Annotated in this window: 48 protein-coding genes and 1 pseudogene; 25 read left to right on the top strand and 24 right to left on the bottom strand. The window is 71.3% G+C overall.

The annotated features are described in order from the left end of the window. The 15 genes and pseudogenes from IEZ31_RS12710 to IEZ31_RS12640 all read right to left on the bottom strand — a co-directional run. The coding region (locus IEZ31_RS12710; protein ID WP_190250010.1) for a hypothetical protein at positions 1–641 on the bottom strand (641 nt) is incomplete at its 3' end. A gap of 349 nt (positions 642–990) precedes the next feature. Next, positions 991–1407, bottom strand: a pseudogene (locus tag IEZ31_RS12705) ((deoxy)nucleoside triphosphate pyrophosphohydrolase); the annotation flags it as partial. Positions 1408–1425: 18 nt separating this feature from the next. Continuing rightward, positions 1426–2040: a 3'-5' exonuclease gene (locus IEZ31_RS12700; protein WP_229834817.1), complete on the bottom strand. Its 615-nt coding sequence runs from the start codon at positions 2038–2040 to the stop codon at positions 1426–1428. A gap of 101 nt (positions 2041–2141) precedes the next feature. Beyond that, positions 2142–3401: a radical SAM family protein gene (locus IEZ31_RS12695; RefSeq protein ID WP_190250008.1), complete on the bottom strand. Its 1260-nt coding sequence runs from the start codon at positions 3399–3401 to the stop codon at positions 2142–2144. Further along, a complete protein-coding gene (locus IEZ31_RS12690; RefSeq protein WP_190250007.1) occupies positions 3398–3982 on the bottom strand; it encodes a nucleoside-diphosphate kinase in 585 nt (194 codons plus the stop codon). The genes IEZ31_RS12695 and IEZ31_RS12690 overlap by 4 nt, the downstream gene beginning before the upstream one ends. Then, on the bottom strand, positions 3979–4998 hold the full coding sequence (locus IEZ31_RS12685; RefSeq protein ID WP_190250006.1) for a thymidylate synthase: 1020 nt from the start codon (positions 4996–4998) through the stop codon (positions 3979–3981). Before IEZ31_RS12685 ends, IEZ31_RS12690 begins: the two co-directional genes overlap by 4 nt. Before the next feature lie 2 nt (positions 4999–5000). Beyond that, a complete protein-coding gene (locus IEZ31_RS12680; RefSeq protein WP_229834815.1) occupies positions 5001–6077 on the bottom strand; it encodes a CgeB family protein in 1077 nt (358 codons plus the stop codon). A 354-nt stretch (positions 6078–6431) separates the two neighbouring features. Further along, positions 6432–7094, bottom strand: a complete 663-nt coding sequence (locus IEZ31_RS12675; protein ID WP_190250005.1) for a hypothetical protein — start codon at positions 7092–7094, stop codon at positions 6432–6434. Beyond that, a complete protein-coding gene (speD, locus tag IEZ31_RS12670) occupies positions 7091–7519 on the bottom strand; it encodes an S-adenosylmethionine decarboxylase (RefSeq protein ID WP_190250004.1) in 429 nt (142 codons plus the stop codon). Before speD ends, IEZ31_RS12675 begins: the two co-directional genes overlap by 4 nt. Further along, positions 7519–8103, bottom strand: coding sequence for a hypothetical protein (locus IEZ31_RS12665; RefSeq protein WP_229834812.1), 585 nt, complete (start codon positions 8101–8103; stop codon positions 7519–7521). The genes speD and IEZ31_RS12665 overlap by 1 nt, the downstream gene beginning before the upstream one ends. Beyond that, on the bottom strand, positions 8100–9275 hold the full coding sequence (locus IEZ31_RS12660; RefSeq protein ID WP_190250003.1) for a helix-turn-helix domain-containing protein: 1176 nt from the start codon (positions 9273–9275) through the stop codon (positions 8100–8102). The genes IEZ31_RS12665 and IEZ31_RS12660 overlap by 4 nt, the downstream gene beginning before the upstream one ends. Next, a complete protein-coding gene (locus tag IEZ31_RS12655; RefSeq protein ID WP_190250002.1) occupies positions 9272–10156 on the bottom strand; it encodes a hypothetical protein in 885 nt (294 codons plus the stop codon). Before IEZ31_RS12655 ends, IEZ31_RS12660 begins: the two co-directional genes overlap by 4 nt. A 654-nt stretch (positions 10157–10810) precedes the next feature. Then, on the bottom strand, positions 10811–11005 hold the full coding sequence (locus IEZ31_RS12650) for a hypothetical protein (protein WP_190250001.1): 195 nt from the start codon (positions 11003–11005) through the stop codon (positions 10811–10813). 208 nt (positions 11006–11213) lie between these two features. Further along, the gene (locus tag IEZ31_RS12645) at positions 11214–11408 is read right to left on the bottom strand and encodes a hypothetical protein (protein WP_190250000.1); all 195 of its coding nucleotides are present in this window, start codon (positions 11406–11408) and stop codon (positions 11214–11216) included. A 499-nt stretch (positions 11409–11907) separates the two neighbouring features. Then, positions 11908–12468: a hypothetical protein gene (locus IEZ31_RS12640; RefSeq protein ID WP_190249999.1), complete on the bottom strand. Its 561-nt coding sequence runs from the start codon at positions 12466–12468 to the stop codon at positions 11908–11910. A 328-nt stretch (positions 12469–12796) separates the two neighbouring features. Here IEZ31_RS12640 and IEZ31_RS12635 point away from each other — a divergent pair, with 328 nt between their 5' ends. The 3 genes from IEZ31_RS12635 to IEZ31_RS12625 all read left to right on the top strand — a co-directional run bounded on the left by IEZ31_RS12635 (position 12797) and on the right by IEZ31_RS12625 (position 14970). Next, the gene (locus tag IEZ31_RS12635) at positions 12797–13660 is read left to right on the top strand and encodes a helix-turn-helix domain-containing protein (protein WP_268241659.1); all 864 of its coding nucleotides are present in this window, start codon (positions 12797–12799) and stop codon (positions 13658–13660) included. Next, the gene (locus tag IEZ31_RS12630) at positions 13644–13844 is read left to right on the top strand and encodes a DUF397 domain-containing protein (RefSeq protein ID WP_190250092.1); all 201 of its coding nucleotides are present in this window, start codon (positions 13644–13646) and stop codon (positions 13842–13844) included. Before IEZ31_RS12635 ends, IEZ31_RS12630 begins: the two co-directional genes overlap by 17 nt. Before the next feature lie 805 nt (positions 13845–14649). Next, positions 14650–14970, top strand: a complete 321-nt coding sequence (locus tag IEZ31_RS12625; RefSeq protein ID WP_190249997.1) for a hypothetical protein — start codon at positions 14650–14652, stop codon at positions 14968–14970. A 60-nt stretch (positions 14971–15030) separates the two neighbouring features. On the opposite strand, the gene IEZ31_RS12620 is transcribed toward IEZ31_RS12625, so the two are convergent. Both IEZ31_RS12620 and IEZ31_RS12615 read right to left on the bottom strand, forming a co-directional pair. Continuing rightward, complete coding sequence (locus IEZ31_RS12620; protein ID WP_190249996.1) at positions 15031–15276, bottom strand: hypothetical protein; 246 nt, start codon at positions 15274–15276, stop codon at positions 15031–15033. Between the two features lie 638 nt (positions 15277–15914). Further along, positions 15915–16835: a site-specific integrase gene (locus tag IEZ31_RS12615; protein ID WP_190249995.1), complete on the bottom strand. Its 921-nt coding sequence runs from the start codon at positions 16833–16835 to the stop codon at positions 15915–15917. 88 nt (positions 16836–16923) lie between these two features. On the opposite strand from IEZ31_RS12615, the gene IEZ31_RS12610 reads away from it, so the two are divergent. The 16 genes from IEZ31_RS12610 (at position 16924) to IEZ31_RS12535 (ending at position 31422) form a co-directional block, all read left to right on the top strand. Then, the gene (locus tag IEZ31_RS12610) at positions 16924–17184 is read left to right on the top strand and encodes a hypothetical protein (RefSeq protein ID WP_190249994.1); all 261 of its coding nucleotides are present in this window, start codon (positions 16924–16926) and stop codon (positions 17182–17184) included. Then, the gene (locus IEZ31_RS12605) at positions 17181–17606 is read left to right on the top strand and encodes a hypothetical protein (RefSeq protein ID WP_190249993.1); all 426 of its coding nucleotides are present in this window, start codon (positions 17181–17183) and stop codon (positions 17604–17606) included. Before IEZ31_RS12610 ends, IEZ31_RS12605 begins: the two co-directional genes overlap by 4 nt. 125 nt (positions 17607–17731) lie before the next feature. After that, positions 17732–17965 carry a hypothetical protein gene (locus tag IEZ31_RS12600; RefSeq protein ID WP_190249992.1) on the top strand — a complete coding sequence of 78 codons (234 nt, stop codon included), beginning with the start codon at positions 17732–17734 and terminating at the stop codon, positions 17963–17965. Positions 17966–18049: 84 nt separating this feature from the next. After that, positions 18050–18823 (top strand): DUF1643 domain-containing protein, encoded by a 774-nt coding sequence (locus tag IEZ31_RS12595; protein WP_229834809.1) that lies wholly within the window; start codon positions 18050–18052, stop codon positions 18821–18823. Further along, a complete protein-coding gene (locus IEZ31_RS12590) occupies positions 18820–19185 on the top strand; it encodes a hypothetical protein (RefSeq protein ID WP_190249991.1) in 366 nt (121 codons plus the stop codon). Before IEZ31_RS12595 ends, IEZ31_RS12590 begins: the two co-directional genes overlap by 4 nt. Next, positions 19185–22010: a Hint domain-containing homing endonuclease gene (locus IEZ31_RS12585; protein ID WP_190249990.1), complete on the top strand. Its 2826-nt coding sequence runs from the start codon at positions 19185–19187 to the stop codon at positions 22008–22010. The genes IEZ31_RS12590 and IEZ31_RS12585 overlap by 1 nt, the downstream gene beginning before the upstream one ends. Before the next feature lie 12 nt (positions 22011–22022). After that, on the top strand, positions 22023–22331 hold the full coding sequence (locus tag IEZ31_RS12580) for a DUF5999 family protein (protein ID WP_229834806.1): 309 nt from the start codon (positions 22023–22025) through the stop codon (positions 22329–22331). A 137-nt stretch (positions 22332–22468) separates the two neighbouring features. Then, a complete protein-coding gene (locus tag IEZ31_RS12575; protein ID WP_229834804.1) occupies positions 22469–23158 on the top strand; it encodes a Pycsar system effector family protein in 690 nt (229 codons plus the stop codon). 42 nt (positions 23159–23200) lie between these two features. Further along, a complete protein-coding gene (locus tag IEZ31_RS12570; RefSeq protein WP_190249989.1) occupies positions 23201–24322 on the top strand; it encodes a hypothetical protein in 1122 nt (373 codons plus the stop codon). Positions 24323–24344: 22 nt separating this feature from the next. Continuing rightward, complete coding sequence (locus tag IEZ31_RS12565) at positions 24345–26105, top strand: hypothetical protein (RefSeq protein ID WP_190249988.1); 1761 nt, start codon at positions 24345–24347, stop codon at positions 26103–26105. Between the two features lie 73 nt (positions 26106–26178). Further along, a complete protein-coding gene (locus IEZ31_RS12560) occupies positions 26179–27807 on the top strand; it encodes an ADP-ribosyltransferase (protein ID WP_190249987.1) in 1629 nt (542 codons plus the stop codon). A gap of 345 nt (positions 27808–28152) precedes the next feature. Beyond that, complete coding sequence (locus IEZ31_RS12555; protein WP_190249986.1) at positions 28153–28437, top strand: hypothetical protein; 285 nt, start codon at positions 28153–28155, stop codon at positions 28435–28437. Between the two features lie 158 nt (positions 28438–28595). Further along, entirely contained in the window at positions 28596–28826 is a 231-nt protein-coding gene (locus IEZ31_RS12550) for a hypothetical protein (protein WP_190249985.1), read from the top strand. A 183-nt stretch (positions 28827–29009) separates the two neighbouring features. Next, positions 29010–29231, top strand: coding sequence for a hypothetical protein (locus IEZ31_RS12545; protein ID WP_190249984.1), 222 nt, complete (start codon positions 29010–29012; stop codon positions 29229–29231). 157 nt (positions 29232–29388) lie between these two features. After that, positions 29389–29937: a hypothetical protein gene (locus IEZ31_RS12540; protein WP_190249983.1), complete on the top strand. Its 549-nt coding sequence runs from the start codon at positions 29389–29391 to the stop codon at positions 29935–29937. 489 nt (positions 29938–30426) lie between these two features. Continuing rightward, positions 30427–31422 carry a zeta toxin family protein gene (locus IEZ31_RS12535; protein WP_190249982.1) on the top strand — a complete coding sequence of 332 codons (996 nt, stop codon included), beginning with the start codon at positions 30427–30429 and terminating at the stop codon, positions 31420–31422. Between the two features lie 9 nt (positions 31423–31431). Here IEZ31_RS12535 and IEZ31_RS12530 read toward each other — a convergent pair whose 3' ends face one another. The 3 genes from IEZ31_RS12530 to IEZ31_RS12520 all read right to left on the bottom strand — a co-directional run bounded on the left by IEZ31_RS12530 (position 31432) and on the right by IEZ31_RS12520 (position 32729). Next, a complete protein-coding gene (locus tag IEZ31_RS12530) occupies positions 31432–31704 on the bottom strand; it encodes a hypothetical protein (protein ID WP_190249981.1) in 273 nt (90 codons plus the stop codon). Positions 31705–31935: 231 nt separating this feature from the next. Further along, positions 31936–32364 (bottom strand): hypothetical protein, encoded by a 429-nt coding sequence (locus IEZ31_RS12525; protein WP_190249980.1) that lies wholly within the window; start codon positions 32362–32364, stop codon positions 31936–31938. A gap of 104 nt (positions 32365–32468) precedes the next feature. Next, positions 32469–32729 carry a hypothetical protein gene (locus IEZ31_RS12520; protein ID WP_190249979.1) on the bottom strand — a complete coding sequence of 87 codons (261 nt, stop codon included), beginning with the start codon at positions 32727–32729 and terminating at the stop codon, positions 32469–32471. A 234-nt stretch (positions 32730–32963) separates the two neighbouring features. Between IEZ31_RS12520 and IEZ31_RS12515 the strand changes: the two genes are divergently transcribed. Then, positions 32964–33464, top strand: a complete 501-nt coding sequence (locus IEZ31_RS12515; protein ID WP_190249978.1) for a hypothetical protein — start codon at positions 32964–32966, stop codon at positions 33462–33464. Between the two features lie 456 nt (positions 33465–33920). Then, positions 33921–34115, top strand: coding sequence for a hypothetical protein (locus IEZ31_RS12510; protein WP_190249977.1), 195 nt, complete (start codon positions 33921–33923; stop codon positions 34113–34115). A gap of 54 nt (positions 34116–34169) precedes the next feature. On the opposite strand, the gene IEZ31_RS12505 is transcribed toward IEZ31_RS12510, so the two are convergent. Continuing rightward, the gene (locus tag IEZ31_RS12505; RefSeq protein ID WP_190249976.1) at positions 34170–34394 is read right to left on the bottom strand and encodes a hypothetical protein; all 225 of its coding nucleotides are present in this window, start codon (positions 34392–34394) and stop codon (positions 34170–34172) included. A 156-nt stretch (positions 34395–34550) separates the two neighbouring features. Here IEZ31_RS12505 and IEZ31_RS12500 point away from each other — a divergent pair, with 156 nt between their 5' ends. From IEZ31_RS12500 to IEZ31_RS12490, 3 genes are all read left to right on the top strand, one after another. Next, the gene (locus IEZ31_RS12500) at positions 34551–35228 is read left to right on the top strand and encodes a hypothetical protein (RefSeq protein ID WP_190249975.1); all 678 of its coding nucleotides are present in this window, start codon (positions 34551–34553) and stop codon (positions 35226–35228) included. Between the two features lie 58 nt (positions 35229–35286). Next, positions 35287–35814 (top strand): hypothetical protein, encoded by a 528-nt coding sequence (locus tag IEZ31_RS12495; protein ID WP_190249974.1) that lies wholly within the window; start codon positions 35287–35289, stop codon positions 35812–35814. A gap of 218 nt (positions 35815–36032) precedes the next feature. Further along, complete coding sequence (locus tag IEZ31_RS12490) at positions 36033–37433, top strand: competence protein CoiA family protein (RefSeq protein WP_190249973.1); 1401 nt, start codon at positions 36033–36035, stop codon at positions 37431–37433. Positions 37434–37602: 169 nt separating this feature from the next. Here the strand turns inward: IEZ31_RS12490 and IEZ31_RS12485 are convergent, their stop codons facing one another. The 3 genes from IEZ31_RS12485 to IEZ31_RS12475 all read right to left on the bottom strand — a co-directional run bounded on the left by IEZ31_RS12485 (position 37603) and on the right by IEZ31_RS12475 (position 40169). After that, positions 37603–39075: a hypothetical protein gene (locus IEZ31_RS12485; RefSeq protein WP_190249972.1), complete on the bottom strand. Its 1473-nt coding sequence runs from the start codon at positions 39073–39075 to the stop codon at positions 37603–37605. 220 nt (positions 39076–39295) lie between these two features. After that, positions 39296–39958 carry a hypothetical protein gene (locus IEZ31_RS12480; protein WP_190249971.1) on the bottom strand — a complete coding sequence of 221 codons (663 nt, stop codon included), beginning with the start codon at positions 39956–39958 and terminating at the stop codon, positions 39296–39298. Continuing rightward, complete coding sequence (locus tag IEZ31_RS12475) at positions 39942–40169, bottom strand: hypothetical protein (protein WP_190249970.1); 228 nt, start codon at positions 40167–40169, stop codon at positions 39942–39944. Before IEZ31_RS12475 ends, IEZ31_RS12480 begins: the two co-directional genes overlap by 17 nt. 230 nt (positions 40170–40399) lie before the next feature. Here IEZ31_RS12475 and IEZ31_RS12470 point away from each other — a divergent pair. After that, positions 40400–40634, top strand: a 235-nt coding sequence (locus IEZ31_RS12470) for a hypothetical protein (RefSeq protein ID WP_190249969.1), incomplete at its 3' end; no start/stop codon positions are given.

The raw sequence follows: 40634 nt of genomic DNA, 5'->3' as shown, positions 1-40634 counted from the left end.
GCGGCGCGCAGCTGCTCCGGCGTCGCCGCGTCGATGACACGCAGCAGGTGTTGGCGGATGTCGCCGTCCGGGATCAGGCGCAGCCCGGCGCCGTCGGTGACGTCGGCGGGGTCGCGGACGGCGCTCTCGGGGTACTCCATCCAGGATGCGATCGGACTGGCAGCGCCGGGCGGCAGGAAGGCCCGCACGAACGAGGCCATGGTCGGGCCGTTCACCTCGGACGCGCCGGCGAGCACGCCGACCAGCGTCCGCGTGGTGAGCCCCTTGGCTGTCACCGGCTCGGGGCTGGCCGGGCCGCGGTCGAACTGCGCGATCCCGGGCACGTTCCACGGCACGCCGTAGGCGGTGAGCCGCTGGTCGATACGCCGCATCCGGCGGGGCAGGACGGTCGCCTGGGTGCGGCCGTCGGCGGCGCGCTCGGCTAGGTCCCACGCCCGCTCAGCCCGCTCGTCCGCTGCGACCGGGACGGGGGAGTGCTGTTCGCCGGGCACGACGACGCGCTGGACCACGGCCCGCCAGGCCGCGCGGACCGTGGCGAGTGGGACCGGAAGCCCGTCGCCGAATGCCTCGCTCGCGAGGTCGTGGGGGCGGCGGCCGCGGTCGCCGCCCTGGCCCGTCCGTCGCTCGGGATCAAGTACCACGGCCCGGGCCGCTGAGCCGGCACGGTCGGGCCGTCGCGGATGACGACGGGCTGCACTTCGCGGCCGTGGTGGAGACGGCCCGCGGTGCGGCCGAGGCCGCCCGCTGTCATGGGCCCTTTCCCCCAGCAGTGTCCAGCGCCCCTGATCAGGTCGAGCGTCCAACACGGCGCGGCGGCGAGCTCGTAGATCGTGACCCGTCGCGGTGGGCTGTGTGGAAAAGCTCGTCGCTGATGGACGTACCTGCGCGATGTGCCGCGCCTCATCGGCTCCGGGGCTGGTCGCCCGCGCCGGGCCGCGGCACCCGGCCTGGGAGCCATGAGTTGATGCCGGCGGCGGCATCACACTGGGCGGCCAGGAGCAGGGTTGCTATGGCGGGCAGTACGGTGGCGTCGGAGTGCAGCCACGGCACGGTGGCGAGTTCGGCCGCGCTGAGCCACCGAAGCTGCCGATGTTGGCGTGCGCTCGGGGACGCCGGATGGCGCAGCACCGCGGTGTAGACCCGCAGCACCGACCGGCCCGGCTGGATGGGCGCGTCGGCGCCGACCCGACGACCAACGTCGACGGCTACGCCCAGTTCCTCGCGGCACTCCCGCTCAAGCGCCTCAGGTTCGGTCTCGCCGGGCTCGACCTTGCCACCGGGGAACTCCCACATGCCGGCCAGGGTGACCGGCTCGGCGGCGCGCTCGCCAGCGAGGACCCGCCCGTCCATGATGATCGCGGCGGCCACGACGATCCGGGGCGATACCACCTCGGACACGTCGACCATGTGGAAACTCCGCTCGTACTAGAACAGCGTCGCGGCGTCGGGGCCGGTGACGGCTGCAGAGGGTTGGCTGTGCAGCGGCTGGCCAGCGGCGGCGAGCACGGTGGACAGGGTCGGTTCGGACGGCCAGCCGCGGGCGACGAGCGCACTTAGGAGCAGGGCAGTTGCGGTCGTGTCCCACAGGGCTCGGTGTGGCCGGCCGCCTGGCGCGGCGGCGTTGGCGGTGGCGGTGAGGTCGAGGGCGTTGATCAGGCTACTGAGGCTGTGGGGGCCTGCGCTGATCAGTGACCGGGCGAGCTTGTAGGTGTCGAGCAGCGCGGCCGGCGCGATCGTCGGGCAACGGCGGTGGAGCAGGCGCCAGTCCACGCCGATGTTGTGCCCGACCAGGATCCGATCGTTGAGCCGGGCTGCGAGTTCCGGCTCGACCGCCGCGAGTGCGCGAGCGCCCCTGAGCGCGTCGCCAGCGAGTCCCGGAGAGATCCATGGGCGGGGTGCTATCGGCCGGCCGGGGTCGATCAGCGTGGTGTAGGCGGTGGCGGTGTCCGGGGCACCGTGCAACAGCCGGACGGCGGCGATCTCGAGAATCGCCTCCTGCGCGCCGTCCTGTGCGCCGCTGCCTTCCAGGTCGATCGCCACGAGCGGCGCCGCATGCCAGGGCCGCGCCGACCACGTCTGGATCGTTGGGTGCACCACGCTGATCTCCCGTTGCGAGCCGGTTGTCTTCAGTGGTCGTATCGTCAGTCGTCTTCGTAGCGGGCGGCCAGGGTCAGCTCCGCTTTCGCGGCCTCCACCGCAGCCAGGTCAGTTTCGCCGATGGTATGGCCGAGGGGTGACCGGCCGTGCGCGCCGTCGAAGTGCGGCGAGTCGACGTTCCAGATCTGGAACCCGAGCAGGTGCTGGATCGGGTATCGCTGCATCTCGGTGAGCCCGGACACCCAGATGTGGCCCTCATCGATACGGTACGGCACGCCAGTGAACCCGAGCCGGCCCAGCACGGCATCCAGCGCGGCGGGGGTCGGTGTGGTGTGCGCGGCAGCGCAGCGCCGCTGTTGCTTGGCGGGGCAGATGTCGCACAGGCCGGGCACGCCCCAGTGGCCGTTGTAGTCGGCCGCGCCGTGGGCGTATCCGACGCCGCAGCTGGTCTTGCGAAACAACGGGGTGTTGATGCCCGACGCCCGCCAGGCGGCGACGACCGTCGCGTCGAGCTCGTCGGACATGGTCTTGCGCCGGTGGTAGTCGTCGGGGCCGAACGGCAGCTCGACGCCGAGCGACCGCAGGTAGGCGTCGTTGGCCTCCTGGTGGTAGTAGCCGGTGAAGACGATGGCGTCGGCGTCCCGCCCGGCGTCCAGAACATGGGCCATGGTGGCCGGGTCGGTGTTCCATCCGGGCACGATCGGCCGCCAGTACAGCACCACGGCGGTGCGCTGTTTGTGCGCGGCGGCGGTGCGCAGCGAGGTGAGCGTGATGTCCGACTTGGCGATCGGTTCGATCCGCTCGTCGCGGATGCCGCTGTAGGTGAGCAGCAGCGTCACCCGCAGGTGCTGCAGGGACTCCAGGACGGCCATGTCCTCGGCGGTGATCTTGAATCGGGTGATCACGAGGATGTGGTTGGTGTAGCCGCGTTCGTCCAGTGCTGTCAGCACTTGGAACAGGTGGGGCTTGACGCCGGGCAGGAACGGGTCGGTGGCCTTGTTGAACACCTGGACCGGGGTGACGTGCGGTTCGAAGCCGGGATGGGTGATGAGCATGTCGATCGCCTGCTCGGTGGGTACGAGCAGGTGCGGGCTCTTGTCGTCGAAGTTGCCCCAGAAGTGCCGCACGCAGTAGCCGCAGTCCAGCGGGCAGCCGATGATGTGGTTGAGCGACAGCCCGGACTTGCGGTAGCCCACGATCGTGGCCATGTAGGGGTCCAGGCCCGCCTGCTCGTCGGCGGGCATGAGCGGCAGTTGCTTCGCGGTGCGCCCGATGCCGGGGATACCGAGATCGACAAGCGTCATGAGTTGCCTCCTGCAGAGCTGGGGATCGGCGCGTGTTCGGGGTGCAGCAGGTGGGCGAGGTCGGGGCCGTACCAGATGCCGAAGTCGCGTTCGACGACCCCGGCGTGATCGGAGGTGTGGATGAGGTTGTCGACGAGCCGCCCGTCCGCCATCGCGCGGCGCAGGGAGTCTCTGGCGAACCGGCCGCGGATGGTCGAGGCCGGCGCCGCGGCTGGGTCGGTGGGCCCGACCATGGCCCGCACCCGCGCCGCGGCGTCCGGGCCGTGACCCAGGGCGATGACAACGCTCTGGCCGACGTAGATTCGCCGCAGTTCGGCCGGCACATCCCTGCCGAGCTCCTCCGACAGTGGCAGCATGTCGTCGTAGTGAGCGAAGACCTGCTCGATGGTGGGCTTCACGCGGCGCGTGTCGACCAGCTGCACCGCCTCCTCGACCCAGGCCAGTACCGGCGCGACCAGACCGCGGCGGACGCAGTCCGGTTTGAGCAGCACGACCGTCCAGTCCGCCCACGACACCGTCCGGACGCCGCGCTGATCCGCGCCGGCCGCGGCCGGCACCGCCGCGGCGGGCTCAGCGCTCATCGCTGCACCGCCGCTGCCGGGATGCGGTCGGGCCAGCGGTGAGCGAGCAGCCAGCGGTGCCCGGGATGCAGCGCGTCGAGTACGTCCCGGGTGACCGGCTCGGTGGTGTGCTGAAGCTGCCGGTACGCCTCCAGCAGCAGCACGATCCGCTGCCAGTACGGGTCCACCGGCAGGTCGGCCGCCTCGGCCGGGGACAGGGCCCACTGATTGGTGCGGAGCGCTTCCTCGTGGTCCAGGACCTCGGAGATGACGGACCAGTCGGTGGCGGCCGGCATCGGATCCGCTGGGAACGAGCCGCCTCCGGGTGCGGATTCCGCCTCGGCGAGGATGGCCCGGACCTGGTCGAGGTCGGCGGTGTTGATGTGCATCGAGCCGACGTGGTGGGTGTAGGTGCCCACCGGGACGCGCAGCAGCCGAGCGGCGAACTCGAGGATCATCGTGAACGAGTACACGTCGCACAGCAGCCCGATCTTGGCATCGTTGCCGCGCATGTAACCGGTCATGTGCAGGGCGCCGTCACGCAGCATCAGCTGCAGGGCGAGCGTGCAGGCCACGTCCGGGTGGCTCGAGTCCTCCAGTTCGTCCGGCCGCATGATGATCATGGCGGCGCGTTTGCTGTCCCTCTCGTTCACCGTGAGATCCAGGGTCCGCTGGAACTGGCTGCGCCCGTCGGCGCCGCCGGGGGTGAACAGCCGCGGCCCGTACGCGGTGCCGGCCAGGTGCTGCCCGTCGACGCTCAGCTGCCGCAGCCGCGGCGCGTAGTAGGCGATCATGTCGAGGTCGTCGCGGCCGGCGACGTACCACAGGAACTCGGCGACGTTGAACACCGGGTTCGCGCGCCGGCCCGCCAGATACGGGGTGCGGGCGATCGGGTTGGCCAGCCTGAAACTGACGTTGGGGACTTCCCAGGCGTCCTTCCCACGGCCCACGGTGACGAAATGCGGCTCGTCGACGATCGTGCGCAGGACGGCCAGATAGGCGTCGGTGAACGTGGCGAAACTTGCCGGAGTGAGCATGATCAGCTCCTCGTCGCTGGTCCGGAGGCCAGCCGGGTGATGCCGGCGGCCCGTGCTGGGGTGGGGATGTGGCGCAATAACTGGTCCAGGGCGGCGGCTTGCCGGGAGGCGCGGAAGGGCTCGAGCCTTTGCAGGCACTGCGCCAGCACCGCGACGTGCTCGGCGGTGCCCTGGATTCGGCGCAGCCACTGCACCCGCTCGACCACCTCCGCACCGCCGGTGACCTGCAGCTGCGGCGGGACGAATACGTCCGCGGAGGCCAGCTCCGCGGTGGCCAGCGGCACGCAGCCCGCCGTGACGGCTTCGAACAGCCGCGAACTCATCGCGGCCACCGAGGCATACCGGTACGGCATGAGCAGCACCGTGGCCAACGACCGGCGGTGGATCCTCACCACATCCGGGTAGGCCACCCGGCCGGTGAACCGCACGTGCGGCCAGTGCTCGACGCCGGTCCACTTCCCGGCAACCTCGTGCGCCAGCTGCCGGGCCGCCGGCGCGAAGTACTTGTCGAACGCCGGATCTCGGTCGTAGCGGTTGCCGACGTACACCAGATCGGTCGGCCGGTTCAGCGCGGCCAGCGCGGCCGGGTCGGCGGTGTCGAGCAGCACGTCCGGTACCGGGCAGGGCAGGGACACCACGCCGGGCTCCTGCCGCAGCGCGAAGTCGGCCACGACAACGTTCGGGAGGTCGCGCACCGGATCGTCGGGCTGCAGCTGCCGGTCCAGGTCCCACAGCAGCGTCGGCGTCCCGGCCGTGCGGGTGTAGTGCTCTACCAGCTGGGTCTGCCGGTGCAGGTCGCAGGTATGGCCGACGGAGCCGCACGGCGTGTCGTTGCGGCCTGGCAGCCGCCACCGCCACTCCAGCACCAACGCGTCCAGCGGCGGTAACCCGTCGTCCCACCGGAAATCGGGCACCGGGTCGGACGCTTCGTTGCGGTCCCGGTTCCGTTGCAGGAACACAACGTCGTGCCCGGCGCCGCGCAGGCCGTCGACGACCGAGCGGCGGTAGCTGCGCGCACCGTCCGGGGTGTCGACTACGCCGGCGCCGAGAAACCCCCACATGCTGTAGCCGATCCGCACTGCCGTACGTCCTTTCCTCGTCAGTCGTTTCCGTGCATGCGGCCCGAGGGCGCTGCGATGGACGGGAAGTCCTGCGGCCGGTGCTGCTGCTCGTCGAGCCGCCCGGGGCGCACGTCGCCTGAGAGGCCGCAGGCAATGAGCCCGCAATGAGCCGCGATGCTTAGCGGCTGGACGGGTCTGTGCCCTCTTCGGTGTCGTTGTTGAGGAGCACTTGTGCCCGTTGCAGGTGGATGCACGGGTACGGGGTCATTCGCGCCCAGGCAGCCAGGCATCCCTCGCAGATGCCGTCTCGGGCGGTATGGGCCGCCACGGTCCGTTCCGCCTCGGCGCGGGAGCTCGGCGGTCCGAAGTCCCTCATCGCGTTCCCGTGTCCGGTACTGAGTTGTCCGGTACGGCGGCGGCGAGCGCGGGCAACGGCATGGTGAGGGCGTAGCAGCCCCAGTCTGTGCCGGTGGCCCGGCGCAGGACGCCGAGCATGCCGTCCTCTTCGAGTTGCCGCAGATGTGACCGTAGCGTGCTGCGCTGCACGTGCGCCGAGGCGATGACCTGCTGTACCGCGCCGCCGTGTTGGGGGTGCTGTTCGGAGCCTGGTTCGCCGCCGAGTTCGATGGTCAGTCCGCCGGGCTCGCGCGCATACTGCACCAGCGAGCCCGCCACCGTGGCGACCGATCCGCGTGGCAGACGGCGTAGGACGTACTGGCACCACACGTCGGTGTAGTCGTCGGCGCTGTCGACGACGTGGCCGATCGGGACCTGCAGCACCATGGCCAGGAACGCATCGTTGAGGGCCAGGAGTGGTGTCGGCGTCGCTGACCCGCCAGGGCTGACCCACACCTGCCACGGCCACCGCTGCGCCGCCTCCACCAGCAGCGCAGCCCGCCCGCCCGTTGGGGCGCCGTCCGTGGCGCCGGTCCACACAGTGTCCAGCCATGCTGGGAACTGCCGCCCTTGCACGGCGGCGAGCTCGGCATACTGCGGGGGCTGTGCCCCGGCGTCGATGGCCTGACGTGCGGTCATGTCGCCGCCCCGCCAGGTACGGCGTCCGCGCTGAGCGCGCCCCGGTGCAGCACTTGTGCCCTGTGGTGCTGTGCGTGGAAGAAGTCCAGGATGAACCGGGTCGCCGCGTCGGTGTCGAACGGCTTACACGAGAACACGTTGACGAACGCCCGGCCCGTGTTCTCGGCGAAGTGTGCGCTGATGCTGGATGTGGTGATGAGCTGGACCAGCGAGTACCCGGCCGCCTCGGGATTGTCGAGGGCGAAGCGTTCGCACACCGGCGCGCCGTGGGGTGTCATGCCGATCTCGTCGCACAGGGCGCGCGCGAAGTGGCGGATGTGCCTGCCGCTGCTGATGACCGCCTGGTCGCAGCCCTCGAGGTCGAGCACCAATTCGATGCCCCACAGCCCGCCTGGGGTACCCGCTTCGGTGAGCGCGGCCCCCATCAGCGCCGCACTCCTTGGGCCGCTCCGTTGACCAGGTGATCGCGTGGCGTCACGTACACCCAGTACGTCTGGATGTCGGCCCGGACAGCCTGGAACCCGCTGTCCGGGCCGCCGGCCAGCCGGGTCAGCGCCACCTTGACAAGCTGCGCAAGGTCATTGTTGAACCCGCAGAAGTCGAGGCTGATCACCCCGCCGCGGGCGGCCGCCTGCCGGTACATGCGGGTGATCAGTTCGAGAAAGGTGGTCGAGTCGGCCCCGTTGGCGATGCAGACGAACCCGCAGTACCACACCTGCCCCGCCGCGTACTGCTCCGGATAGCGTGCCGCGAAGTACTCCGGACTGATTAGCGGCATCGACTCCAACACGTTGGTGTAGGTCGCCAGCCCCACCAGCTGGTCATGATCGTCAAAGAGCCGCCACTTCTCCACATTGCCGTCCTGGCACACGTAGTAGAACTCCGCCTCCTTCATCAGATGCCGCTGGACGGCGTGCGCGTTCAGGACGGTGAACTGCTGCTCGTACAACTGCCATGCGGTGCCGGCCTCATCCCCTGCCAGCAGCCGTGCCACATCGACCTTTGTCACGTACCGCCCTCCCCGTTGCGTGTTTCGCGTGTCGTGCTGGTAGTCCTCTGCTCGGCGCGCCCGTTTCCGGGGCCGTCGCTGTCGTTGGTCGTCCCAGGCGATGAACGTCGTCTGGGGCCGCGTCGGCGGCTGACGCCCGCCTCGTTCAGGATGCGCATGACCGTGCGGTAGGAGATGCGGTCCGCGCCGGCGATCATGCGAATCGACATGCCGCCGCCGTAGCGCGACACGACGCTGGCCGTGTGGGCGTCGTCGCGCGGTTGGCGCGGCCAACCCGAAGGGCGCATCTCAGTCGCCGTTTCGACCAGGATCGTGTAGACCCTGCTGCACGGCAGGCCCGTCTGTCCGCTCACCGCGCGCACCGACGCGCCCTGCTCATAGCGCGACACCACGTCGCGGGTCAATGCCGCGCGCTGCTCCGGTGACAGCAACGCCCACCGCCCGCCGGATGCCGGACTGACTGTGTTACGGGGTGCCGTACGGGGTGTTGCGACCGGTGGGTCGCCCGCGGCGTCGCGTGCCGCCCTGGCAGTTGCCGATACCGATCGGGCAACAGCCGACGTTGGCACACCGAACAAGGGTGGTAACGGCATGGTCAGCGCGTAGCAGCCGAGGCCGCCGCTGGCGGCGGGTCGCAGGCGGCCGAGCAAGCCCTCCTCGTCGAGCTGCGCCAGCATCTGCCGCATCGTGGTCGACCGCACCCACCCGTTGGCCAGCACCGTTTGTGTCGTGCCCGCATCCAGGTTGATGATGAGCGCACCCGGACGTCGGCCGATGCCTGCGGTAGCGAGCGAGCCGGCGACCTCCGGCAGGTGCCCGCCCGGCCACCGGCATGACACCGAAAGCCGCCACACCTCGGCATATGCCTCGGCGTCGGTGACCGGGTCGCCGATCGCCGCCCCGACCGCAGCAGCCAACCGCGGGTCGCCGTGAATCAAACGTTGTGAGGCCGGTCCCGAACCGACGTCGACGATCGTCCACGGCCACCGCTGTGCCGCATACGCCACCATCGCCGGCGCCGAGTTCCGATCCAGCCACGCCGGGAACTGCCGCACCCGCTCCCCGCCCGCGCTGCCACCCGCGTCGGCCGCCATGCCGGCCGCTGCACTGGCCGCCGCCGCGCCGCCCGTCAAACTGCGGCTCGTGCTGGTATGCATCGTCGTGGTCGTCACGGCAACAGGTCCGTCCAGTTGCGCCCCCGGTTGGGTTGCAGGCGCACCGCGAGGGGATCGTCTCGTTGCCGTTCGCAGACGAGCGCATGCCCTGCGTCGACCGCCGTACCGAGATCCGCAACCTGCTCACTCAGCCCGTCGCCGATCGGTCCCGAGCGTGGGACGCTGGTTGCCGGCGCCTCCGGGGATTCGGCGACACTGCGGACTTCCTGCAGCCGGCCGCACGCGGTCAGCATGGCCACCAACTGACCGGCATACTGCGCCACCGCGGAATCCCAGCCGCCGCCCCACACATCAACCGAGACGTCGGCCGGGGTCCCGGTCGTGGCGTCGCCGCCGGTGGCGGCGCGGCAACTGCGCCACACCTTCTTCAGTTCTTGTACTGCGGAGTAGCAGCGCCCGCCGTTATGCAGCGCCGCCGCCCGCACGGCCCGCAGATGCAGCGCCTCGTCGTGCTCACCGAGCGCGGCGTAGTCCTCGACCAGGCGGCGGTACTGTTCGGCGGCGGCGAGATGGTCACCGTGGGTGCTCAGCACCCGGGCGAGGACGAGTCGTGCCCGGCGGGTCGCGAGGTGCCCTCGTCCGTGGTGTTCGGCGGCGGCGGCGACGCTCCACCGCGCCCACGCCACCACGTCCGCTGGGGCGTCGTCGCTGTCCGCGGCGATCGCGGCGACCAGCACGGACAACTCGATCACGATTGGGTCCGACGGTGCCGGCCTCGGGCCGGGGCCGGGGCCGGGGTCGAACTGCCGCAACACACCCATGATCAGCCTGGTCGCCGCAGAAGAGTTGCCGTCGAGCAGCGCCGCATACGCGCCGCTGAACACCAGCGCCAACCGGTTCCGATGCGCCTGTGCGTCGCTCATGGCCGCTGTCTCCACCCCGTGCACCTGCGTGTCGTCCTGATCTCTCACCCGCTCGTTGGAAGGCGGACCTACGAAAACGATGCGAGAGCGTGGATGGACGCCCGCATCAGCATCGTCGGACCAACACGGGCACCACTGGAGAGAGCATCACCCACGCTCAATGCGGAATACAACGGGTGAAAGTGAGAATCTCGAAATGAGTATTGGCGTGTCGAGGTTCGCACATTAGGCCAGTCTCAAACGAGACGGGCGAGCCGTTCAGAATGAGACGGGAGGTGTGTCCGTGACGGATTCGCGTTCGACGTTGCCGCGTCGGCTCCATCGCCGGGCGCTCAACCGAGATGCGTCATTGGGCCCGGAGCGGAAATCGGCGCCAGCCCGTACCTCGGACACTTCCCACTCGATGCTCAGCCTGGCGGCCGCGTGCCGGTTGGGCAGCAGCACAGAGCCGAAGCCCGTGCCCGAGCCGCTGAGGCGCGCCGGCAATATGCACCCCGCGCGTCAACGCGCTCTGGCTGTGCGCTCTACGCCGGCGGGTGTGGACGCGGTCGCGGCCCGGGCCGCGACGTCTGGGCCTCTTGCACCCGGCCCGGGCCGGAGCGTCGGACGCAGACGATAGTCCGGCAGCGCGTCGGGCTCACCACGGGCCGCGCCAGTCGTTAGCGGAGGTCAGGCATCCTCGATCTCCAGCACATCGCGATAGAGGATGCCGTTGGCGCCGACGTACACCGTCGGCTCGTACGTGACGATCGGGACGCGCCAATGAAACGAGGCAAGCAAGGCACTGACCACGTCCGCGCGGGTGGGGAACAGCCGATGCAGCGCCACCCGCCGGTCGGCCGGCAGGATGGCGTCAGCGAGCACGACCAGCGACGCGTGATCCCGGATGGCGTGGCGCCGAGCGCTGTGCCGATCCCCGCCACTTCGAGGTCGGCGGCCGAACCCAGGCACAGCTCAGTGGCTCCGAAGACCTGCTCCAGCTCTGCTGCGCTGAGCAGTAATTCGGCAACACCGATCCGCAGCTGCGCGTAGCCGAGGATCGCCGACGTGTCGAGCACGAACCCGAAGTCGGTCACGCGACGTTGCGGGATTCGCGATCGTTGGCCTCCGTCCACGCCTGCGCGTCGTCGCCGCGGCGAGCCGACTCGCCGGCGAAGGCCGCCTGGGCGGCTCGTAGACGCGCAGTGGCGGCCCGAACACGCTCCGGGTCGACCCGGAACCCGTGGGCAGCGACCACTTCGGCGGTACTGCGGGACGCTTCGGCCATACCTCATCCTACGACGACGACGTCCGGGTCGTACATCAGTGCGACGATTTCCCACCGGACGGGGTGGGCGCGATCTCTGCCCGGCTGTAGGCCCACACCGGTCGGGCGGCGGGGTGCTCGGCAGTTCCTCGATCCAACTGCAGGAAGACCCCCACCGATCGGCGCACCAAGATCGGTGGGGGTCTCCTGCCGGGCTCACCGCGGGGGACGGCTGCGGCCCGGGGGGTGTAGTAATCGGACGGAGTCAGAGACCTGTCGTGACCCCGCCCTGTCCTGGGGTTGGGCGCCGCCAGCCGTCGATCGTCCACGTGCCGATGTGCCGCTCGCGATCGGCCTGCGTAGAAGCCGCACTGCTGGCGGGAGCCGCTGTCCGAGTCTGGCTCCCAGAGCGGATGCCAGTCCGGGTGCTGGTCCTCGATGGCGTTGCACGCCTCCAGGGCGCCGGCCGGCCAGTTGTACTTCCTGGCCCACAGCTCCTGGTTGGGTCGGGTGTAGTCGGTCAACGCGACTGCCTGGCAGTGGTGGCGCGGCCGAGCGCGTCCTTGCGGACGAAGACCGTGCGCTCGCCGATTTCGCTGTCGTTCCAGGCGATGTGGGTGCCGGTGACCTGGACCCAGTCCGGCATGGGCTGGCTCTCGTGCACCTCGGTCACGCGCAGTCGGAGCGCGCCCGAACCGTAGAGGTAGTCCTCATCGCGCAGGTTGAGCAGGTCACCAATGCTGGGCACCTCCGGGTGGCCGATCACGCCAGGATCCTTTGATTTCCGGATCTCCCAGGCGTGTGGCGCTGGCTTGCCGTGTGCGCTGGTGGTGATCTTGCCGGACCCGAACCAGTCGATCGGTGACCACGGCACCCCGTCCCCGACGGCGGGTGCGGCCGGCGTGCGGCGTGGTAGCCGTTCAGCGCGGTAGAAGGTGGTGCCTGCCCGGCTGCGCGGTAAATATGGCCAGGCGCTGCCGCACTTGGAGCACCGGCCGAAGCAGTCGGGGCCTGGGCGGTGTTCGTTGATGACGACCTGCGCCGCATCCAGGACGGCGCTGGCGCCTACGCGTGCATGCATGGGTGCCTCCGTCCCGTTTTTCCTGCTGAGGTGGGGCCGCCCGCCGCAAACGGGCGGCCCTGATCTCTCACCCGCTCGTTGGAAGGCGGCCCGACGAAACCGATGCGAGAGCTTAGGTGGACGCCCGCATCAGCATTACCGGTACCAAGGCGGGCGCCACTGGAGAGAGCATCACCTACGCTCAATGCGGAATGCAACGGCTGGAAGTGAGAATCTCGAAATGAGTATTGACGTGTCGAGGTTCGCGCGTTAGGCCCGTCTCATACGAGACGGGCGAGCCGTTCATAATGAGACGGGAGGTGTGTCTGTGACGGACTCGGGATCGACGGTGCCGCGTCGCTCGATCGGCCGGACGCTCAAGGAGTTGCGGCAGCAGGCCGGCATGAGCGTTGAGGCCGCACTGCGAAACCTGGAATGGTCGAAGGCCAAGCTGTACCGCGTCGAGGCTGGCCTGAGCCCGGTGCGCCGGATCGACGTGATCGCCATGTGCGGCATGTACGGCGCGCTGCCGGAGATCACGGAGGCACTCGCTGAGCTGTCCGCCGAGACCAAGGCGAAGGGCTGGTGGCACTCCTACACCGACAATCTCCCCGACTGGTTCGAGCTGTACGTCGGACTTGAGGCGGCGGCCAGCCGCGTCCGGCATTACGAGCCCGGCCTCATTCCCGGGCTGCTCCAGACAGCCGCGTACGCCAGCGCGATCATCGCGACCGGGCCAGACATCACGCCCGAGGACATCGATCGTCGAGTCGCGCTTCGACTTGCCCGGCAGGCGATCCTCATCAGGACCGCGCCGAGGGCGCCCGCGCTGGAGGTGATCGTGGAGGAGGCGGCCCTCCGTCGACCGCTCGCGGACCGGCCCGCCATGGTCGAGCAGCTCGACCGCCTCATCACGGCGAACCAGGCGCCGAACGTCTCCGTGAAAATCGTGCCGTCATCGGTCGGCCCGCACCGCGCGCTGGTCGCCGGCGCGTTCGTGATCCTCGACTTCCCTGCGGTAGGTGCTCACGCTCCGGAGCCAACGACGATCTACAGCGAGAGCCTGACTGGCGCCCTCTACCTCGACAAGCCCGACGAGGTGGCCACCTACGAGACCGCTTGGAAGACCCTCAACAAGCTATGCCTGGACCGCACCGACTCGGCGGCCCTCCTGGCGACCATCCAAAAGGAGCATGATGTACGACCTGACTAACGCCAAGTGGCGCAAGAGCAGCCGGAGCGGAGACCAAGGCAACTGCGTCGAGGTCGCCGAGCTGCCCGGCGCCGTCGCCGTCCGAGACAGCAAGGACCCGAGCGGACCGGTGCTCGTCATCGAGCCAGCCGTATGGGCGGCGTTCCTGTACGGCGCGAAGACCGGCGATTTCGACCCGGCCTGACCCAGGAAAAGTAGGAAACCCCCGGGGATTTCCCCGGGGGTTCGTTATGAGCATCGGGTTCTTTCCGTACAGAGGAACCTGCACCGAGCACGGCGTCGTCGTACTGGACACTGCCCGCGCCCCCGGCGCCGCTCGCGCAGCGTCGGCATCCTCGCCGGCGCGCTCGCGTAACCTGGTCGACCACTCGGTCCCGTCGGCAGTCCACTGGGTCGGCAGCGCCGCGGGCGGCGCGCTCATGCTGTTCCACACCGGTCATCGGACGACGACGCGACGCCGCGTTGGCCGGATGCCCGCGCGCCCGGCCACCGGCGAGGCCGCACACAGCATGAATCCGAGATATCCACAGCGGTCCGGCGTCGGGGTAGACGACAGCACCGGCAATGTCGCACGCTGCCGAACATGATGTATAGCGATCTAGGCTGCGCGGTCGGCGACGAACTGACCGCCGACGATGGCGACGACCTCGCCCAGGCCGCGCTGCAGCTGGCGCTGCAGGCGTGGCAGGCCCCCTGGCCGGGACCGACTCCGCGTGGGACCGGTTCGGCCTCGAACTGCTCGACGTGCGCGACCGGCTGTACCCGCACCCGACCGTCGTCGTCGCGTCGCCGCCCGCCGACCAACCAGCCACTCGCGAGGCGGTGAGGACCCTCGTCGAGGCGCTGGCCACCCGGCACGAGCGCCTCGCCGCAGACCACCAGCGACCCCTGCCGCAGCGGCTGGAGCTCGACAGCGCGGCGGTCCAACTGCACTCACCCCGCTACCCGACTGGATCATCGCCGACCCCGTCGCGCGCACCCACTGGGCCTTGCAAGCCGTTCTCGCCCTCGCCGACGTCGCCGACTACGTCCGATGGGACGGCGAGATGCGCCACCTGCCATCGGTCGGCGCGATCCTCGCACCGCCCGAATCGCATCCCTACCTGGTGGTCAAACAGGACAACAACGGCACCACCTTCGTGATCAGTGACATCGAGATCCCCGGACTCACCGGCGTCATCGCCCACACCGCGCACGCGATCCGCCGGCCGATCGGAGGCTGGACCCACCCCACCAGCCACGACATCCCAGCACTGCCGCTCCCCGACACCGCCGTTCTCACTCGCCCGGACGCTGACCCGCCCTTCTAAAGCCCCATCCGGCGATGCCTGAACCACCGCAGAAGTGGGCCCCAAGGTCAGCGACATTGATCAAGGAAAACCGCTCAACCCGGGCCCCAAAGTCGCGCACATCTGGGCCCCATTCACATGCACGAAGCCACGCAGCTGTTCGAGCCGGCAGCGGGACATCGCGTCGAGGTGGCGGTGGAGCAGGTCGCCCGCCTCCATCCCGAGCTGCCGCTGCTCGCCGAGGCACTCGGGCGGGCGCTGCCGCACACGGTGGCCCGCGGCGAGCTGTTCCATAGCCAGCCCGGCGGCGAGCTGCACAAGCCCCAAGGCAAGCACCTGTTCTATGTTCGTGCGGTGTGGACGCCGATCACCCGGCCCAACGCCGCCACCAGCGCGCTCGAACGGGCCCTCGCCAAGCTCGAGCCAGTGGTTACACCGACGCGCTGCGCGGGTTGCCAGTCCGGGCCGGGCAAGCGTTCCCGCGCCCGCTACGCCCGACGGCCCACACAACTGGCTCTGCTCCCACCTCCGGGCAGGAACCCAGCGCCACACCGGGCAGATCTCCCACCCGCAGGCATTGAACGGGCCTCACCTCCGATGACGCAGCACACCGAGCCCTCGACGCCGGCGACACCGCCGGCGCGCGGTGGGCGGTGCAGCAGGCGCGGCTGGCCGGGCCGCACCGAGGGGACGACGAGCCACGGCACGACCTGATGCGCGCCGCGCACGCCGACGGACACGCCGCCGAACTACGGAACCTGCTCGGCCCTACTCCTGGCTGCGGCCGCTCCTGCCGGAACTTCTCGGCGCAAGCACCGCGGTCGGCTGAGGCCGCTCGCCAGCCGATCGGACACTTCGAGCACGCCGCGCAAGGGGCGCTATGCCGCCGGGAACCAGCCGGTTAGCGGATCTCAACGCAGGCACGCCGGCGAGAGTCCGCCTGTCCGGCAAGCCTTGCCGCACGCTCAGGGACGGCGTGCGGTCCGATGCAGCGCGGTGCGTAGCGCGGCGGGGCTCGGTGCCGGCGGCGGTACCGGGTCATCGGGGCGCCGGCCGGTCAACGCGGCCACCACCGCGGCGTCGGCGCCGGCGGCGATGAGCGCCGCGGCGAACGTCGCGTGCAACGCCGCCGGGCTCAGTGTCACCCCGGCCCGCTCGCCAACTTCCTGGACAATGCCTGTGACCGAGCGCGAGCTCAGGTGCCCGCCGGTACGGTTGGGAAACAGCGGCGCGTCCGGGGCGGCGTCGACGCGGTCCCGGACTTTGCGCCACGCCCGTAGTGCCGGCGTCAGGCGCGGGTGCACCGGGACCGTGCGCGGCCGCACACCGCCGACCGCGATCCGGGCGTCGTCGACCAGGACCGCGTCCGCGATGGTGAGCGACGAAATCTCCGCGCCGTTGAGACCGGCGTAGCGCATCAGCCCCACCACCGCCCGGCGACGGGCCGCCTCGTCCGGGCCGCCCGCGTCGAGCACGGCGTCGACGGCCTCAAGCTCGGCCGGGGTCAGCGCCGGTGTCGGGACCGGCGCCGCCGGGTCACGGCCGGCGACGGCGCCGCCGAGGCCGAGATGCCGGTAGAAGTCGTCAATGGCGACCCGGACCGAGCCGATCGCAGCGCGGCCCTGGTCGCGCAGGTGCTGCTGATAGCCGTCGACGGCCCGGTTGCGCCGGTGCGGATCGGTCAGCGCGGCTGCGGCGTCCGGCTGCTCGGCCAACCACGCCAGGAAGTTGGACACCCGCGAGCGGTAGACGCGGCGGGTATTGCCCGACAGGTCCGCATCGGCGAGCGCAGCTTCGTAGCCCTCGAGCGCCTGGCGCAACGCGGGCGGCAGCGCAGCCACGATGTCGCGTTCCTCTTCCTCCGCCAGCAATGACTGCGTGAGCATACCCCTCTGCTTCCGTGACCTCTGAGTATCGGAACACCGTGCTACGGTCGCCACTGATACGCAAAAGTATCAGAAGTAAGGAGGTGTGATGGGCGCCTTGGGCACCCTCACGATCTGGTCCAACACCCGTCTCGACACGAGCAGTGACTGGTCGACCGGCGAGCTGGTCGACCTGTTCCTGAACTCACCGCAGTGCCGGCAGCCCGGCGACCTCGCCGACCGGCTGCAGCTGTTCCTCACCGACCAGACCGGTCCCGTGCGCGGTGTGTGCTGCGACGAGGCCGCGCTGGCCATCCTCATCACCGCGCTGGCCGACCGCGAGGCGGCCAGCGGGAAGGACGTCGCATGAGCATCGACACCGCGCCGCAGGTGGCCGGCGCCGAGTCGCCGGACTCGGCTCGACGGGAGGCGGCCATCGCCGCCTGGCTGGCCGGCGAGGATCCGCCGTGGCTGTCACGCGCGGCCCTGCTGCACCCGGAGGTCGAGCACCCCGGGGCCTGCTACCGCACCCGGATGCTGCTGGCCGGCCTGGCCAGCGTCCCGGTCGCCGTGGGCGCCGACCTCTCCTACGCCGTCGGCCAGGTGCTCGGCGGCCACCGCTTCGACGCCCTGCCCCTCGGCCCGGCGTGGACGATCCCCGCCGCGCTCGCCGCCGCCGGCCTGTTCGCCCTGATCGCGCTGGTCTGGCACGCGCTGTGGCATCGGGCCGAGGCGCCGTTCGTGTTCCACGTCGTCCACGAGGAACCCGATCCGGCGCGGACGTGGCGCTGAACGCGGCCCGGCGCCGCGGCGGGTTCTGCACGGCGGCAATCACCCACCACGGCCCGCGAGCCGGCGCCCTCGGGCGGCGCGTGCGCGGGCCGCGGTGCCGATGCGGTCGACACGGAGGACGTCCTATGCGGCGGCGAAGCATCGAGTTCCAGCCCGGTACCCGGGTGCACTACCACGGCCATATGGTCGCCGAGCACGGCATCTACACCGTGGGGCCGCGCTGTCCGTGCGACCCGTGCTGGGCGGCCGAGATCGACTTCGGCGTGTACGCCGACGTGTACCACGTCCTGCTGCGCGACGGCCGGCCGGTGCTCGAACACGTCGACGAGCGCTCGCTCACCGCCCTACCCGACGACTGAACCGTCCGGGGCCGGCCACTGCCCAGTGACTTCTGTAACTGAGCAGTATCAGCAATGACGTAGGGAATCGGTAGGAGTCAACACATGACGACGGTCCGCACCCCCCACCACCCGGCGCCGCATGCGCCGGGCTGGATCACGACCGGGATCGGCCCGCGGCGCGTCGGCGGGCGCTACCGCACCGGCGGTGAGGAGTACACCGTCCTGGACGTGCAGACCGCCCGCCCCGACGGGATGGGCTGGTCGGTCACCGTGGCCACCGATGAGGAGCTCGCCGCCGGCGCCCGCCGCACCCACTGCACCCGATGGGACGCCGAGCACGACGAGGTGCTCCTGCAGCCCGCTCTGCACGCGGGGGAGGACCTCGCCGGCGTGCACCTGTCGGCCGACAGCCGATACCGCTACGCCCTGACCCGCGACTGGGACCTCGCCCGGCCGCGGGTCACCTTCGTCATGCTCAACCCCTCGACCGCCACGGCCACCGTCACCGACAACACCATCCGCCGGTGCCGTGGCTACGCGCACCGCTGGGGCGCCGGCGGCCTGCTCGTGCTCAACCTCTTCGCGCTGCGCTCCACCGACCCGCGGCAGCTCTACACGCACCCCCGGCCGGTCGGCGCCGACAACGACGCGGTGCTGGCCGCCCGGCTGCGTGACCCGCGCACCGACCGCGGCCGCGTCGTCGTGGCGTGGGGCAGCCACGGCAGCCTGCACGAGCGCGACCGCCAGGTCCTGGAGCTGCTGCGGTCCGAGGGCGTCGAGCCGCTCTGCCTGCGGGTGACCGGCCAGGGGCACCCGCACCACCCGCTGCGCCTGCCGGCCGCGCTGACGCCCGTGCCCTTCGGCGGCCGCCAATGACCGCGGCCGACGTCGCCGCGCTGGCCATCCGCATCGGCAGCGCACGGTACCGCTACCGCGACGAGCTGCAGCTGCACGACGGCATCGCCGCGGTGCTGGCCGCCGGGGGAGTGACAGCCCGACGTGAGGTGCCGCTCGGTGACCGGTGCCGTATCGACTTCCTTGTCGCCGGGGGGATCGGCATCGAGGTCAAGGTCGACGGCGAGGCTTTCGCCGTCTGGCGGCAGCTGCAGCGCTACGCCCGCCGCCCCGACATCCGCGCGCTACTGCTGGTCACCACCCGCGCCCGGCACGCCGCCGGCGCGCCCGCCGTCCTCGGCGACGTCCCGGTGACCGTGCTGGTCCTGCGAGGTGGACTCTGATGGCCGCCACGTACGGCTCGTTCAAGTACGTCCCGGCCGAGGCCGACGGCGACCGGCGCACCTACTGGGCCATCGCCGCGCAGCCGCACGTGATGACCCGGCTCAAGCGGGTCTTTCCCCAGCTGCGCCAGGACCGCACCCGCGTCGCGATGCTGGCCGATACCCCGCAAAGCTCCCGCGACCTGCAGTGGTTCATGGACCGCTGGCCGTTGGCGCCGGCCGACGCCGTCAGCCTGGCCCGGCTCGAGGCGCGTGCCACCGGGCACCGCAACACCGAAGACACCGTGCTGCGGATCCTGGAAGGTCACCAGCCGCAGTACGGCTGGCGCGAGCCCGCCCGGCCCGCCCGGGCCTACCAGCAGCAGGCCGCCGACCTGGTGCACGCGACCGGCCGGCTGCTGCTCGTCGACGACCTCGGCCTGGGCAAGACCTTCACCTCGCTGCTGGTACTGCGCAACCCCGCCGCGCTGCCCGCCCTCGTCGTCACCCTCACCGCCCTGCCCGCCCAGTGGCTCGGCGAGCTGGAGAAGTCCCTGCCCTGGCTCCGCGGGCACATCGTCACCGGCCGCACGCCGTACGACCTGGCCGCCAGGATGCCGGACAACCGCGACCCCGACGTGCTGATCATGAGCTACAGCAAGCTCGCCGGATGGGGCGACCACCTGGCCGGCCGGGTCCGCTGCGTCATCTTCGACGAGATGCAGGAGCTGCGCCGCGGCGACCGCGCCCAGAAGGGCATCGCCGGCGCGGCGATCGCCGACGAGGCGACCTTCCGGGTCGGGTTGACCGCTACGCCCGTCTACAACTGGGGCGACGAGATCCACACCATCGTGAGCATCCTCGACCGCGACGCACTCGGCACCCGCGAGGAGTTCAGCCGCGAATGGTGCCGCGGCCTGGACCCCAGCAACGGCAAGGTCAAGGTGGCCGACCCGGCCGCGCTCGGCACGTACCTGCGCGACACCGGCGTGATGCTGCGCCGCACCCGCGCCGACGTCGGCCGGGAACTGCCCGAGGTGATCCGGATCGAGCAGCCGGTCGACACCGACCACGAGCGGCTCCGCCAGCTGTCCGGCGACGCCGCCGAGATGGCCCGCCTGGTGCTGACCGCCGCCGACCGGCAGGTCCGCTTCCAGGCCGCCGGCAAGCTCGACATGCGCATCCGCCACGCCACCGGCGTGGCGAAGGCACCGTTCGTCGCCGGCTTCGTGCGCCTGCTGCTCGAGTCGGAGCAGCGCGTGCTGCTGCTCGGCTGGCACCGCGAGTGTTTCGCCCCCGGCACCGAGGTGCTTATGTACGACGGCTCCGTCAAGAACGTGGAGGACGTGCGCGAGGGCGAGCAGGTCATGGGCCCTAACTCGACGCCGCGTACCGTCCTGTCGCTCACCAAGGGCGCCGGGAAGCTCTACCGGATCGTTCCGAACAAGGGCCAGCCCTGGGTGTGCAGTGAGAACCACATCCTGACCGTCTGGAACGGCCGCCGGTACGAGAAGGTGACCGCCCGTGAATACGCGGAGGCCCCCGCACGCTGGCAGCGTGCTCGGACGTTGTACCGCGCGGAAACGGTGACCTTCGACGGCGAGCTTCCCGCCCTGGAGCCGTGGCTGATGGGCTACTGGCTAGGCGACGGCGCGGCGAGCCTGAAGGACTTCCGAGTCGCGTCGGCTGACGCGGAGGTGGAGGCAGAGCTGCGCGGGGTCGCCGCCCGGCATGGTCTCTCGTTGTCCGTCTGGGCCGCTCCGGGCGCGTCCGGTGCCAGCGCGGCGAAGCAGCTCGCACTCTCTTCTGGGTTGCAGGGACCAAAGAACCGCCACGTGCTGCTGCGCCACTACCGGGCGCTGGGGCTGGGCAGCGCCAAGCGCATCCCGCCGTCCTACCTGACTGCTCCCGTGGAGGACCGGCGACAACTGCTGGCGGGTCTGATCGACTCCGACGGGCACGTGTATCGAGGCAACGGCGTCGGCAGCGCGTCCTACACCACGAAGTCCGCAGCTCTGGCCGCCGACGTTGCCTTCCTCGCCCGGTCGCTCGGCATTGCCGCGTACATCGCGGAGAAGCAGGTCACAACGGGATATGCGACGGGAACCTACTACTCCGTCAGCATCTCGGGGGACCTAACGGCGCTCCCCATGCGGGTCCGCCGGAAGCGGGCCGCAGCCCGGGCCGGGCAGAAGAACGTGCTCAGGACCGGCTTCCGCATCGAGCCGGCTGGCGAGGGCGAATACCACGGTTTCGAGGTCGACGGCGACAACCTGTTTCTGCTGGGCGACTTCACCGTGGTTCACAACTGCTACGACATCTGGATCAACGAGCTGCGCGACTTCTACCCGACGCTCTACACCGGCACCGAGTCCCCGGCGGAGAAACAGCGCAGCGTCGAGCTGTTCAAGGCCGGCACCTCACGGGTGCTGATGATGTCGCTGCGCTCCGGAGCCGGTCTCGACGGCCTGCAGGACTACTGCAACGTCGTGGTCTTCGGCGAGCTCGACTGGAGCCCGGGCGTGCACGCCCAAGCCATCGGCCGGCTCAACCGCGACGGGCAGACCGAGCCGGTGCTGGCCTACTTCATGGTCAGCGACGACGGCTCCGACCCGCCGATGGCCGAGGTCCTCGACCTCAAACGCCAGCAGGCCGACCCGCTCGTCGATCCGGACGCCGACCTGGCCACCCCCGTCAACACCGCCGGCGTGGACCGCATCAAGGCCCTGGCCACCGACGTGCTGCGCCGGCACAGCCAGCCCGTCGCCGCATCACCGGGCCCGCCGCCCACCAACGGCTGGTCCCAACTCGAGCTGGTCGCCACCGCGGCCGATCCGTCCATCTGAGAGGAAACGCCCATGCCCACCGCCGAACTCGCCGTCTGCCAGTCCGCCACCACCACGTGCGCGCATCAGCCGCCGTGCCCGCCGTCGGGCGCGGTCGACCACGGGGCGGCCCGCGTCGTGGCATCGCACCCGGAGCAGGGATGGAACCTGCTGTGCAACGGGGTGATCGTCTTCGAGGACACCGGCGAGCTGATGCCCGACTGCCGCGTCGTCGACCCGCGCCGCGGGCCGGCCCGGATGCGCGCACTGGAGGAGCCGGGCCCGACCCCGGACGGGGGACCGGGGTCGGACGCACACCGGCCCTCGCCGGACTGCGCCTGATCATAGACCGCCGTCGTGCCGCGCCGGGCCGGTCGACCGGCGGCCGGCGCACATGGCGGCAATCGCGGACCCGCCGTTCCGGTCCTACACCGCCGATACCGTGCCGTATCAGCATCGACACCGATTAAGGAGACGACGTGCCGGACCCGGGCGATCCCACCACCGAACTGGGCATCCACACCTTCACCACCAAGCACACGATCCCGACGGCCGGTGGCGCCGCCGTCGACATTCTCGCCGCGGCCGCGCCGACCGCCGTGTCGACCTGGACGTGCAGCGGCTGCGGAGAAACCGGGGCGGACAGCCTCGTCGCCGCGCTGCTGAGCGCCGGCGGGCACGCCAGCCAGTGCGGCCGCGGCACCGTGCCGACCCGACTGACCGAAGCCGTCGCCGCGGTGGGCGCCGAGCTCAAGCGCGTGGACTCCAAGGCATCCACCCTGCTCACCCTCGCCGGCGCCGCCCTCACCGTGGTCCTTGCGATGATCAGCCGCACCAGCCTTCCGGCCGTCGCGGGAGTGGCCGGCTGGGTGTGCGTCGCCCTCATCGGCCTGGGCATCGCCCTGCTGGCCAGCGCCGTGCGACCCAGCTTCAACGGCGACCACGGATTCATCCGGTACGCGGACGCCGACGACGCGGACGACGTCCTCGCCCGCCTGACCAGCGACCCCGCCGACCCCGCCGCCGCGCAGCGGGAACACGCCCAGCAGCTGCACTGGCTGTCCCGCGCGGTCAGGACCAAATACCGGCGGGTGCGGCTGGCCGTCGACCTGCTCGTCGCCGGCGTGGGCGCGGCCGCCCTCACCGTCGCTCTCGCCACGATGCTCTAGGAGTGCCATGCTGACCGTCATCCCCGTGACGCAGGCCCGACCGTGACCGGCCCGACCGTGACCGGCCCGACCGTGACCGGCCCGACCGTGACCGGCCCGGCCGAGACGGCCGGTCTCGGCTCCGCCCAGCAGTTCGCGGCCGCCATGACCGCCGCGTTCGCCGGCCAGACCGGCAGCACCGCGCGCTTCGTGGAAGACCTGCGTACCCACGGTGTCGACGGGGCGGTGGTCACCGCGGCGGAGGACGCCCAGCGGGCCAGCGACACCGCGGCCGCGGCGTGGGCCCGCGCCGACCAGGTGCTCACCGCACACAAGCAGGTGGGGGAGGCGTACGCCGCCAACCCCGGCGCCGGCGACAGGGAGTTCATCGTGGACGACACCGCCAGCGACTCCGGACCGGTCATGGGCATGAACGCCGCCGGCCCGGCCCCTTCCACCGACGACGAGCAGCTGCGCGCCGACCGCCGCGCCAAGGCCGAGATCATCGTGCCGTTGGTCGACCTCGTGCTCGCGGTGCAGAACATCGCCGAGGCCCGCGACCGCGACGACGACGCCGATCCTGACGAGCTGCTGGACACCCTGATCGCGCAGGTCCGCAAGGCGACCAGCGCGGTCGGCCTCGGCGACGCCGCCCAGCCGGGAACCACCGTCGGCTACGAGCCCGGCCGTCACTACGTGTACGGCGACGTGCCTGACTCCGACGCGCAGGTGCAGATCGCCTCACCTGGCGTGACCTGGCGGCACGGCGCTGACGAGCTGGTGCTGAGCCACGCCGGGGCCTACCGGCACGACGACGAGCGCGGCGCTCACCTGGTGACCGAGGCGGGCGGAGGCATCGATCAGGAGGCCGAGCACGAGCAGGCGCTGTGGCTCACCGACGACAGCCCGCAGGCCGCCGACCTGGAGTGCTACACCGGACCCGGGTGGTACGTGGTCGAGTCCGTCATCGCCTGCGATGCCGACGAACTCTGCACCGCCGAGACTCCGCAGGACTGTGACGGCCTGCAGGTTTCCCTCTACCGCGACGACGACAGCCAGGCCCAGTTGGTGCACTACCGGGCCGACGAGACGGTCGTCATCGACTGCAACGAGTACGAGCTCGCCGACTCCGCGAGCGAAGAACCCGACGAGCAGCCAGCCAGCGCGGCAACCGGGCACGCCTGAGCCTCGAGGGAGGCGACGACACATGCAACCCCAACCCCCCGGCGAGGTCGCCGGACTGGGTACGGCGCGGCAGTTCGCGGCCGGGATGAGCGCGGCGTATACGGGGCAGTCCGAGCACACCGGGCAGTTCGTGGCGACGCTGCGGGAGCAGGGCGTCGACGGGGCTGTGGTGGATGCGGCCGAGGCGGCACAGCAGGCCAGCGATGCCGCGGCTGCGGCGTGGGCCCGCGCGGATCAGGTGCTGACCACGCACGGGCAGGTGGGCGAGGCGTACGCCGCCAACCCCGGCGCCGGATCCAAGGAGTTCGTCATGGACGAGCAGGCAACCGCCGGAACGCCGACGGCCAGCGCCCAGCAGCCGACAGAACCGGCCCAGCCGCCGCTGCCCGACCCGCTGCGCCTGGCCGGACGCTTCCAGCTCGACCCCGGTGAACAGTTCGCCGGGAGCGGCTCGGCGAAGGACGACGAGGGGATGATGATGCTCGCCGCCGCCGTGGACACCCCGGACGGGCGGCAGGTCCACATCGGCGTGCCGATCTTCGATGAGGACCGGAAGAACTGGCGCGGCGCCCACGCTCCGGAGCACGACGTCGAGGTCGACGAGGAGGATGACGGCGAGGAGTACCACGTCGACACCGGCTCGGCGAACACCGTGGTCTTGGACGCCGCCGACGCGGCCCGCCTGCCTGAGCTGGCCGCCGACGTCGTCGCCCGCGCCGCCGCGGTCGACAAGGAGTACCAGGGGCTTGTCAAGGATTCGGACCGGCTGCACGCGGACCGGGCCGCGCTGGAGGCGAAGAGGTTCGGCAGCGAGGAGCAGGGCCAGCGCAAGATGGACGCCGACGCGAAGGTCCTGCACGACGAAGAGTTCCAACGCCATCGCCGCCGCGACATGGAAGCCGCCGTCGACCGGCTGCCCTCTGAGGATCGGAGCCGCTACGACGAGCTGCAACGGCAGGTCGACGCAGCTGGCACGGACGCCTGGGAGCCGGGCAAGGACGCCGAGGCGGCCGCCGTGTGCGGCCTGACCGTGGCGGAGTTCGAGGAACTGCGCGACCTCAGCCGCATCCCCTGGCGCCAGCGCAGCGAGACGCAGGCGGCGCGGCACGACGAGCTGAAGTTCGGCGACGGCAGCGACTGCCTGCATCCGACGCTGCCGCCGCTGTTGGCGGAGCAGGCCGCGATCGTGTGCGGGCTGACGCTGGAGGAGTTCCGGGAGATGGAGGCGCTGGAGCGCATTCCGAAGCCCCACCGCAGCGCGTACTACAACCGCAACCGGAGGGTCCGCACCCCGGACGAACAGGCCCGCCTGGACGAACTGGACGCCGCACCTGGCGGCGCGCGGGGCACCACCGACCGCCAGACCTACAAGCTGCGCGGCAGCTACGTGTCGAGGCAGCGCACGCACCACTCGGCGAAGTTCGACACGGCCGAGGCCCGCGAGGAACGGGCGTCGATCGACGCCACCGCCCGACCGCTCGAGCCCGGTGAGGCCGCCGAGCTGGAACGGATCACCGCCGACCTGAACGCGGTCAACGCGAGGATGGACGAGCTGGGCGGCTTCGTGTCCGCGACAGCGGAGATCCCGGCCCGTAACGGTGGGGCCCTCGTCATCGAGGCGGTCCAGAAGGACGAGTGCGGCGGCGTGAGCTACAACGTGGCCCGGCGGCCGGCGGACGCCGACGAGGAATGGACCCCTGGCGCCGATGGGGAGCCGTTCGCTCCCACCGCAGCCGGCCTGCGCAAGGCCGCGGCCCTTGCCCGCAAGATGGCGGGCAGCTGAGCCACCACGCGGAGTGCTGACGTGGGCCGGGGCTTTACTGGCCCGGTCAGCGCGAGGCGAAAGGAGAGGGCGGGTGCAGAGACCGGGTGGTGGCGGCGAGGTCGCCGGCCTGGGCGCGGCGCGGCAGTTCGCGGCCGGGATGAGCGCGGCATACGCGGGGCAGTCCGATCACACCGGGCAGTTCGTGGCATCCCTGCGGCATCAGGGCGTCGACGGGGCGGTAGTCCACGCGGCGGAGGCGGCGCAGCAGGCCAGCGATGCGGCGGCTACCGCGTGGGCGCGTGCTGATCAGGCGCTGACCGGACACGAACAGGTCAGGGAGGCGTACGCCGCCAATCCCGGCGCCGGTTCAAAGGGGTTCATTACGGACGACCAGGCACCCGCCGAGGCACCGAGTGCGGCGGCCGGCGGCGGGGCCGCGCCGGGACAGCCGGCCGCGGTCTCGGCCGGCGACGACGGCACTGACGCGGTCAACGTCGAGACGCCGGTGAGCGACCTGGAGCAGCAGCGCGCCGAGGCCGGCTGCTACTGGCCGGGCCCGGACGGCGCTGAGTCCGGACCCTACGTGGACTGGAGCCCCCGCAACGACGACGGCACCCGCCATGTCGAGCTCAGCAGCGGCGAGAACGCCGCCGTCGGCATCGACATGACCCCCGGCGACCTGCTGGAACTGCACGCAGCGCTGGCCAGCACCCTGGCCCGCGCCGACACCGGCGCCGGGGACGACGAATCCGCCGAGGGCGCCGACGTGTTCTACCCGAGCACCGACCACCGGGCCCGCGTGGAGTGGACCGAGCAGCTGCCGGACGGCCGTCGCCGCGTCGAAGCCGGCCGCGGCGACGAGACGGTGGTGCTCGAGCTGGACCGCGAGCAGCTGCAGCAGTGGCACGACGCGCTCGGCCAGCGCATCGCCGCCGACCGGGCCGCGGCCGCCGACCCGGACGACCCGCGCGAACGCGCCGGCCAGGAGGTGCTGTTCGCCGCGTCGAGCCGGCTGCCCGACAAGCCTGCGGACGAGCAGTACGACACGACCTCCAAACTGGTGCTGGACGACGATCCCGGCTGGGGTGAGCGCACTACCGAGGCGGTCGAGCGGGCGCTGCGGTTCTACCGCTGCTCCACGTTCCGCTGGGTCAACAGGTATCTGCGTGGCGCCGATGACGCCGAGACCAGCCGCTTGATGCGCGAGGCGCCCGGCGCCGAGCCCACCTACGAGGACGTGAACATGCACGTCGCGCTCATCGACACGGCCATGGAGGCGTCCCCGCTGCACGTGCCCGTGCAGGTGTGGCGCGGCTGGAACGACACGCCCAAGGCACTCGGGCCGCTGTGGCGCGACGGCGCCGACATGACCGGCGTGGAGTGGACCGAACCGCGCTACCAATCCACCAGCGCAGACCCTAACGTGGCCCTCATGTTCGCCGACGACGTGATCATGCGCCTGCACGTACCCCCCGGCGTCGGCGCCATCCAGCTGTCCAGCTGGGTCACCACCCGTCACCACACCCGCGAGGCCGAACTCCTGCTGGACCGCGAACTGCGCATGCGCGTCGTCGCCGACCAGGTCCAAGAGATCCCCAGCCGCAGCGCCGGCGGCCAGCCCTACACGACGCGGGTGCTCGACGTCGAGGTCCTGCCGCCACTGCCCGAGGAAGACGAGGGCCAGCCGAGCCCCCCAGCCGCAGCCGGAGCGGCGACATGACCGGCGCGCGGCCCTCGCCGGGCCGCAGCGACGAGCCGATCCGGCCACCCAACAACGGCGCAGACCAGGGCCTCATGCATCTCGACGGCGCCATCGGCGTGGCCTGGCAGGACCTCGGCGACGACGGGCACCTGGCCGTCGACGGCCACGCCCTGGGCAATCTGCTCACCGACCTCGGCGAGGGCATCGGCCGGGGTCACCACGACACCAACCAGGCCCTGGCCCGGCTCCGGGAACTGCTCGCGCAGCTCCCCGACGGCAGCCACGCGGCCGGGGTCCTGGACACCGCGATCACCCGGCTCGACGCCCCGGACCGTCCGGCGCCGGCCGCCACTGCTCGACCTCATGCAGCAACTCGCCGCGATCCCGATCGTCCGCCGCGGCTACGACCTCGGCCGCGGCGACGCCGATGTCTGGCACGAGACCGATCGGGTCGCCGAGCTCGTCCGCGGCTGGATCGCCGGCGAGCTGACCCGCGGCGAACTTAGCCGGGGTCTGCTGCGGCTGGCCAGTGGACGGCACGAGCTGTCCGAAGGCTTCCGCGAGATTCGCTCCTCCATCAGCGCCGCCCTGCGCACCGAGCGGCAGTGGCAGCGGCCGCCGGCGAACGACACCTCCGCACCTGCGTAGCTCCGCACATCCGTAGGCGTGCGGGCGAGCGCTCCCGCTGGCGGGCCGCCTCCAGGTCACGCAGGACACCCCGGCCCGGGCCCGGCCGGCCTCGGCCGCCCGGGCTGGCTCGGGTGGGTTGTCCGCCGTTCTCCGCGATCAGCGGGCAGACTCAGCACATGGCCACCGGACCCGACGACCCGGACCGTCTGCTCGTCCCCCAAGACCTGTTCGCCGGCGACCGGTTCTGGTCCGCGCTTGACCGCCTCGCCGACCGGCGAGGGCATGGCGGGCACCAGCGCGTCCTGGTTGGCTTCACTGATCCGACCAGCCACTACGAGCTGCAGTGCCTGCCCTGCGGGCGTCCGATCGCCACCATGGACGTCCGCCGCGACACCGAACCCAGCTGATCAGGCAGATCACCCGCGGTGGCCGGGTAGGCCACATCCGCCGACAGTTCCCGGGACATCTGCCGGTCCAACGGTTGGCCTGCACCCATGACGCCTTCCAGCCCGGCCACACCGCAACCGAGCCGACGCCCTCGGTCATGAACTTCTGATACCCATGAGTATCCGCAACATCAAGGAGGTTCGATGAAGACCGGGACTCCGTCTACCAGCCGCACGAACCGCCGCCGCCGGCTCGGCCGCGTCGCGCTCGCCCTGGCCTGTGTCGGCGTCGGCGTCGGGGTGGTGCTGTACCTGCTGGGGGTCGCGCTGCGCGCCGTCGCTCCCCATCTGCCGATGATCGCCGTGCTCACCGCCATCGCCGTGATCGTCCTCTGCGGCGGCACGTCGGCAAATCGTCGCGGCTGACTGGCGCTCGGCCACGCCCGCCGGTCATACCCGGCGCCCACGCTGACGTCCGAGGCCCCCGCCGGTCATCCGGTCGGCGGCCGGCCCCGTGACCTGAACTCGTCGCCCTGCACGGCAGCGGCGGCCCGACCATCGACACCCGGAAAGGACTCCCGCGTTGACGACCACCGACGGCCAGGTCGGCCTCCAGCTGACCGTCCTGATGGCCGAATACGACAAGCTCAAGGACGAGCAGAAGGCCCGCATCGACCGGCGCGACCATCTCGTCTACGGCACCCTCACCGCCATCGCCGCCACCCTGGTTGCCGGCGCGAAGACGCCGGCCGCGCTGCTCCTGCTGCCCGCCGTCACGCTGATCCTGGGCTGGACGCACCTGGTCAACGACCAGAAGGTCAGCGCCGCCGCGCGGTACCTGCGCGACGAACTGGCGGCCAAGGTGGCCGCCATCACCGGGCGGCCGGTCCTCGGCTGGGAGACCAGCCACCGCAACGACGGACGCCGCCGGCAGCGCAAGGGCATCCAGCTCATCGTCGACGTGGCGACCTTCGTCTTCCCCGCGGTGGTGTCGCTGGGCGCCTACGTGCTCCTCGCGCACCCGCCGGTCCTCGGCCTGATCGGCGCCGGGGTGCTGCTCATCGCCGCCGGCGTACTGCTCTGGCAGCAACTGGCATACGCCAGCGTCCTGTCCCGCGGGACGACCCGGTGAAGACCACTCAGTGATCGAACACCTGCCCGACCCGGCGTTGCCGGCTGATCGACACAGGGGGGCCCGGGCCGGGCCCCCCTGTAGACTTCAAGCCGTGGAGGACCGGTCGCACAGCGAAGCACTGCGCCGTCGCCGCAGCAGGCACACCTGGGCCGCCGCGATCGCATTGGCGGCCGTCAGCGTGGTGCCGCACGGGCGTGGGGAGCGGCCCTGGTCTCGCTCGGGACTGCATGACCTGCGGTCCCTTTTCCTCGGTGACGCCCTCGTGGCCGTGCTCGCAGGGTCCGTCGCTTGGTTGATCGCTCTGGGAGCTTCTTCGGCATAGAGCGCGGTCGCTCCGCTGGTCAGCGCCAGCGGAGCGTTCGCGCCTTGTCCGAGTGACGCTCAGCGTCGGCGCCCGCCTCGCCGTGGTCATCACCCGCGGCCCACCCACCCGGCACCCACGGACCCGCCCTCCCGGCTCGGACAGAGGGCGAGCTGGAGGATGCCGTGAACCAAGCGCACCTACCCGAAGCGGCCCGCCGGGTCATCTTCGACCGGGCGATCCTGCCGTCGTTGTTCGGCGACGCCCAGCACCCAGCTGAGCAGGACACCGGCGCCCGGCCGCCCGTCACCGTCCTGGTCGGCGGGCAGCCCGGCGCCGGCAAGAGCCGGCTCGAGGCGGAGCTCGCCCGCAACCTCGACGCGGTCATCGTGGACGTCGACCAATTGCGTGCCTTCCACCCCGACTACGCCCGGCTGGCCCGCAGCGACGATCGCACCGCCGCCGAGGCGACACACACCGACGTCCAGACGTGGAGCCGCTGGGCGATCGCGTACGCGATCGAGCACGGCATCAACCTGATTGTCAGCACCACCCTGCGCGGCCCGGGCGACACCGCCGCACAGATCGAGCATCACCGTGCGGCTGGCCGCGATGTCGAGGTGGTCTTCCTCGCGGTCGATCTGGCCACCAGCACTCTGGGCGTGCTGCAGCGGTACGCCGCCGACCGTGCCGACCCCCGCCTGGGATACGGCCGGTACACGCCTCGCGCTTTCCAGGAGGCCGCCTACGACGGCCTGCCGGCGACCGCCGAGCGGGTCGAGGACGACCAGCGCGCCCACCGGGTCCACGTCATGCGCCGCGGCGGCGGCCAGCCGCTGTACACCAATAGCCTCGACGAGGGCGGCCGGTGGCGATCGCCGCCGGCGGCCCGGGCCGCGCTGACCGCCGAGCGCAACCGGACCTGGACGGCCGCCGAGATCGCCGCCTTCGACGAGCGGGTGGCCGCGCTGCGCGCTGTCCTGCCAGCCTGGCTGCAGCCAGACCTCGACGCCGCCGTCGCCGACGCCGCACCACACCGGTTGGGTCCGCCGGCCTCTACCTCGCCGGCGCGGCTGGCGTTCCCCCGGCCCCCGCACGGCCTCACCGCGCGGACGCCGCCGCCGAGCTCCCCGCCGGGCGGCGGCGCCTTGCCTCCGCGCCCTGGCCGGACGCGGTCGTGAAGGCCGGCGCTACGCGCCCGCGCGGACCCGCTCCACCAGCGCGGGGTAGTCGTTGATGATCGTGCTCAGCCGTTCGGGATCGGCCGGGTCCAGGGTTGCGAGCTCACGACCGTAACGGACCTGCTCGGCGCGCAGCTGCTCGGCGGCCGTCTCGTCGGCCGCGCTGATCCGCTCGGCGTACGCACCGACCAGCGCCCGCAGTGTCTGCTGCGCACGGTCGAAGCGTGACTCCTCTGCATCGGACCAGGTGGGAAGACCTTCGACCGGGCTTCGGTCGGACATGCTGCTCCTCCAGTCGCCGGCGACACGTTCAGTATCCCCGGGCGGAAACGACGAGGGGTTGGCCCGCGCGGGCCAACCCCTCGTCACGATGTCGGTGGTTATCGGGGCGGGCCCGCGATCAGCACCGGCATGGGTCCTCGCCAGGTACTGCAGCAGCCCGCCGCCCGTGCAGGTATCACCAATTATACAGTGGGGAAGCCTGCCGGCGGCCGCTCGGTGCCGCACCGGGAGCTACCGGCTTCGCCGCTGCTCCACCCGAGCCCGCAGGCCCGGCCCGAAGGTGCGAACCGCCGTGCTGAGCCACAGTGCCCCGCCGGCCGCTCCGGCGGCCGGGACGGCGATCAACAGCGACACCACACAGGTGGCCAGACCCAGCCAGACGACCACCCGCATCGCGATGTCGACGACCGGGATACCGACGCCGTACCGCTCGTGCTCGGTGGTCCACTGCGGCAGGACGAGGGCGGCCACCCCGAGCAGGAGCGCCCCGACAGTTGCCGCACTCGTGAGCAGCGCCTCGGGCCAGCCGAAGTGGTGCCCCAACGCGTATCCAGCAGACAGCACGCAGCCGAACCATACCTTTGTGATCACCCATCGGGCCGTCCGCGACAACACGTCGTCCCCGGCCGCCGAGGCCGTCGTCACCAACTCTGCGCTCACCGCGCGTGCCTCCGTTTCGTTCGCTCGCCGGGGGTCTCGCCCGGCCGCTGTGCTCTCAAGGGAACGCCAGCCCTATGACAGGCGTGGATGTCTGGCCGGTGCCGTCAACGCCGAGCGGGCGCGGAACCCGCCGAGGCGCCGGGCCGTGAGCTGACCGTGCCGTCCCGGCCGGCGCCCCGTCGTGGAGCCCGCCGCGCGGGCCGCCGACGGGCGGCCGGCGGCCGGGGCAGCGCGCTGAAGATGGCCGCTGCCGTGGCCAGCCCGACGGCCCAGGCGGTGCTGTGTGCGGCGGCGAGCCCCGCAGCCGCGGCCGCCAGCACCACGCAGGGCCGCCACCACCGCTGCTGCCACCCGGTTCGCCTCATGCGATCACTTCCTTCCGGCGGCACGACCCCGCGTCGTGCGCAGGACTGTTGTCGCAGGACCAGGTGGGTCGCCAAAGTGGGTGCCGAGGTGGGTGGACGGCTGGTTGGCGCGGCGCTCCACCACGAGCGGCGCAGCATCCCCGAGGCCGTGATCAGGACCGTGCCCAGTACAGCGTCGCTCGATCCGGATGTCAGGACGGCCGGCTCGTCGCGTCCCGCCGTACGGTGGGACGCGTGGAAAGCGATCTCGTTCCGCTGACCGCCGCGTTGCGGCACCAGCTGCGGTACCTGGCCGCACGATGGCAGCTCAACGACGACCACGTGGACGGCGACGTCTTCGCCCGCTACACCGTCGCGCGCAGCCCGGTGGGTTCCCGGGAGATCACGCTGCTGACCCGCAGGCCGCGGGCCCGGTGGGATCCGGGGCACGACGAGGTCGGACACCTGGCGTACCGGATCTGCGACCTGTGCCAGCTCGGCGCCATCATCAAGATCCGCACGGCGGAGGAGTGGAAGCGGCGCGGGTACGCCACCTGGATGCTCGATCGCTCGTTCCGGGCCGCCCCCGGCTTCACCTGGACCACCACCCGGCAGATGTCCGACGCCCGGGCGTTCTGGGACTTCGTGATCGGGCGCACGCCCGGCCAGTACCGGCCGAAGAAGCCCTGCCGGCATATCCAGGCCAGTTTCCGGCGCCCCGGCTGCACCCATTGGCGAGCGGCGAGGCCGGTGTAGGGGGCGGCTCGGCATGGAGCGCTGCGGGGCTGCAGTGCTGGCGTCCCCGAGCGTTCGGAGCGTCGGGCATGCGTCCTTGCTACGAGGAGCAGGTGGGGGTGCTACGCCGCAGCCGGCGAGCGGGCGGCGCGGGATCTACACAAGGGCCGGCACCCGTGGGAACTGCTGACGTCCCTTCATCGAGGGCTGAGCATGTAGTATCTGTGATACTCTGGAGGCGTACCCGAATGGGGCTCCGGCCCCGGTAGGGCGGTCCGGACGCACAGCCGGTTCAGCACGCGGCCCTGGTTTCGACCATCCCAGTGCGACGGCTCCCGGGCCCGGGTCCCGGCAGTGCTCTGGCTCTGGCTCGCCGCCATCACTTCGGAGACCATCGCGAGGGCCGGCCCACTGGGCCGGCCCTCATGGCTTGCGGGGGGGGGTGTCGGCCGTAGGCCGTGCACGGACGTCCTGGCCGTGGACGGCCACGCCCTTGGCAACCTGCTCACCGACCTCGGCGAGGGCATCACCCTGCGCCATCACGACACCAACCACGCCCTGGTCCGGCTGCGTCAGCTGCGCGCCCAGCTCCCCGGCACCGGCCACGCGGCCGCGGTCCTGGACACCGTGATCGCCCGGCTCGACCTCCCGGACCGGCCCGAGCCGGCCTGAGACCGAACCGGCCGCGCAGGTTGGTGCCGTCCTCACGGCCCCAACCTGCGCAGGTCAGCGCCGCAGGGCAGCAGCCCGGTTGCGCAGGTACCACAGTCCGGCGAGGAAGACCGCGACCGCACCGAATACCGCCGACCCGATCCCGCCCGCCAGTCGGGCGCTACCCGTGGTCGTCCAGGACACCATCAACGCGGCCGCCGCGAGGACCGCGCAAGCGATCGCCGCGGTGAGCAGCGCCCGGCGAATTCCGGACGAGCTCCGATATTGCTGATCATCCATGGCCGTCAACGGTACGTGCTGTCACGTGGCTGTGACCATGCGTCGGGCTGGCTCAAACGCCCCGGCTGATGTCGTGGCCGACATCAGCCAACCAGCCCCGCTGATCGAGCCCGCCGGATCATGTGCGCTGGGTGAGTCTCCGGTTACCTTCACGAGGTGCTGCTCGCTGGTGCCGTCGTGATGCTGTTGGGCCTGGTCGGGCTGGTGTGGTCGTCGGCGTTGCGGTCGACGGTGGCGGCGAGGTGGCCCAAACGGCTGCTGCTGTGTGGGTCAGTCGCCGCTCCGGTGCAGGTGGGCGGTTATCTGATGCTCGGGCAGTGGGAGGCGGCGGCGCTGTTCGCGCTCGTGGGGATGGTGCTATTCGGGCGGTGGGAGAGCCACCGCGAGGCGGACGGTCAGCGGGTCTGGCTGCTGCCGTGGCTGGACCGCGCCGTGCTGCGCCGGCTACCGATCAGCCGGCGGCATATCGACCGGATGCACGCGGCCCGCGGCGACCGTGGGCTCACCCTGACCGACCTGCGGGCCGAGTACGCCGGTCCGATCATCGAGGACGCCACCCGCGATCCTCAGCTGGACGCGTTGCTCGACGTCCTCAGCGCTGAGCTGCTGGCCATCGTGCTGCGGATCGAGGCCGACATGGACTCGACCGGTACCCGACCGTGGCTGGTCACGCGGTACATGATTTTGACCGGGATCGCTAACGGCGTCCTGGCCGACGCCACCGAGCCTGGCGCGTCGGTCGGTGCCCGCCCATACCGCGGCTACTCCCGGCCGATGCTGACCCTCGCCGCAGCGTGTCGGCTGGGCAGCAGCGCCGAACTTAAGCCGACCTGAACCGTCTATCAGCACCCGGGCGGGACGCATGCCGGCGAGCGAAGGTACGTTTCGGCCCATGCCAATATCGCGGGGTCGAGGCGGCCGCCGTCGACCAGACAAGAACCGTCAGCGCGCCCGGATGCGCGGTCACGCTGGACACGACGCTACGGTCTCCATTCCCATCCCTGACTCGGTCACCGATGCGGAACTGACCACTGTGCAGATGATCGCGGCTGCCATGGGCGAGTTCCCGGCCGAGCCGGCGTGTCCCGGGCCGCTCCTGATCCACGCCGACGGTGCCTTTGAGTGCCACGGCGAGAACTGTCCCGGTGGAATGGCCATCTACCACAGCGACGACGTGGTGGAGCCCTGCCTTCGGCACCCCGAGGTCCGCACGCTGCACGCCTGCCCTCGATGCCTCACGCACTCCGACGGGGCCGCGCTGGCCGAGCACACCTGCACCGGCGAGCAGATCGAACATGACGACGGTGCCGTGGAGTGCACTGCGGGCGACGCCTGCCTGGGCGAGCAGGCCCTGCACCTGTCCGGCCGAAGTTGCCGGGTATTCGGGCCATGCCCGCGTAACTGCGAGCCTGTGCTCTGACGCGTGTCCGGGCTCGGGCCGTCTTCTCGGTCTGGGCAGGCGGCTGGCAGCGCTGCTGACCCGGCGCGGGACGCTCGGCGACCGGGCCGAACTCGTCCGCTGCGCCGCGGCGCTGCCCGCCAGGGACGCATATCGTCGTCCGGTCTGAGCACTCAAGAATGCCGGCATCATCGCATCGGGTCGATGACCAGACGTCGCAAGGGTGCGACACTGCGCGCATGGCGTTCGCGGCGATCCACCCCGAGGCCGGCCGCATCGACGCGACCCTGCAAGACCTCGGGTGCGGGCTGAGCTGGGCCGCGGTGCACAAGGTTCGGCCCCGCATCGCCCTACGCTGCCCCGACTGCGGCTACGGCGTCCACGCCAAGATCTCCACCCGCAAGCTGCACTACTTCGCCCACGACCCGGGCCGCCCGGCCGACTGCGCCTGGCTCAACGAGTCTCTGGAACACCACCTGCTCAAACTCGAACTGGCCACTGCGGTCCGTGCCGCGGACTGGCACGCCGAACTGGAGGTCCGCGCCCCGGACGGCACCTGGCGCGCCGACGTGCTCGCCTCCTCCCACGACGGCACTCGACGCATCGCCTGGGAGGCCCAGCTGTCGCCCATCACCAACGACGACATCCGGGAACGCACCGAGCGCTACCAGGACGAAGGCATCGACGTGTGCTGGGTCAGCCCCGCCGACGGAGTGCCCTGGATCGGCACTGTGCCATCCATCCGGGCACGCGACCCGCGCGGCGACCGCCCGTGGACCGTCGTCGACGGTGTGGCCGGGTTTTACTTCCAGCACGGCACCTGGATCACCCCCACCGACCTGGACCTGGCCACGTTCATCGGGTGGGTACTGCACGGGCAGACGAGCCCCCATCAGGTGCTGCCTCGCTATCGCCGGATCTGGTTCCCCGCCACCAAGAGCCACGCCCGCCGTCAGCTGATCTGGACCACGCAACGCAGCGTCGACGAAGAAGCCCGACACGACGTCATGCGCCAACGCCAAGAAGCCCGCAAGCGCCAGCAGGAAGAACAGCAACGGCAGGCTGAGCAACGCCGCCAGGAGGAAGAAGCACGCCAACGCGAAGCCCAGCGCCAGGAGGAGGAACACCAACGCAAGATCCGAGAGGCCGCCGAACGCGCCCGCTGGGCGGAGCAACAACGGCAGTGGGCGATCGAGGCCGAACAGGCCCGGCAACGACGCGAAGCCGAAGATCGGCAGCGGCAGGAACAGGCCGCAGCCGCCGAACGCGAACGGCTCCGCCAGGAACAGCACGAGCGTCAGGCCTCGCAGCGGTGGTGGAAGGAGCTGTCACCCGCGCAGATCCAACAGCTCCGCGACGCTGTGGCCGACCCGCTGTGGACGAAGCAGGCGGCCCGAGTCGAATTCGACCCCGACGGAGCCACCGCAGACTACGCGTACGGCATCGCGGTCTACCTACGCCGCCGGCTCTACGGCATCCTCCGGCCCAGCCCAGCCTCCCTGCACCGGCTTCCACCGACCGTGCCCGTCTTCGTCCGCAACGCCCGCGAAGCGCAACTCCTCACCGCCACCGGCAAGGTCGACACCGCCCGCGTCGTCCACTTCGACCTCCCCGACCACGAACAGATGTCGCTGATCTAGCAAGCACACCAGGCTGCGAAGCTCCGCGCTGGCAAGGCCGAACAGACAGCCGTTGTTGAGCGGATCTTCGAGCAATAGCAAGGCCGATCCGCAGCTGGGCCGTGGCCGCCCCGTCGGTCCCGCGCTCTCGCCAACGACGTACTCCGGATCGCGGAACCACGGATGCCGGCTACGCCGTGGCGGTGCCCGACCGGCGACGTCGCCACCAGCTCCGCGACGGATCGGGCGGGGCCTGACCTGGGTGTGACGCGGTGGGAGACTGCGGCGGAACAGGGGCAGCGGTGGGTTCGGCGCCGAGGATGGCGGAGCGGATGGCGGGCCAGTCACCGGCGCGCCACCACCCGAACAGCTCCATCGAGCTCAGTACGGTGACCGGCAGCGAGGCGACGAACTCCGGGCGGGTGTAGACCTGCGCCGGTCGCTCCGCCGGGGGCAGCTTGTGCTGGTGATTGACGACCAGGACCCCACCGGTCACCGGCAAGTCAGGGCGCAGCTGGGGCCACGTGTCGAGGTGGCGCTGCAGGTGGCCGACCAAGGACTCCTGGGCCGCCCCGCCCACGGCCTTGATCTCGACCAGCTGTCGCGGCGGGGCATCGCCAGCGCTGACCAGCAGGTCGGCCGACTTCGTACCGCCGAGATCCTGGTCCAAGGCCACGGTGTGCAGCCCGGCGGCGGTGCATACCGCAGCGACAGCGGCGACCAGGTCGTCGCCGGAGCCGTAGAGCAGGCCGTACCGCACCGGCTCGGCGCGCTGCTCGGCGGCCCGCAGCTGCTGTTCCAGGAGCGTCTTCTCCTCGGCGTAGCGCGCCTTCAGCTCGGTAAGGGCCAGCCGGGCCGCCAGCTCGTCGCCAGTCTGCAGGTCCGGATCGATGAAGTGCGGTGAGCGCGCCCGGCGTAGCACCGCTGGCGCGTAGGCGGGCAACGCGCTGTGGATCAACCAGCCGAGCAGGTTGTCCCAGGGGGTGGCGTCGGGGATGACGTACCAGCGCTGGTCGCCCGCCGGTGGCACCCACGCGGCAACGACCGGGTCGCCGAGCGCGTCGACGAGGATCGGCTCGAGCTGCCCCTCCGGCGGGTGGTGTATCTGGCCGTTCGAGCCAGAGAGGGTGGCGCCGTGGAGATCCAGCGTCCACCATGGCGCGTCCGGCGGCCTGGTGAGCAGGCGGATCGCCAGATCCCGGTCGGCGGCGCCCAGGTCGGGCGCGATCGTCGGTCGGGAGCCCGCCGGCAGCCGCCGTCCCGCGACGCTGGTGAAGATGTCGCCGACCTGTACCGAGGCGTCGAAGCGCGACAAGACACGACGCGGACCATCGTCGTCAACGTCGCCGATCACCGAGATCACCAGTGCGAGCTCACCACGCCGCGCCGACGCGGCCAGGAAGCGGTCCCGCTCGTCGTCGCCGCGGCCGGAGAAGTGTCCCGGCTCGATTGCAACGGCGCAGTCGCTGGTCTCCATGCCGAGCCACCGCGGCTGGAAGCCGTGCCGCGCCCAGTCCAGGCCGGCCGGCACTCGGGGCGACCGCTGCTGGTATCCACGTTCGCGCGCATGCTGTTGCTGCGCCAGCAGGAGCTGCTCACGCTCGGACGCTGGCTCGGGTTGACCAATGTGGACCGGCACCAGGCCGGTGGCTGGCGAAGACACGGCCGCCAGGCTAGCCCTCGCGCACGGTGACGTGCCCAGTATTACGGCGCGGCCCGGTGTCGGCTCAGGGCTGGGTACCGACCAGCGCACCATCGAGACGGCGATGGGTAAACGGCAGCAGGGAGAACGGGTGCGCCGCGACCGGCCTCGTTGGCGTCGTACCAGCCGATGAACTTGCTTGCTGGCTGGTCGAACTCGGCGTGGGTGCGAGCCGGGCAGGTCACGAGCCTACGTGTGGTGTCCCGTCCGGCGCCCAGGTCACACTTCGAGGGACGGCGTCGCCGTGCGCCCGCCAGCCGTGAATTTGGGGGTCAAACCCGCCTCCGACCACCACGGCCAGGATCTGGGCCGGGCGTCCGTCCGGATCGCGGTCGAGAATCTGGACCACCGGGTGGCCGTCGAGCACCGCATGGCCGGGCCGTACCACGTCGCGCAGCCAGTGGTGGGGGACGCGCAGGATAGCGTGCGGCGGTTCGCCGGACTCTACCTTCCAGGTGAAGATGGCGCCGGGGCTGTCGCTGTCGCGGTCGATGCGTAGTTGGGCTGGCGGCACCGTGGGTACCCGGGAGGCGTCGTGTCCCGCCGTGTGGTTACCGGCGCGGATCGTCGGTGGCCCCGGCACGTAGCCGATGCGCTGCTGCTCGCGGTGGGCCCGCACGAAGTCTCGCGCGATGGTGGCGGCGATCGCGGTACCGATCGCGGCGCGCGCCTCATCCATGCGCATACTGCCCAGCCTACGGGCGGCCGTGAGGTCGCCGTGCGATCCGGCGCTGCTCTGGCGCGGCGGCACCGTGCTGGCGTGGCCCTGGTGACACGACATGGCATCCCACGGTGAAACCGAGCGGGCCCGGCGCGCGACCAGCAGCTCACTCGGCGCGGCCACCGCGCCGGATCGAGCCGGCATTGAGCACGTCCACCACCCGCTGGGCCGGCACCTTCTCGATCGCGCGCCGCCGGAGCCGGTAATCGAGGATCTTGCCGGTGACCGCCGTGGCGATCGCAGCCGCCGCCAGCAGCGCCCAGACATACCACGGCATGGACGCGGGAGCGAACGCCGCGGCGGCGGCGCTGGTCCAGGCGAACGGTGACCGCATGCTCTTCCCTTCGGCAACCCGGCATCCGAAAACGGCCGGCATCGTCCCCGCCCGGGAGCGACGCTATCCAGTGTTGGGGCTGGTCAGAGCGGTTGCGCATCCTTGTTGATCTGCGGGAACACGGCGGGGATCGGCGCCGACGCATGGCTTCCGTTGTCATCGTGTGTTATCACGGGCCTTCAGGTGGTTTCGTGCGCGCCTGCCTGCCCCCACTGCCCGAGGACGCCGCCATGCCGAGGATCATCCGGATGCCGCGCCCCGACGTCGTGCCCGCAGGCACGAAGCGCCGGGAGTTCCTGGAGGAGATGTTCCTGCTCTACCGGGCGTCGGGGAGCCCGGCGCTGCGGGAGATCGAGGAGTGGATCCGCGCCAACGACGAGCTCAAGGGCTCGGCGAGCACCGAGACCATCCGGCGGATCTTGCGCGGGCACGTGCCCCCGCGGTGGCACACCGTCGAGGCGATCG

The organism is Dactylosporangium sucinum (assembly GCF_014647515.1).
Classification (GTDB): domain Bacteria; phylum Actinomycetota; class Actinomycetes; order Mycobacteriales; family Micromonosporaceae; genus Dactylosporangium; species Dactylosporangium sucinum.
This window is presented reverse-complemented; position numbering and strand designations above follow the sequence as displayed.

Coding starts and splice junctions, on each gene's coding strand:
- IEZ31_RS12695 (WP_190250008.1), bottom strand. CDS start 3,401: ATGACGCTTGTCGATCTCGGTATCCCCGGCATCGGGCGCACCGCGAAG.
- IEZ31_RS12690 (WP_190250007.1), bottom strand. CDS start 3,982: ATGAGCGCTGAGCCCGCCGCGGCGGTGCCGGCCGCGGCCGGCGCGGAT.
- IEZ31_RS12685 (WP_190250006.1), bottom strand. CDS start 4,998: ATGCTCACTCCGGCAAGTTTCGCCACGTTCACCGACGCCTATCTGGCC.
- IEZ31_RS12675 (WP_190250005.1), bottom strand. CDS start 7,094: ATGACCGCACGTCAGGCCATCGACGCCGGGGCACAGCCCCCGCAGTAT.
- speD (WP_190250004.1), bottom strand. CDS start 7,519: ATGGGGGCCGCGCTCACCGAAGCGGGTACCCCAGGCGGGCTGTGGGGC.
- IEZ31_RS12645 (WP_190250000.1), bottom strand. CDS start 11,408: ATGGCCGAAGCGTCCCGCAGTACCGCCGAAGTGGTCGCTGCCCACGGG.
- IEZ31_RS12640 (WP_190249999.1), bottom strand. CDS start 12,468: ATGCATGCACGCGTAGGCGCCAGCGCCGTCCTGGATGCGGCGCAGGTC.
- IEZ31_RS12630 (WP_190250092.1), top strand. CDS start 13,644: ATGTACGACCTGACTAACGCCAAGTGGCGCAAGAGCAGCCGGAGCGGA.
- IEZ31_RS12615 (WP_190249995.1), bottom strand. CDS start 16,835: ATGCTCACGCAGTCATTGCTGGCGGAGGAAGAGGAACGCGACATCGTG.
- IEZ31_RS12610 (WP_190249994.1), top strand. CDS start 16,924: ATGGGCGCCTTGGGCACCCTCACGATCTGGTCCAACACCCGTCTCGAC.
- IEZ31_RS12605 (WP_190249993.1), top strand. CDS start 17,181: ATGAGCATCGACACCGCGCCGCAGGTGGCCGGCGCCGAGTCGCCGGAC.
- IEZ31_RS12600 (WP_190249992.1), top strand. CDS start 17,732: ATGCGGCGGCGAAGCATCGAGTTCCAGCCCGGTACCCGGGTGCACTAC.
- IEZ31_RS12595 (WP_229834809.1), top strand. CDS start 18,050: ATGACGACGGTCCGCACCCCCCACCACCCGGCGCCGCATGCGCCGGGC.
- IEZ31_RS12590 (WP_190249991.1), top strand. CDS start 18,820: ATGACCGCGGCCGACGTCGCCGCGCTGGCCATCCGCATCGGCAGCGCA.
- IEZ31_RS12585 (WP_190249990.1), top strand. CDS start 19,185: ATGGCCGCCACGTACGGCTCGTTCAAGTACGTCCCGGCCGAGGCCGAC.
- IEZ31_RS12580 (WP_229834806.1), top strand. CDS start 22,023: ATGCCCACCGCCGAACTCGCCGTCTGCCAGTCCGCCACCACCACGTGC.
- IEZ31_RS12565 (WP_190249988.1), top strand. CDS start 24,345: ATGCAACCCCAACCCCCCGGCGAGGTCGCCGGACTGGGTACGGCGCGG.
- IEZ31_RS12555 (WP_190249986.1), top strand. CDS start 28,153: ATGCAGCAACTCGCCGCGATCCCGATCGTCCGCCGCGGCTACGACCTC.
- IEZ31_RS12550 (WP_190249985.1), top strand. CDS start 28,596: ATGGCCACCGGACCCGACGACCCGGACCGTCTGCTCGTCCCCCAAGAC.
- IEZ31_RS12545 (WP_190249984.1), top strand. CDS start 29,010: ATGAAGACCGGGACTCCGTCTACCAGCCGCACGAACCGCCGCCGCCGG.
- IEZ31_RS12530 (WP_190249981.1), bottom strand. CDS start 31,704: ATGTCCGACCGAAGCCCGGTCGAAGGTCTTCCCACCTGGTCCGATGCA.
- IEZ31_RS12520 (WP_190249979.1), bottom strand. CDS start 32,729: ATGAGGCGAACCGGGTGGCAGCAGCGGTGGTGGCGGCCCTGCGTGGTG.
- IEZ31_RS12505 (WP_190249976.1), bottom strand. CDS start 34,394: ATGGATGATCAGCAATATCGGAGCTCGTCCGGAATTCGCCGGGCGCTG.
- IEZ31_RS12495 (WP_190249974.1), top strand. CDS start 35,287: ATGCCAATATCGCGGGGTCGAGGCGGCCGCCGTCGACCAGACAAGAAC.
- IEZ31_RS12490 (WP_190249973.1), top strand. CDS start 36,033: ATGGCGTTCGCGGCGATCCACCCCGAGGCCGGCCGCATCGACGCGACC.
- IEZ31_RS12475 (WP_190249970.1), bottom strand. CDS start 40,169: ATGCGGTCACCGTTCGCCTGGACCAGCGCCGCCGCCGCGGCGTTCGCT.